This is a genomic window from Methylosinus sp. Ce-a6 (assembly GCF_009811655.1).
Classification (GTDB): domain Bacteria; phylum Pseudomonadota; class Alphaproteobacteria; order Rhizobiales; family Beijerinckiaceae; genus Methylosinus.
The window spans coordinates 1-49,155 of sequence record NZ_BGJX01000026.1 but is presented as its reverse complement, the minus strand read 5'-3'; the positions used below and the strand labels follow the sequence as shown (position 1 = coordinate 49,155).

43 protein-coding genes are annotated in these 49,155 nt (G+C 67.0%); 25 read left to right on the top strand and 18 right to left on the bottom strand.

Features of this window, described 5'->3' with window-relative positions; translation table 11 throughout:
• Positions 1 to 68: 68 nt before the first annotated feature.
• Both Mspo_RS14955 and Mspo_RS14950 read right to left on the bottom strand, forming a co-directional pair.
• Entirely contained in the window at positions 69 to 407 is a 339-nt protein-coding gene (locus tag Mspo_RS14955) for a hypothetical protein (protein WP_244613468.1), read from the bottom strand.
• 147 nt (positions 408 to 554) lie between these two features.
• A complete protein-coding gene (locus Mspo_RS14950) occupies positions 555 to 815 on the bottom strand; it encodes a type II toxin-antitoxin system prevent-host-death family antitoxin (protein ID WP_159731093.1) in 261 nt (86 codons plus the stop codon).
• A 340-nt stretch (positions 816 to 1,155) separates the two neighbouring features.
• On the opposite strand from Mspo_RS14950, the gene Mspo_RS14945 reads away from it, so the two are divergent.
• Positions 1,156 to 1,503, top strand: a complete 348-nt coding sequence (locus Mspo_RS14945) for a hypothetical protein (RefSeq protein WP_159731092.1) — start codon at positions 1,156 to 1,158, stop codon at positions 1,501 to 1,503.
• A gap of 89 nt (positions 1,504 to 1,592) precedes the next feature.
• Here Mspo_RS14945 and Mspo_RS14940 read toward each other — a convergent pair whose 3' ends face one another.
• Complete coding sequence (locus tag Mspo_RS14940; RefSeq protein WP_159731090.1) at positions 1,593 to 2,117, bottom strand: CreA family protein; 525 nt, start codon at positions 2,115 to 2,117, stop codon at positions 1,593 to 1,595.
• A gap of 194 nt (positions 2,118 to 2,311) precedes the next feature.
• Between Mspo_RS14940 and Mspo_RS14935 the strand changes: the two genes are divergently transcribed.
• Positions 2,312 to 3,388 carry a DUF2865 domain-containing protein gene (locus Mspo_RS14935; protein WP_244613467.1) on the top strand — a complete coding sequence of 359 codons (1,077 nt, stop codon included), beginning with the start codon at positions 2,312 to 2,314 and terminating at the stop codon, positions 3,386 to 3,388.
• Between the two features lie 245 nt (positions 3,389 to 3,633).
• On the opposite strand, the gene Mspo_RS14930 is transcribed toward Mspo_RS14935, so the two are convergent.
• The 4 genes from Mspo_RS14930 to Mspo_RS14915 all read right to left on the bottom strand — a co-directional run bounded on the left by Mspo_RS14930 (position 3,634) and on the right by Mspo_RS14915 (position 9,884).
• The gene (locus tag Mspo_RS14930) at positions 3,634 to 4,623 is read right to left on the bottom strand and encodes an NAD(P)H-dependent glycerol-3-phosphate dehydrogenase (RefSeq protein ID WP_159731086.1); all 990 of its coding nucleotides are present in this window, start codon (positions 4,621 to 4,623) and stop codon (positions 3,634 to 3,636) included.
• Positions 4,620 to 5,168, bottom strand: a complete 549-nt coding sequence (locus tag Mspo_RS14925; RefSeq protein ID WP_159731084.1) for a phospholipase D-like domain-containing protein — start codon at positions 5,166 to 5,168, stop codon at positions 4,620 to 4,622. The genes Mspo_RS14930 and Mspo_RS14925 overlap by 4 nt, the downstream gene beginning before the upstream one ends.
• 28 nt (positions 5,169 to 5,196) lie before the next feature.
• The gene (gene tsaD / locus Mspo_RS14920) at positions 5,197 to 6,258 is read right to left on the bottom strand and encodes a tRNA (adenosine(37)-N6)-threonylcarbamoyltransferase complex transferase subunit TsaD (RefSeq protein WP_159731082.1); all 1,062 of its coding nucleotides are present in this window, start codon (positions 6,256 to 6,258) and stop codon (positions 5,197 to 5,199) included.
• A 116-nt stretch (positions 6,259 to 6,374) separates the two neighbouring features.
• Positions 6,375 to 9,884, bottom strand: coding sequence for an indolepyruvate ferredoxin oxidoreductase family protein (locus Mspo_RS14915; RefSeq protein WP_159731080.1), 3,510 nt, complete (start codon positions 9,882 to 9,884; stop codon positions 6,375 to 6,377).
• Between the two features lie 455 nt (positions 9,885 to 10,339).
• On the opposite strand from Mspo_RS14915, the gene Mspo_RS14910 reads away from it, so the two are divergent.
• The 3 genes from Mspo_RS14910 to Mspo_RS14900 all read left to right on the top strand — a co-directional run bounded on the left by Mspo_RS14910 (position 10,340) and on the right by Mspo_RS14900 (position 13,932).
• Complete coding sequence (locus tag Mspo_RS14910; RefSeq protein ID WP_244613466.1) at positions 10,340 to 10,987, top strand: DUF1007 family protein; 648 nt, start codon at positions 10,340 to 10,342, stop codon at positions 10,985 to 10,987.
• The gene (locus tag Mspo_RS14905) at positions 10,984 to 12,009 is read left to right on the top strand and encodes a nickel/cobalt transporter (RefSeq protein WP_244613465.1); all 1,026 of its coding nucleotides are present in this window, start codon (positions 10,984 to 10,986) and stop codon (positions 12,007 to 12,009) included. Before Mspo_RS14910 ends, Mspo_RS14905 begins: the two co-directional genes overlap by 4 nt.
• A gap of 213 nt (positions 12,010 to 12,222) precedes the next feature.
• Positions 12,223 to 13,932 carry an AMP-binding protein gene (locus Mspo_RS14900; RefSeq protein ID WP_159731078.1) on the top strand — a complete coding sequence of 570 codons (1,710 nt, stop codon included), beginning with the start codon at positions 12,223 to 12,225 and terminating at the stop codon, positions 13,930 to 13,932.
• A 176-nt stretch (positions 13,933 to 14,108) separates the two neighbouring features.
• Here Mspo_RS14900 and Mspo_RS14895 read toward each other — a convergent pair whose 3' ends face one another.
• From Mspo_RS14895 to Mspo_RS14885, 3 genes are all read right to left on the bottom strand, one after another.
• A complete protein-coding gene (locus Mspo_RS14895; protein ID WP_159731076.1) occupies positions 14,109 to 15,368 on the bottom strand; it encodes an adenosylmethionine--8-amino-7-oxononanoate transaminase in 1,260 nt (419 codons plus the stop codon).
• A gap of 103 nt (positions 15,369 to 15,471) precedes the next feature.
• Positions 15,472 to 16,107 carry a dethiobiotin synthase gene (bioD, locus tag Mspo_RS14890; protein WP_159731074.1) on the bottom strand — a complete coding sequence of 212 codons (636 nt, stop codon included), beginning with the start codon at positions 16,105 to 16,107 and terminating at the stop codon, positions 15,472 to 15,474.
• The gene (locus tag Mspo_RS14885) at positions 16,104 to 17,234 is read right to left on the bottom strand and encodes an 8-amino-7-oxononanoate synthase (RefSeq protein WP_159731099.1); all 1,131 of its coding nucleotides are present in this window, start codon (positions 17,232 to 17,234) and stop codon (positions 16,104 to 16,106) included. Before Mspo_RS14885 ends, bioD begins: the two co-directional genes overlap by 4 nt.
• Before the next feature lie 240 nt (positions 17,235 to 17,474).
• On the opposite strand from Mspo_RS14885, the gene Mspo_RS14880 reads away from it, so the two are divergent.
• The 3 genes from Mspo_RS14880 to Mspo_RS14870 are packed head-to-tail and all read left to right on the top strand — an operon-like array spanning position 17,475 to position 21,639.
• Positions 17,475 to 17,960, top strand: coding sequence for an isoprenylcysteine carboxylmethyltransferase family protein (locus tag Mspo_RS14880; protein WP_159731072.1), 486 nt, complete (start codon positions 17,475 to 17,477; stop codon positions 17,958 to 17,960).
• Between the two features lie 27 nt (positions 17,961 to 17,987).
• Positions 17,988 to 20,759, top strand: a complete 2,772-nt coding sequence (locus tag Mspo_RS14875) for a heavy metal translocating P-type ATPase (RefSeq protein WP_159731070.1) — start codon at positions 17,988 to 17,990, stop codon at positions 20,757 to 20,759.
• A 10-nt stretch (positions 20,760 to 20,769) separates the two neighbouring features.
• Entirely contained in the window at positions 20,770 to 21,639 is an 870-nt protein-coding gene (locus Mspo_RS14870; protein WP_159731068.1) for an NAD(P)-dependent oxidoreductase, read from the top strand.
• Between the two features lie 107 nt (positions 21,640 to 21,746).
• Here Mspo_RS14870 and Mspo_RS14865 read toward each other — a convergent pair whose 3' ends face one another.
• Entirely contained in the window at positions 21,747 to 22,610 is an 864-nt protein-coding gene (locus Mspo_RS14865) for a nickel/cobalt efflux transporter (protein ID WP_159731066.1), read from the bottom strand.
• Positions 22,611 to 22,935: 325 nt separating this feature from the next.
• Between Mspo_RS14865 and Mspo_RS14860 the strand changes: the two genes are divergently transcribed.
• The 5 genes from Mspo_RS14860 to Mspo_RS14840 all read left to right on the top strand — a co-directional run bounded on the left by Mspo_RS14860 (position 22,936) and on the right by Mspo_RS14840 (position 28,788).
• A complete protein-coding gene (locus tag Mspo_RS14860) occupies positions 22,936 to 24,420 on the top strand; it encodes a CHAD domain-containing protein (RefSeq protein WP_244613464.1) in 1,485 nt (494 codons plus the stop codon).
• Between the two features lie 66 nt (positions 24,421 to 24,486).
• On the top strand, positions 24,487 to 25,674 hold the full coding sequence (locus Mspo_RS14855; protein WP_159731062.1) for a glycosyltransferase family 4 protein: 1,188 nt from the start codon (positions 24,487 to 24,489) through the stop codon (positions 25,672 to 25,674).
• A complete protein-coding gene (locus Mspo_RS14850) occupies positions 25,628 to 27,931 on the top strand; it encodes an amylo-alpha-1,6-glucosidase (RefSeq protein WP_159731060.1) in 2,304 nt (767 codons plus the stop codon). Before Mspo_RS14855 ends, Mspo_RS14850 begins: the two co-directional genes overlap by 47 nt.
• A gap of 89 nt (positions 27,932 to 28,020) precedes the next feature.
• Positions 28,021 to 28,422, top strand: coding sequence for a PRC-barrel domain-containing protein (locus tag Mspo_RS14845; RefSeq protein WP_201281716.1), 402 nt, complete (start codon positions 28,021 to 28,023; stop codon positions 28,420 to 28,422).
• A gap of 105 nt (positions 28,423 to 28,527) precedes the next feature.
• Positions 28,528 to 28,788, top strand: a complete 261-nt coding sequence (locus Mspo_RS14840) for a hypothetical protein (RefSeq protein ID WP_159731058.1) — start codon at positions 28,528 to 28,530, stop codon at positions 28,786 to 28,788.
• On the opposite strand, the gene Mspo_RS14835 is transcribed toward Mspo_RS14840, so the two are convergent.
• A complete protein-coding gene (locus Mspo_RS14835; protein WP_159731056.1) occupies positions 28,764 to 30,374 on the bottom strand; it encodes an FAD-dependent oxidoreductase in 1,611 nt (536 codons plus the stop codon). The two genes, Mspo_RS14840 and Mspo_RS14835, sit on opposite strands and share 25 nt — an antisense overlap.
• 137 nt (positions 30,375 to 30,511) lie before the next feature.
• On the opposite strand from Mspo_RS14835, the gene Mspo_RS14830 reads away from it, so the two are divergent.
• Positions 30,512 to 32,536, top strand: coding sequence for a thioredoxin domain-containing protein (locus tag Mspo_RS14830; protein WP_244613463.1), 2,025 nt, complete (start codon positions 30,512 to 30,514; stop codon positions 32,534 to 32,536).
• Between the two features lie 100 nt (positions 32,537 to 32,636).
• Here Mspo_RS14830 and Mspo_RS14825 read toward each other — a convergent pair whose 3' ends face one another.
• From Mspo_RS14825 to Mspo_RS14815, 3 genes are read right to left on the bottom strand one after another with little or no spacing between them, the layout of a single operon-like run.
• Positions 32,637 to 33,239: a 4'-phosphopantetheinyl transferase superfamily protein gene (locus Mspo_RS14825; RefSeq protein ID WP_159731052.1), complete on the bottom strand. Its 603-nt coding sequence runs from the start codon at positions 33,237 to 33,239 to the stop codon at positions 32,637 to 32,639.
• Between the two features lie 58 nt (positions 33,240 to 33,297).
• Positions 33,298 to 34,560: a DUF2325 domain-containing protein gene (locus tag Mspo_RS14820; RefSeq protein ID WP_159731050.1), complete on the bottom strand. Its 1,263-nt coding sequence runs from the start codon at positions 34,558 to 34,560 to the stop codon at positions 33,298 to 33,300.
• Positions 34,557 to 34,904, bottom strand: coding sequence for an antibiotic biosynthesis monooxygenase (locus Mspo_RS14815; RefSeq protein ID WP_159731048.1), 348 nt, complete (start codon positions 34,902 to 34,904; stop codon positions 34,557 to 34,559). Before Mspo_RS14815 ends, Mspo_RS14820 begins: the two co-directional genes overlap by 4 nt.
• A gap of 211 nt (positions 34,905 to 35,115) precedes the next feature.
• Between Mspo_RS14815 and Mspo_RS14810 the strand changes: the two genes are divergently transcribed.
• Complete coding sequence (locus Mspo_RS14810; RefSeq protein ID WP_159731046.1) at positions 35,116 to 35,367, top strand: hypothetical protein; 252 nt, start codon at positions 35,116 to 35,118, stop codon at positions 35,365 to 35,367.
• 67 nt (positions 35,368 to 35,434) lie between these two features.
• Here the strand turns inward: Mspo_RS14810 and Mspo_RS14805 are convergent, their stop codons facing one another.
• Complete coding sequence (locus tag Mspo_RS14805; protein ID WP_159731044.1) at positions 35,435 to 36,712, bottom strand: cystathionine gamma-synthase family protein; 1,278 nt, start codon at positions 36,710 to 36,712, stop codon at positions 35,435 to 35,437.
• A gap of 304 nt (positions 36,713 to 37,016) precedes the next feature.
• On the opposite strand from Mspo_RS14805, the gene Mspo_RS14800 reads away from it, so the two are divergent.
• The 3 genes from Mspo_RS14800 (at position 37,017) to Mspo_RS14790 (ending at position 40,160) form a co-directional block, all read left to right on the top strand.
• Positions 37,017 to 38,024, top strand: a complete 1,008-nt coding sequence (locus Mspo_RS14800) for an outer membrane protein (protein WP_159731042.1) — start codon at positions 37,017 to 37,019, stop codon at positions 38,022 to 38,024.
• A gap of 491 nt (positions 38,025 to 38,515) precedes the next feature.
• Positions 38,516 to 39,427, top strand: a complete 912-nt coding sequence (locus Mspo_RS14795; RefSeq protein ID WP_159731040.1) for a hypothetical protein — start codon at positions 38,516 to 38,518, stop codon at positions 39,425 to 39,427.
• A gap of 37 nt (positions 39,428 to 39,464) precedes the next feature.
• On the top strand, positions 39,465 to 40,160 hold the full coding sequence (locus Mspo_RS14790; RefSeq protein WP_159731038.1) for an alpha/beta hydrolase: 696 nt from the start codon (positions 39,465 to 39,467) through the stop codon (positions 40,158 to 40,160).
• Between the two features lie 56 nt (positions 40,161 to 40,216).
• Here Mspo_RS14790 and Mspo_RS14785 read toward each other — a convergent pair whose 3' ends face one another.
• Positions 40,217 to 40,975 carry a class I SAM-dependent methyltransferase gene (locus Mspo_RS14785; protein WP_159731036.1) on the bottom strand — a complete coding sequence of 253 codons (759 nt, stop codon included), beginning with the start codon at positions 40,973 to 40,975 and terminating at the stop codon, positions 40,217 to 40,219.
• 120 nt (positions 40,976 to 41,095) lie between these two features.
• Between Mspo_RS14785 and gloB the strand changes: the two genes are divergently transcribed.
• The 3 genes from gloB to Mspo_RS14770 all read left to right on the top strand — a co-directional run bounded on the left by gloB (position 41,096) and on the right by Mspo_RS14770 (position 44,253).
• Complete coding sequence (gene gloB / locus Mspo_RS14780) at positions 41,096 to 41,869, top strand: hydroxyacylglutathione hydrolase (protein WP_159731034.1); 774 nt, start codon at positions 41,096 to 41,098, stop codon at positions 41,867 to 41,869.
• Entirely contained in the window at positions 41,866 to 42,330 is a 465-nt protein-coding gene (locus Mspo_RS14775) for a cupin domain-containing protein (RefSeq protein ID WP_159731032.1), read from the top strand. Before gloB ends, Mspo_RS14775 begins: the two co-directional genes overlap by 4 nt.
• 132 nt (positions 42,331 to 42,462) lie before the next feature.
• Positions 42,463 to 44,253, top strand: coding sequence for a bifunctional diguanylate cyclase/phosphodiesterase (locus tag Mspo_RS14770; RefSeq protein ID WP_159731030.1), 1,791 nt, complete (start codon positions 42,463 to 42,465; stop codon positions 44,251 to 44,253).
• A gap of 113 nt (positions 44,254 to 44,366) precedes the next feature.
• Here the strand turns inward: Mspo_RS14770 and phaR are convergent, their stop codons facing one another.
• The gene (gene phaR / locus Mspo_RS14765; RefSeq protein ID WP_159731095.1) at positions 44,367 to 44,981 is read right to left on the bottom strand and encodes a polyhydroxyalkanoate synthesis repressor PhaR; all 615 of its coding nucleotides are present in this window, start codon (positions 44,979 to 44,981) and stop codon (positions 44,367 to 44,369) included.
• 321 nt (positions 44,982 to 45,302) lie between these two features.
• On the opposite strand from phaR, the gene Mspo_RS14760 reads away from it, so the two are divergent.
• From Mspo_RS14760 to Mspo_RS14745, 4 genes are all read left to right on the top strand, one after another.
• The gene (locus tag Mspo_RS14760; protein WP_159731028.1) at positions 45,303 to 45,605 is read left to right on the top strand and encodes a hypothetical protein; all 303 of its coding nucleotides are present in this window, start codon (positions 45,303 to 45,305) and stop codon (positions 45,603 to 45,605) included.
• Positions 45,606 to 45,866: 261 nt separating this feature from the next.
• Positions 45,867 to 46,901 (top strand): hypothetical protein, encoded by a 1,035-nt coding sequence (locus Mspo_RS14755; RefSeq protein ID WP_159731026.1) that lies wholly within the window; start codon positions 45,867 to 45,869, stop codon positions 46,899 to 46,901.
• 76 nt (positions 46,902 to 46,977) lie between these two features.
• Positions 46,978 to 48,276, top strand: coding sequence for a capsule biosynthesis protein (locus Mspo_RS14750; protein ID WP_159731024.1), 1,299 nt, complete (start codon positions 46,978 to 46,980; stop codon positions 48,274 to 48,276).
• 95 nt (positions 48,277 to 48,371) lie between these two features.
• Complete coding sequence (locus Mspo_RS14745; protein ID WP_159731022.1) at positions 48,372 to 48,944, top strand: gamma-glutamylcyclotransferase; 573 nt, start codon at positions 48,372 to 48,374, stop codon at positions 48,942 to 48,944.
• Positions 48,945 to 49,155: the final 211 nt, after the last annotated feature.

Here is a 49,155-nt window from a genome sequence, read left to right as displayed (position 1 = left end):
CGAATCATTCTCCGATGCTTCGGAACCCCAGAATCACGCAACTGCGGCGCGAACAAGAAACTTTTGGGTCAGGTTCTTAGAACGCAGCCTGGATTTTTACGCTTTGTTTGGCTACAGATAAAGCGCCTTGCGCCGGAAGCCGTCAATCGTAGCGCCTGACGCCTCGAATGCTCTCGCGTCGCGCGATGAATTTCTTCAATAGGGGGTAGGAAGAAGGCGCGGCTGAATCGGCCTAGCGATGGCTCTGGCTCCAGGTAGAAGGAGCGGCCGATCGCGTCCTCGTTGAACTCGTCGAGGATGATCCACAAGGGTAAGTCGGCGTCGAGGCCAGCGCGGCGCTTTTCGATCTCCGGCACTTGCACTGCGAAGCGTCCGGCCGTTGGCTGCTTGCTGGTGATCGGGAACAAGAGCAACACCTCGCCGCTCGCGCGCGGGACGCGGAATCCGACGGCGACGGGTCGCGGCTTGCGGCCCTCGGTCGAGGCGGCCTCGGCTTCATGTGACCACAAGAACGGATAGCGGATGACGGCGCCAGTCGTGAAGTCGCTAAAAGCTCACGGCTCGTCGGACTCGGCCTCATAGGCCGCGAGCGCCGCCTCGGCGTCGTCGAAAAGATCGTCGGGCATGGTCTCGATCCGATGAGCCTTTCGGCTGTCGGCGCCCGATCTGAGCCGCTGATAGTCCTCATAGCTCAAGAGGACGAGGCGCGGCTTGTTGCGTTGCGTTTTGGTGACGGGGCGACGCAACGCCTCGGCTATTATGTCGCCGGATTTGCGCGAAAGGTCGCTGGTCGAGAAAGTGCCTGGCTCGGACATTTCAGCCTCCAACAATGCTGTAACATACAGCAAATACAACATTGCTGTAAGTCCGCGCCACAAGGACAATGACCATCGCCCTCGTGCTGAGGAGGCGGCGTAGCCGCCGTCTCGAAGCACGAGGGCGAGTTCCAGATGGCAGTGCATGAAGGCTTCCTCGTCCTTCGAGACGCCCGCTGCGCGGGCTCCTCAGGATGAGGAAACCTTCGCCCGATCGCCCTGGCTCTGGCCGGACGTCGCCCGCGACCGGCGCGACCTTAACCGCGCCTTAACCGCGATCGCATATAGGGAAAATCAGCGCGGCGAGGCGAATGAGCGTCCCTGCGCGAGGCGTGCCCCCATGTTCTCCAGCGAGTTCTCCACCGATTTTCAGCGTCTCGTTCTGCCGCGTCTCGCTATTCCGCTGCTCGGCGGATTGCTGCTCGCGGCCGCCCAGGGCGGCGCCCGCGCCGTCGAGGCCCCGAGAAACGTCTATCTGATTTCCGGCCACGAAGGCTATGGCGTCGTCGAATGCATCACGCAGAAGAAGGGTTGCGGGAAGATCGTCGCCGACTCCTGGTGCGAGTCGCATGGTCACGGCCCGGCGGTGGCCTATGGCCGCGCCGACGACGTGACCTCGGCGATCGGCCCGGCCTCGGCGCGCAGGCCCGCGACGGCGGAGGCCGCCGTCGTCTCCTGCAACGACTGAGCACAGGGGGCGGGCCCAGAGTCGTTCCGCGTTTCCAACGCCGAACCGGCGTCCACTTCGGCTGGAAACGCTCTGGGCCCGCCCCTTGGTCATTTCTTCAGGAACTCGCCGCATTGCGCGGCGTCGCCCGCGCCCCAGGGCTGGATCGGCACGCTGGAGGTGGAGTTCTCCGGCGAGCCCTCGATCAGCCGGTCGGAATAGGCCATATAGACCAGCGCGTTGCGCTTGGCGTCGCAGCCGCGCACAATATGCAGGCGCTTCCACAGCGCCGAGCGGCGCTCGCTGAACACCTCGTCGCCCTGTCCGAATTTGTCCTTGAATTTCACCGGCCCATATTGGCGGCAGGCGAGCGAGACGTCGGAGGTCTGCTCCGCCACGCCGAACATTCCCGCGACGCCGCCCTTCTCATGCACGGTGTAATAGCAGGCGACGCCGTCGACTTCCGGGTCGTCGAGCACATAGGTCGCCAATTTATCGTTCGGAGTCAGCAGCTTGAAGTCGGTCGACTTGCGAAAGATCAGATCCGGCCCATCGGCCCATGCGGGAGCGGAGCCTGCTGCGGCGAAAAGTCCCGCGACGGCGAGAGCGGACAGGACCAATTTGGACGGCTTCATAAGTGCGTTCCTCCAGAGCGCCGGGAAATTCCCTCGGCAAATGTCGTGATGCGCCTTGTTCGCGACAAGAAGCTCACGAATATCACGAGCCGATTGATCGGACGGACGATATGCCCGAAATGGTCCCGCGCTCGCCGGTTTCGGATTCGCCTGCTTCCGGCGCCACGCCTTTCGAATCGCGCAATATAGGACCGATGTCGGCCAAACATATCATTCGGCGCGAGCTTTCGCGGAAGAGCGCGCTCGCGCGGGCTTTCGGCGCGCTCGCCCTTTGCGCCGCCGCGCTGCTCGCCTCGCCGGCGATGTCGCAATCGGCCTATTGCGACAATCTGCGCGCGCAGATCGCCGCCGCCGGCAATAATGCGGGCGCCGCGCGTTATCGCGCCGCCGCGGCGACCCAGCAGAGAGAGATCGACCGCACCGTCGCCTATGGCCGTTCGATCGGCTGCGACCGCCAGCAATTCCTGTTCTTCGGCAGCGCGCCGCCGCCGCAATGCGGCGCGATCAACGGCCGCATCGCGCAGATGCGCGCCAATCTCGCCTCGCTCCAGAACAGTTCCGGCGACGGCCAGCGGCAGGCGCTGCAGGCGCGCTTCGATCAGCAATGCCGGCAGATGCGCGTCGTCCCCCGCCAGCGCAACATCTTCGAGGAGCTGTTCGGCGCGCCGGAGGAGGAGCCGCAGCCCGCCCGTGAGTTCCCCGCCCAGGACAGCGACGACAATGGCGGCGAGACGGTGGCGCGCGGCGGATCGATGGCGGTCTGCGTGCGCGCCTGCGACGGCGGCTTCTTCCCGGTCAGCTATTCGGCGCGGCGCGCCAATCTCGCCGATCTCCAAGAACTCTGCCGGGCGCAATGCCCGAATATCGAAGTGACGCTCTACACGCGCTCGCCTTCTCGCGACATAGAGAGCGCCGTATCGATCGACGGCGAGCCCTATTCCGACCACCCGAACGCGCTCAAATTCGCCAAGAGCTACGATCCGGCCTGCTCCTGCCGCCCGGCCGGCCGCAGCTGGGCGGAGGCGCTGGCCGAGGCCGAGCGGCTGCTCGCCGAGCGAAACAAGGGCGATCTCGTCGTCTCGGAGGAAAAGGCGGAGGAGCTGTCGCGGCCGATGGCCGCGCGCGGCGCAGTGTCTCCGAGCCTCCCCTCCCCCGGCCCGGAGGCTGCTCGGCCGGAGAAAAGACCTGCCGAGGTCCGTGAGACGACGCGCGAGATCGTCGGCGCCGACGGCGTGAAGAAGCGCGTGCGCGTCATCGCCCCGACCTTGTGACCTCTCCTCCTCGCGCGCATAGAGCGTTTGCAGCCGAAGCGGACGCCGGTTCGACGTCCGGAAACGCGTCAAAACAAAAGTCTAGGGTCTTTCCGTGTTTTCAATGAAACACGGTAAGACCCTAGAGCGTCCAGGCGAAACCCGAGAGGCCCGGCGGCGTCGCGATAGCGGCAGAAAGAGCCAGGCGGAATTGGCGTCGCCCTGTTTCTGCGAAACATTGTCTCACAGGAAACGTCGACAAAAGCTCACGCCTCCGCCTTCAGCGGCCGCATCAGCAGCGTCTCGATCGCCTGATCGACGCCGATCGCGCCCGACAAAATCGCGTCCACCTGCTCGGCGATGGGCATTTCGACGCCATGCTCCTTCGCCATCGCCACCAGCGCCGCGGCGGTGAAGGCGCCCTCGGCGAGCTTGCCATGGGCGGCGTCGAGCGGCGCCTCGCCTCTCCCCAGGGCCGCGCCCAGCGCGAAATTGCGCGATTGCGCCGAGCCGCAGGTGAGCACGAGATCGCCGAGGCCGGAAAGGCCCATCAGCGTCTCCTGATTGACGCCATAGGCGCGACCGAGGCGCCGCAATTCGGCGAAGCCGCGGGCGATCAGCGCGGCCTGGGCGCTCGCCCCGAGCCCCCTGCCCGCCGCCATGCCGCTCGCTATGGCGAGCACATTCTTCGCCGCGCCGCCGATCTCGACGCCCAGCGCGTCGGTCGAGCGATAGAGGCGGAAGGCGCGCGTCGACAGCAATTCGCAGAGGCGCTTGGCCAGCGCCTCGTTTCGGGCGGCGAGCGTCACCGCCGTCGGCAGGCCGCGGCAGACGTCGGCGGCGAAGCTCGGGCCGGAGAGGATGGCGATCTCGACCTGCGGCAATTCCTCCGCCGCGACCTCGCTCATGAAGCGGCGCGAGCCGCGCTCTATCCCCTTGGAGCAGACAATAAAGGCCGTTCCCGGCGCCAGAATGGCGCGAAAGCGCTTTGCGACCTCGCGCATCGCCTGGGCGGGAACGACGGCGAGGACGACGCGGGAGCCCGCGACGGCCTCGGGCTCGGCGCGCGGCTCGACGCCCGCGGCGAGCGGCAGGCCGGGCAGATAGGCGCCGTTCTCGCGGTCGCGCGCGAGCGCGGCGACATGGGCCGGATCACGTCCCCAGAGCGTGACGCCGCTCCGCCCGGTCGCGGCCACATTGGCGAGCGCCGTGCCCCAGGCGCCGGCGCCCAGAACGGCGATCTTCTCTTCGCTCATCTCGTTCCGATCTTCTGATTGTCCGAACGCGCCCAAAGCCGCTCGAAAGTGTCCTCGAAACGCTCGACCGCGGCCGGGCTCTCGATCAATATGAGGTCATTGTCCTGGAATTCCTCGCCCGAGACGGAAAAGTTGGCCGAGCCGCTGCGCAGCACGCGCCCGTCCACCTGGTAGGATTTCAGATGCATGAGGTCGCGCGAGCGGCCCTTGCGGCGGATTTCCAGATTGGGCGCGGAGGCGATCGCCTCAAGCGCGCCGCCGGCGCGGCCGCGCTCCCCCTCCCCGTCGAGATAGAGGCGCACGCGCACGCCGCGCATGGCCGCGGAGCCGAGCGCCGCGACCAGCGCGCGGTCGGAGAGGACATAGGCCGCCATGTCGATGGTTTTCTTCGCGCCGCCGATGAGGCGCAGATCGATGTCCGCGAAGCCGGGGCGCGGCCCGTAGAAGACGCGGACGCCCACGGCTAGCGGCTCCTGCGACAGCAGGCCGCCCGGCTGCGGCGAGACGGAGACTGTCGCCGCCGCGGCCAGCAACAGCCGCTTCATCCGCCCGGCCTCGGTCGCATCGTCCGGCTCACGCCTTGCCGTGGTGGAGAGGTCCGGCGTTGGCGTCGAGCGGCCAGCGCGGGCGCGCGGCGAAAGTGAGATCGTCGGTCATGCCGCGGGCGAAGCGCTCGAGGCCGGCCCAGGCGACGACGGCGCCATTGTCCGAGCAGAGCGCGGGCGGCGGCGAGACGAAGCGCAGGCCCGTCTCTGCGCAAAGGCGCGTCAAGGCGCGGCGGATCGCGCCATTGGCGCCGACGCCGCCGCCGATGACGAGGCCATTGGGATGGCCGCCCTGCTCGCCGAAGAGGCGCAGCCCCGAGCGCACGCGGTCGACGATGACATCGACGATCGCCGCCTGGAAGGAGGCGGCGAGATCGGCCACGTCGCGCTCGGTCGGCGCGCCGAGCCGCGCGATCTCCTGGCGCACCGCGGTCTTGAGGCCGGAGAGCGAGAAATCCGCCCCCTCGCGGCCGAACATGGGACGCGGAAAATCGAAGCGGGCGGGATCGCCCTCCTCGGCGACGCGCTCGATCTGCGGGCCGCCGGGATAGGGCAGGCCGAGCATTTTGGCGACCTTGTCGAAGGCCTCGCCGGCGGCGTCGTCCACGGTGGAGCCGAGACGGCGATAATCGCCGACGCCCTGCACGGCGACGAGCTGCGTGTGGCCGCCGGAGACGAGCAGCGCGAGATAGGGGAAATCCAGCCGCTCGGTGAGGCGGCCGGTGAGCGCATGGGCCTCGAGGTGATTGACGGCGATGAAGGGCTTGTCGGCGGCGAGCGCCAGCGCCTTGCCCGCGGTGAGCCCGACGAGAATGCCGCCGATGAGCCCCGGCCCGGCCGAGGCCGCGATAGCGTCGACGCCGGCGACATCGGTCCCGGCGACGTCGAGCGCGCGGGCGATGAGGCGGTCGAGCACGTCTATATGGGCGCGCGCGGCGATCTCCGGCACAACGCCGCCATAGGCCGCATGCTGGGCGATCTGGCTCATCACCTCATTGGAGAGAATCTCGCCGCCGTCGCCGCCGATGCGCGAGGCCACGACGGCGACCGCCGTCTCGTCGCAGGTGGTTTCAATGCCGAGAACGCGCATGAACGGGTCCTTGATCGCGGGCGCAGCCGAATCGGCGCGCCCACAAAAGCGAAGAGGGGCTCCAACCTATAGGCGCAGGAGTGGACAAGGCAAATCAGCGGGCGGATGCGCTGCGCTCACTCGGCCGCCAGTTTCACATCCGGCCGAATGGCGTGATACTCGCCGTAGAGCCGCGCGATCTCGGCGCGCGCCTCCAGCACGCCGCGCGCGCGTATGTGGCCGAAGCCGCGGACTTTCTCCGGTATGCGCGCGAGCGCCACCGCCGTCGCGTGATTGGCGGGCGACAGACGCGGTAGAATATCGTCGAGCAGCGTCTCATAATCGGCGAGCATCTTGCGCTCGGCGACGCGATCGCTGTCTGGACGGAAGGGGTCGAAGATGGTGCCGCGCAGGCCTCTCGCGCGCGCGAGCCATTTCAGCACATGGAACATCCATGGGCCGAAAGTGATCTTGCGCGAGCCGCCTATGTCGTTCTTGCGCTGGAAGGCGACGAGATTGGGCGCGAGATGCAGCTCCATGCGCAGATCGCCCTCGAAGATTTCGGCGATCTGGCGCTGGAACGAGCCGTCCGTGTAGAGCCGCGCCACCTCGAACTCGTCCTTGGCCGACATCAGCTTGAACAGGCCGCGCGCCACCGCCTCGGTGAGCTCCTTCGTTCCGGGAACGCGCTCCTTCTCGAGCCGCGCCACGGCGTCGACGCGGGCGCGATAGCGCGCGGCGTAAGCGGCGTTCTGATAATCGGTGAGGAAAGCGACGCGGCGCTCGATCGCTTCTTCCAAAGTGCGCGAGACGTCGCGCGTGGGATTGCGCTCGCGCAATGAGGAGACGACGGAGGTCACGCTCGAAAGATCATGCGCGGCGCGGCGGCCCCAGGCGAAGGCGGAATGATTCATCGCCACCGCCTCGCCGTTCAGCTCTATGGCGCGCAGCAGCGCGGCCTCGGAGAGCGGCAGCAGGCCCTTCTGCCAGGCGTAGCCGAGCATGAACATATTGGCGGCGATGGAGTCGCCGAGGAGCGCCAGCGCCAGCTCCGTCACATCGAGGAAATCGACGCGCTCGCCGGCGGCCTCGCGGATCGCCCGCTCTATGCGCCGGGCCGGCAGCACGAAATCCGGATCGCGCTCGATATCGCCCGGAAAGACTTCCGCGCTGTTGACGACGACATGGCTGCGGGCAGGATCGATCGCCGAGAGAATCTGCTTGCCGCCGGCGACGACGAGATCGCAGCCGAGCACGAGATCGGCCTCGCCCGCCGCTATGCGGATCGCATGGACGTCGCCGCGCGCGCGGCCGATCTTCACATGGCAATAGACCGCCCCGCCCTTTTGCGCGAGGCCGGCCATGTCGATGACGCCGACGCCCTTGCCCTCGAGATGCGCCGCCATGCCGAGAATGGCGCTGACCGTCACGACGCCGGTTCCGCCGATGCCGGCGACGAGCACGCCGTAAGGCGCCACGCCGATCTGCGGCACGGCGGGCTCGGGCGGCGGCGGACATTGCGTCTCGCTCGGCAGCGCGGCTTTCTTCATGCGCGCGCCATGCACGGTGACGAAGCTCGGGCAGAAGCCCTCGAGGCAGGAGAGGTCCTTGTTGCAGCTCGACTGATCGATGCGGCGCTTGCGGCCGAATTCCGTCTCCAGCGGCTGCACCGACACGCAATTGGAGGCGCGGCCGCAATCGCCGCAGCCCTCGCAGACGAGCTCGTTGATGACGACGCGCACGTCGGGGTCTGGATATTCGCCGCGCTTGCGGCCGCGGCGCTTCTCCGTCGCGCAGGTCTGATCGTAGATCAGCACCGTGACGCCCTCGGTCGCGGCGAGCTCGCTCTGCACGCTGTTGATGACGTTGCGGTGATGGATGGCGAGGCCCGGCGGCCAGCGTATGTCGGAGGAATATTTATGCGGCTCGTCCGAGACGAGCGCGATTTTCGCGACGCCTTCCGCCGCCACCTGATGGGCGATGGCCTCGACGGTGAGCTCGCCCTCATGCGCCTGACCGCCGGTCATGGCGACGACGCCGTTGAAGAGAATCTTGAAGGTGATGTTGGTCTTGGTCGCGACCGCGAAGCGGATGGCGAGCGAGCCGGAATGATTGTAGGTGCCGTCGCCGAGATTCTGGAACACATGCTTGCGCGTCGAGAAAGGCGCCTCGCCGATCCAATTCGCCCCTTCGCCGCCCATATGGGTGTAGCCCTCGGTGGAGCGGTCCATCCATTGCGCCATGTAATGGCAGCCGATGCCCGTATAGGCGCGCATCCCCTCGGGCACATGGGTGGATGTCGAGTGCGGGCAGCCGGAGCAAAAATGCGGCACGCGCACGCCGGCGTCGGTCAAGGCCCTGCGCCGCTCCTGCATCTCTTCGAGCCGGCGCACGCGCGCCTCGAGATCGTCGGAGCGAACGTAGTTCAGCAGGCGCCGGCCGATGGCGATGGCGACGTCATTGGCGTCGAGCGAGCCTTTGACGGGGAAGAGCCATTCGCCGACCTCGTCCTTCTTGCCGATGCAGACCGGCTGATGCGACGACCCATAGAGCTCCTCGCGCAGCTGCACCTCGATGAGCGAGCGCTTCTCCTCGACGACGATGACGAGATCGAGCCCGCGCACGAATTCGCGCAAGCCTTGCGGCTCCAGCGGCCAGGGACAGGCGATCTTGTAGAGGCGCAGGCCGTAGTCGTTGGCTTTGACCTCGTCGATGCCGAGATCGTCCATCGCCTGGCGCACGTCGAGATAGGATTTGCCGACGGTGATGACGCCGATTTTCGCGTTCGGCCCGCCGGAGGTGACGATGCGATTGAGGCGATTGGCTCTTATCCAGGCGAGCATGGCGTCGCGCTTGCTCTCCTGCATGCGCTCTTCCTGCGCCAGCACTGGATCGCGCGGACGTATGTTGAGGCCGCCCGGCGGCATCAGAAAATCGAGCGGCGCGACGGGACGCACGCGATCGAGCGAGCCGTCGACGGAGGCGGTCGATTCGACCGTGTCCTTGATGAGCTTCAACCCGACCCAGACGCCGGCGTAGCGCGAGAGCGCAAAGCCCATGAGGCCGTAGTCGACGATCTCCTGCACGCCGGCCGGCGAGAGGATCGGCATCATCACATCGACGAAATGATATTCGGATTGATGCGCCGTGGTGGAGGACTCGGCCGTATGGTCGTCGCCCATCAGCGCCAGCACGCCGCCGCTGCGGGAGGAGCCGGCGAGATTGACATGACGCAGCGCGTCGCCGGAGCGGTCGACGCCCGGTCCCTTGCCGTACCAGACGGAGAAGACGCCGTCATATTTGCCTTCGCCGCGCATCTCGGCCTGCTGCGCGCCCCATATGGCGGTGGCGGCGAGGTCCTCGTTGAGGCCCGGCATGAACAATATGTCGTTCTTGTCGAAGAGCGGCTTGGCGCGATGCAGCTGCGCGTCTATGCCGCCGAGCGGCGAGCCGCGATAGCCGGAGACGAAACCCGCGGTGCGCAAGCCGGCGCGGCGGTCCATCTCCTTCTGCATGAGCAGAAGCCGCACGATCGCCTGCGTGCCGTTGATGAGCACGTGAGTCTTCGAGAGATCGAAACGGTCGGCGAGGGAGACGTCGCCGATGGCGGGGCCGGTTTTGGTGGCGCCGGCGACTACATCCGCCATTCGTATTTTCTCCTCGCTCGGCGCGAAGCCCTCGCGGGGCAAGAGCCCCGCTCGCGCAGGGCCGCGCGACGCCATCGTCTCGGAGAGGGGCGCGGGCCGGCTCTCCACATGAAGCGTTCCCGCTCGAAAGCTCTCGCGCGGATCGCTTCCGAAGGTCATATTGCGGATTTGCGCGTCGGCGAAAAGACTCCCGTCCTCCGCATCCGTGGAAATCCGTATTCCGTCCGCCTCGGCGCGGCCGCTTCCGCCCCGCCTTGTCTTTGCGGCGTCGGGCGTGACATTATACGTCACGACGCGCGACGCCAGCAAGCGAGCCGTCGACGCGATCGAAAACCCTGCGAAACGGGCCGCCCGGCCCTGTTTCCGCCGCCTTCGGCGCCTATGGACGGCGCGCGGAACGCAGGCGATTCGCGAGACGGACACGAGCGCCGCGGCCCCAAAGGCGAGAGCCCCCTATGCCGATGAGATCTGGAATCGCTTCGCTGACGATCGCCGCCGCGCTCGCCGCCGCTGCGCCCGCCGCCGCGCACCCCCATGTCTGGGTCGCCGTGCGCAGCGAGGTGCTGTTCACGCCGGACGGCAAGATCAAGGGCGTGCGCCATTCCTGGACCTTCGACGAAATGTATTCCGCCTTCGCGCTGCAGGGGCTCGGCAAGGACGGCAAGCCGCCGAGCCGCGAGGAGCTCGCGCCGCTCGCCAAAACCAACGCCGAATCTCTCGCCGAATTCGACTATTTCACCTTCGCCAAATATCAGAATGCGAAAGCCGCCTTCGGCCCGCCCGAGGAGGTGTGGCTCGAGGCCGACGACAAACGCATCGTCACCATGCATTTCGTCCTGCCGCTGCAACAGCCCCTGTCGGCGCAAAAGCCCTTCTCCTTCCAGATCTATGACCCGACCTATTTCGTCGCCTTCGATCTCGAGAAGCAAAATCCCGTCGCGCTCGCCGCGGCGCCGGCGGGCTGCTCGACGAGCGTCGTGGAGCCGAAGCCGCTGCTCGCGATCGACACGCAGAAGCTGAACGAAGCTTTCTTCGCCAAAATGTCGCCCGGCGCCGATTTCGGCATGAAGCTCGCGGCGCGCGTCGTCGTGGCCTGTCCGTGAGGGTCTTGTCGCGGGATTGCGCGCTGCTCCTCGCGGCCTTCGCCGCGCTGCTTCTGCTGCAAGATGCGGCGTTGGCGCAGGCCGCGCGCCATCCTTTCGCCGTCGGCCCCTCGGAAGGCCCCATCGGCGCGACAAGCGGCGTCACCGGCCTGCTGCTCGCCTGGCAGAGCAAATTCCACATGGAGCTGCAGAGCGCGGCGAAGGCGCTGAAGACCGATCCGTTCGCCTTCGCGAGCCTGGCGGCGGCGAGTTTCGCCTATGGCGTGTTCCACGCCGCCGGGCCGGGTCATGGCAAGGCGGTGCTCGCCTCCTATATGATCGCCAATGAGACGGCGCTGCGGCGCGGGCTGCTGCTCGCCGGTTTCGCGGCGCTGCTGCAGGGCGCCGTCGCCATCACGCTCGTCGGCGTGGCCGCCGTTCTCTTCGGCGCCACGGCGCAGCGGATGACCGACGCCGCGACTTGGATCGAGACGGCGAGCTACGCCGCCATCGCCGCGCTCGGGGCCCGCCTCGCCTATGTGAAAGGGCGCGCGCTGCTCGCCGCGGCGCGGGAGCCGGCCCTCACGCCGGCCATCGCCGTGGCGCGGGGCGGCGCCTTCGCCTGCGAGGCGGTCGACGATACGAGCCATATCCATGGCCCCGACTGCGGCCATGTTCACGCGATCGACGCCGCGCGCCTCGGCGCCGGCTTTCGCTGGCGGGACGCGCTCGCCGCCGTCGTCGCGGCGGGGCTCCGCCCCTGCTCCGGCGCCATTCTCGTGCTCGTCTTCACTTTGTCGCAGGGCGCGTTCATGGCCGGCGCCGGCGCGACGCTGCTGATGTCGGCCGGCACGGCGGTCACCACCGGCGCCTTGGCGGCGACGGCCGTCTTCGCCAAGGATTTCGCTTCGCGCCTCACGAGGCGCAAGTCGCGACGCGCCGAGCTTCTGCTGCGCTGCGCCGAGCTTCTCGCCTCTCTCCTCGTGCTCGCTTTCGGCGCCGCGCTGCTTCTCGGCGCGCGCATGGGCCCTTCCATGAGCTAGAACGTTCCCAGCCGAAGGGGACGCCGCTTCGGCGCCGGAAACGCGCCCAAAGCCGAGAGTGGTAGCGCGATTGCTGCGCCGCGGCGACGATCTCCCCGCGCGCGGGGCTGCGCTCGCGCCCGCGGCGCGCTATGTTTTCATCAGCGAATTGTCCCTATTCCTGGAGCCGACAGCGGGGCCGCCGTCAGTCGCGCCCACGCCCGGAGTCTCTGAATGACTACCGCCACGCTCACCTCCGATCCCTACGCCGCTCGGCCCTGGGTCGCATCCTATCCGTCCTTCGTCCCCGCCGAGGTCGACCCGAAGAGCTATTCGACGCTCGTCGACATGTTCCGCCAGAGCGTCGTCGAATTTTCCGGCCGCACGGCCCTGGAGAGCTTCGGGGCCGAGCTCACCTACGCCGAATTCGGCCGCGCCTCGCGCGCCATCGCGGCATGGTTGCAATCGCAGGGCATAGCCAAGGGCGACCGCGTCGCCATAATGGCGCCCAATGTGATGGCCTATCCGCCCGCGATCTTCGGGGTGCTGCTCGCCGGCGCGATCGTCGTCAACGTCAATCCGCTCTACACGCCGAAGGAGCTCGCCCATCAGATCGAGGACTCCGGCGCGCGCATGATCTTCGTGCTGGAGAATTTCGCGCATACGGTCGAGGCCGCCTGGCCGTCGATGCGGCTCGAGAAGGCCGTCGTCATCGCCCCCGGCGATCTTCTCGGCCTGCGCGGCCATCTCGTGAATTTCGTCTCGCGCTATGTGAAACGCGCCGTGCGCCGCTTTTCCCTGCCGCAGAGCGTGCGCTTCTCGCGCGTTCTGCGCCTGGGCGCCGAGGCGCCGCTGCGCGACGCCGAGGTCGGCCCCGACGATATCGCCTTTCTGCAATATACGGGCGGGACGACCGGCGTCGCCAAGGGCGCGATGCTGCGGCATCGCAATATCGCGGCCAATGTGGCGCAGTCGGCGGCCTGGCTCGCCCCCTATCTGCCGGAGCCGCGCGATCAGGTGATGGTGACGGCGCTGCCGCTCTACCACATCTTCGGCCTCACCGCCTGCTGCCTGCTGCTCGTGAAGATCGGCGGCTCCTGCCTGCTCATCGCCAATCCGCGCGACATAGCGGGTTTCGTGAAGACGCTGCGCAAATCGCGCTTCACCATGATTTCCGGCGTCAACACGCTCTATGCGGCGCTCGCCAATCATCCGAAATTCTCGCTCGTCGACTTCTCTGATCTCGTCTTCTGCATTTCCGGCGGAATGGCGACGCAGGACGTCGTCGCGCGCAAATGGAAAGAGATCACCGGCCGTCCGATCATAGAGGGCTACGGCCTCTCGGAGACCTCGCCGGTCGTCGCCTGCAACCGGCCCGATCTCGTGGAGTTTTCCGGCTCGATCGGCTATCCCTATCCCTCGACGCAAGTGTCGATCCGCCTGCCGACGGGCGAGCCCGCGCCTTTCGGCGAGCGCGGCGAGCTCTGCGTCAAGGGCCCGCAGGTGATGGCCGGCTACTGGAACAGACCGGAGGAGACCGCCGCGGCGACGACGGAAGACGGCTTCTTCCGCACCGGCGACGTCGCCGTGATGCTGCCCGACGGACAATTGAAGCTCGTCGACCGCCTCAAGGAGGTGATCCTCGTCTCCGGCTTCAACGTCTATCCCAATGAAGTCGAGAATGTGCTGACGCGCCATCCCAAGGTGAAGGAGGCCGCGGTGATCGGTATTCCCGATCCGCATTCGGGCGAGGCGCCGCTCGCCTTCATCGTGCCGCGCGACGCGAATGTCACCGGCGAGGAGCTGCACGACTTCTGCCGCGAGACGCTCACTCACTACAAGGCGCCGCGCCATTTCGAATTTCGCGACAGCCTGCCCAAGACCAATGTCGGCAAGGTTCTGCGCCGCATTCTGAAGGAGGAGTATCTCGCGCGCGGCAAGTAGAGCCGCCTCGCGTTTCCCCTTCTCCCGCCTGCGGGAGAAGGTGTCGCGCGAATGCGCGACGGATGAGGGCGCGTGAACCCTGAGATTCATATTGCGCGCACAGGGCCCTCATCCGACCCGGCTGCGCCGGGCCACCTTCTCCCACGAGTGGGAGAAGGGGCGCGAACCTTCAATGATCAGCGAAAACGATCCGCCGCCTCGTCGATCGCCGAATAGAGAGAATCGAGCTCGCTCGGCTCTATGCAATAGGGCGGCAGAATATAGATCGTATTGCCGAGCGGCCGCAGCAGCAGGCCCCGCGAGACGAAGAATTCATAGAGCGTCGGGCCTATCGTCGCGAGATAGCCCGAGTCCGCGACGCGCAGATCCAGCGCCGCGATCGTGCCGATGCGCCGCGCATCCGAAAAGCGCGCGTCATTCGCGAAGCGGCGCAGCCGCTCCTCCTGCATCGCCGCGAGACGCGCGATGCGGCCGCGCACGTCCTCGCTCTCCCATATGTCGAGATTGGCGAGCGCCGCCGCGCAGGCGATGGGATTGGCGGTGAAGGAGCTCGAGTGAAAGAATGTGCGCGAGCGGTCGGTCGAATAATGCGCCTGAAAAATCTCCGCCGAGCACATTGTGACGGCGAGCGGGACCGATCCTCCCGTGAGCCCTTTCGCATAGCAGGCGATGTCGGGAACGATTCCGGCCTGCTCGCAGGCGAAGAGCGTTCCGGCGCGGCCGAAGCCGGTCATCACCTCATCGGCGACGAAGAGCACGCCATGCGCCGCGCAAATGCGCCGCATCTCGCGCAGCGTATCGGCGCCATAGACGAGCATTCCGCCCGCGCCGAGCACGAGCGGCTCGACGACGAAGGCCGCCGCATCCGCGCCGCGGCAAGCGGCTTCCAGAGCGTCGAGCGTCTGCCGCTCGCGTCCGGCGTAGGGAAAAGGAATGCGCGTCACATCGAACAACAGCGGCTCATAGGCGGCGTTGAAGACGGAGCGCGCGCCGGTCGACATGGCGCCGATCGTGTCGCCGTGATAGCCGTGCTCGAGCGCGATCACGCGGGCGCGCGCGGCGTCGCGATTGCGGAAGAAGCCGAGCGCCATTTTGATCGCGACCTCCACGGAGGTGGAGCCGCTGTCGGAATAGAACACATGATCGAGCCCCGGCGCGGTCAGCGCGACGAGGCGGCGCGCGAGCGCCTCGGCGGGCTCATGCGTGAAGCCCGCGAAGATCACCTGATCGAGCCGATCCGCTTGCGTCTTGATCGCCTGCACGATCTTCGGGTGACGATGGCCGTGGGTGATGACCCACCATGAGGAGATCGCGTCGAGAATGCGGCGGCCATCCGCGCATTCGAGCCAGGCGCCCTCGCCGCGCGTGACGAGAATCGCCTCCCTCTGCAGCGCGTGCTGGGTGAAAGGCCGCCAGACGGGCGAGGTCATTGCCATCTCCTTTAACCGTCGTCATTGCGAGGAGCGAAGCGACGAAGCAATCCAGGAGCCGCCCCGCGACTCTGGATTGCTTCGCTTCGCTCGCAATGACGGAGCGGCGTCATTGCGAATTCGTCCCGGCGAAATCGGAGCGGTGAAAATGCGCGGCGAAAGTCGCGCGCAAATTCTCGGCGTCGAGCGGCGCGACGAAGGGCAGACGGCCGAGCGCGCGCGCGCCGGAGAATTTCGCGATTACTCGCTGCGTCTCCTCATTCTCCTCGCCGATGAAGGCGACGCCGAGGATCGGAATGTCGCGCCGACGCAGGGCCTCGAGCGACAGCAGGCTGTGATTGATCGTTCCGAGCGTGGTGCGCGCGCAGAGAACGACCGGAAGCCGCCAGCGCGCGAGCAGCTCGATCGTCGAGAACGCGTCGGTCAGCGGCGTCATCACTCCGCCGGCCGTCTCGATGACGAGCGGCGCGCGAGGCGGCGGAGAGAGGCGGCCGGGATCGATCTCCACGCCGTCGAGGCGCGCGGAAAGATGCGGCGAGGCCGGAGTTCGGAGGCGATAGGCCTCGGGCAGAAGCCGGTCGGCGGAAAGCCGAGAGAGTCGCGCGACCGCCATCGTGTCCGTCTCGCCCTCGAGGCCGGACTGCACGGGCTTCCAATAAAAGGCGCCGAGCGCGCCGGCGAGGGCGGCGGAGAACACCGTCTTGCCGACATTGGTGTCGGTTCCGGCGACGACGAGGCGCGTCACGGCGGCAGCCTCGCGAGCTCATGCGCGAGATCCTCGACCATGGCGGAAATCTGCGCCTCGCTCACATGCAGAGTGAGGGAGAGGCGCAGCCGCGCCGTTCCTTCCGCCACCGTGGGCGGGCGGATCGCGCGAATGTCATAGCCCTGCGCCTGCATCGCCGCGGCGAGCGCCAGAGCGCGGGCGTTGGAGCCGACGACAATGGGCGCGATTTGCGAAATCGCGGGCGCGAGCCCCGCCGCCTGCAATTCGCGCGCGGCCACGGCGACGCGCGAGCGCAGCGCGGCGCGGCGGCCTTCCGCCTGCTCGACGATCGGCAGAGCGGCGCGAACGCAGGCGGCGACGAGCGGCGACGGCGCGGTGGCGAAGATGAATTGCCGGCAGCGGTTGATCAGAAAATCGCGCAAGATCGAGGGCAGCAGCACGAGGCCGCCGAAGACGCCGAGCGCCTTGCCGCAAGTGTGCAGCGTGACGACAGTCTCGCGCCCCTCGAGCGCGGCGGCGAGGCCGCGTCCGCCGGGGCCGTAGACGCCCGTCGCATGGGCCTCGTCGATGAGGAGGAAGGCGTCGTGACGCGCGGCGATCTCGGCGAGCGAATCGAGCGGCGCGAAATCGCCGTCCATGCTGTAGAGGCTCTCGACGACGATCCAGGGCCGGCCCGTTCCGCCGCCGCGGCGCCATGCGGCGATCTCGTCCGCGAAAGCGTCGGCGTCATTGTGCAGAGCGGCGACCGTCTCCGCGCGCGAGAGGCGCATGCCCTCATGCGCGCTGGCGTGGACGAGCGCGTCATGGACGATGAGATCGCCGCGCTGCGGCAGAGTGGAGAGCAGCGCCTCATTGGCCGAGAAGCCGGCGCCGAAATAGAGCGCGCTTTCGGCGCGGAAGAAGGCCGCCGCCTCGCGCTCCAGCGCCTCATGCTCCTCGTGATTGCCGCGCAGGAGCCGCGAGCCGCCGGCGCCGATGGGAACGCCGCGCGCGAGCGCCGCGGCCGCGGCCTCGCGATAATCCTCCGACGCGGCGAGGGCGAGAAAATCATTGGAGGTGAAATCGAGCCCGCGGCGCGGCGCGAGCGCGCGCAGCCGGTCCTGCGCGGCGAAACTCGCGAGATCCGCGGCGTAGACGTCGAGCATCCCGCCCTCGCGCTGATCTGTCGTCACGAAATCCTTCCCGAGCGGCCCGGCCGACGCGCCGAGCTCGCGATTTCTTCCTTCACGGCCGCGGCTTTCGTCGCGCCGGAGCGGCGGTTACATAGCCGGCCGGCGGCAGGACGGCAAGGAAGCCCGACAGCAGGCCCGACGCCTCGCTTCTCCGCCGCCTCTCGGCTTGAAATTTGTTCGCGCCAACGCGATCTGAGCAGAAAGAGGATCCCCATGCCCAAGACCGACAGCCGAGCCGAGGCCGAGCCGCCGTCGCCGATCGCATGGCCGCCGCTGCTGCTCCTCGCGGCGATCGCGGGAGGGGCGGCGCTCGACGCGCTGCTGCCGCTCGCCGAAGGCGCCTGGCCGCCGGCCGCGCGCATCGCCGGGGGCCTCATTGTCGCGCTGGCGCTCGCCAACGACCTATGGTGCGCGGCGCTGATGCGCCGGCAGGGCACGACGATAAGGCCCGACCGCGCGGTCTCGAGCCTCGTCACCACGGGCCCATACCGCTGGTCGCGCAATCCGATCTATGTGTCGCATGTGGCGCTGGTCGCAGGGCTAGGCCTCGCGCTCGGATCGGCTTGGATGCTCCTGCTCACGCCCGCGCTGGCGTTCTCGCTCCAGCGACTGGCCATAGAGCGCGAAGAACGCCATTTGTCGCAGCGATTCGGCGCGGAATTCGACGCCTATGTCGCGAGAACCCGCCGTTGGCTGTAGGCTGACGCGCGAGAGGAGCGAATCCGCATGAACGACGTCTCGACTCGCGCCCGCCCGCCCGCCGTGGAGGCCACGCATCTTTCCTTCGGCGTGCGCGGCATGACCTGCGCCTCCTGCGTGTCGCATGTCGAAAAGGCGCTGCGCGGCGCGCCCGGCGTGCTCTCGGCCTCGGTCAATCTGGCGACCGAGCGCGCCGATGTCGCGCTCGCGCCCGGCGCCGATCTCGCGCGCATCGCCCGAGCCGTCGAGGAGGCCGGCTATGAGGCGGGCGTCGAGACGATCGAATTCGGCGTCGGCGGCATGACTTGCGCGTCATGTGTCGCCCATGTCGAAAAGGCGCTGCGCGCCGTGCCGGGCGTGATCGCCGCCGAGGTCAATCTCGCGACCGAGCGGGCGCGCGTGCGGGCGCTCGGCGGCGGCGAGACGGCCGAGGCGCTGCGCCGCGCCGTCGCCGAGGCCGGCTATGAGCCGCGCGAGCTGGAGACGGGAGCCAGAGCCGCCGATCACGAGAGGGAGGCGCGCGAGCGGGAGGCGGCGTCGCTGCGACGGCGCCTCTTCGTCGCGGCGGCGCTGAGCGCGCCGGTCGTCATCCTCGAGATGGGCGCGCATACGATCCCGGGGCTCGGCGATTGGATCATGGCCAATATGGGCCACGAGACGACGCTCTATATCTCCTTCGCGCTGGCGACGCTGGTTCTCGCGGGGCCGGGCCGCGCCTTCTACGAGAAGGGCTTTCCCTCGCTCTGGCGCGGCCATCCTGATATGAATTCGCTCGTCGCCATCGGCACGATGAGCGCCTATCTCTATTCGGTCGCCGCCACTTTCGCGCCAGGCACGCTGCCGCAGGGGGCCGCGGACGCCTATTACGAATCCGCCGTCGTCATCGTGACGCTGATCCTGTTCGGCCGCGCGCTGGAGGCGCGCGCCAAGGGCAGAACCTCGGAAGCGATCCGCGCGCTCGCCGCGCTGCAGCCCAAGACCGCGCGCCTGCTGCGCGGCGGGGAGCGGATCGAGCTGCCGATCGGGGATGTCGTCATCGGCGACCTCGTCGAGGTGCGGCCAGGCGAGCGCATCGCGACGGATGGAGTGGTCGTCGACGGCGCCTCTCATGTCGACGAATCCATGATCACCGGCGAGCCCGCCCCCGTGGGCAAGCGCAAGGGCTCGGAAGTCACCGGCGCCACGGTGAACACGACCGGCGCCTTCACCTTTCGCGCGACGCGCGTCGGCGCCGACACTGTGCTCGCCGGCGTCATTCGCATGGTGGAGCAGGCGCAGGGCGCGAAGCTGCCGATCCAGGCGCTGGTCGACCGCGTGACCGGCGTCTTCGTGCCCGCTGTCCTGGCCATCGCCTTCGCGACTTTCGTCGCCTGGCTCGCCCTCGGCCCGCAGCGCGACGCGTCTTACGCGCTGGTGACGGCGGTGGCGGTGCTCATCATCGCCTGCCCCTGCGCCATGGGGCTCGCGACTCCCGCCGCCATCATGACCGGCACGGGCCGCGCGGCGGAGCTCGGCATTTTGTTTCGCAAGGGCGAGGCGTTGCAGAGCCTGCGCGACGTCACGCTGATCGCCTTCGACAAGACCGGCACGCTCACCCGCGGCAAGCCGGAGCTCACCGATCTCGAAGCCGCGCCCGGTTTCGAAGCCGGTGAGGCGCTGCGGCTCGCCGCGAGCGTCGAAGCGCGCTCGGAGCATCCGATCGCCATCGCGCTGGTCGCCGCCGCGAAGGCGCGCGGCCTCGTCCTCGTCGAGGCGCGGGACTTCGCGGCGACGCCCGGAATGGGTGTCCGGGCGAGCGCCGAGGGGCGAAAGATCGCCGTCGGCGCCGCCCGTTTCATGCGCGCGCGCGGCCTCGACACGGGGGCTTTCGAGACGGTGGCGGCGCGGCTCGCGGCGGAAGGCAAGACGCCGCTCTATGTCGCGATCGACGGAACGCTCGCCGCCATACTCTGCGTCGCCGACGCGCTCGAGGAGACGAGCGTCGCGGCGGTCGCGGCGCTGCACGCCCAAGGCGTCGCGACGGCGATGATCACCGGCGACGACGAGCGCGCCGCGCGCGCCATAGCGGCGAAGCTCGGCATAGACGAGGTCGTCGCCGGCGTGCTGCCGGAAGGCAAGGTCGCCGCGCTCGAGCGCCTGCGCAACGGCCGCATGGTCGCCTTTGTCGGGGACGGGGTGAATGACGCGCCGGCGCTCGCCGCCGCCGATGTCGGCATTGCGATCGGCACGGGAACCGACATAGCGATCGAGGCCGCCGATGTCGTGCTGATGTCCGGCCATGTCTCCAAAGTGCCGGCCGCGCTCGCCCTCTCGCGCGCGACGATGCGCAATATCGCGCAGAATCTCTTCTGGGCCTTCGCCTATAATGTGGTTCTGATTCCCGTGGCGGCGGGCGCGCTCTATCCTGTCAATGGAATGTTGCTCTCGCCCATGCTGGCCGCCGGCGCCATGGCCTTTTCCAGCGTTTTCGTGCTGACGAACGCGCTGAGGCTGAGACGCTTTCGCCCGCCGGGGGAGTCGAGCGCAACGGCAAAGGCGCAGGAGAGCGCGCCCGTAGGCTCGCCTTCGAGCATCGAAGAAGAGGAAAGACCGATGACGACGACTTTCGACGTTCAGGAAATGTCCTGCGGCAAATGCGTGAAGCATGTGACCGAGGCGGTGCAGAAGGCGGAGCCGCAAGCGCAGGTGAAGATCGATCTCGCCACGGGCAAGGTGGAGGTCTCGCCTTCGCCAGAGGATCCGGAAGCCCTCGCCAGGATCATCACCGAGGCCGGCTATCCGGCCCGCGTCGCGGCCTGAGCGCGCCACCATGGCGGGATCGCTCGCAGGCAAGACGCTGTTCATCACCGGCGCGAGCCGCGGCATCGGCCTCGCCATAGCGGAGCGCGCCGCGCGCGACGGCGCCAATGTGGCGATCGTCGCCAAGAGCGTCATCGAACATCCGAAGCTGCCGGGGACCGTCTACACGGCCGCCGCGGCGATAGAGAAAGCCGGCGGGCGGGCGCTCGCCCTGCCCTGCGACATTCGCTTCGACGCGCAAGTGCAGGAGGCTTTCGACAAGGCTGCGGCGATCTTCGGCGGCGTCGATATTCTCGTCAATAATGCGAGCGCGATCGATCTGCGCAGCGTCGAAGCCATAGAGATGAAGCGATTCGATCTGATGCATCAGATCAATGCGCGCGGAACATTCCTCTGCGCCAAGCTCGCCCTGCCCTATCTGAAAAAATCCGACAATCCCCATATTCTCACTCTGTCGCCGCCGCTCGACATGAACCCGCGCTGGTTCGCTCCCAATCTCGCCTATACGATGGCGAAATACGGCATGAGCCTCGTCACGCTCGGCCTCGCGCGCGAGCTCGCTGGGAAAGTCGCGGTGAACTCGCTCTGGCCGGAGACGGCCATCGCCACCGCCGCGATCGGCAATCTTCTGGGCGGCGAGGCCGCGCTGCGGCGCGCGCGCAAGCCTCAGATCGTCGCCGACGCCGCCCATGCGATATTGACGCGCGACGCGCGCGCCTGCACCGGCAATTTCTTCATCGACGTGAATGTGCTGGCGCAAGAAGGCGTGACCGATTTCACGCGCTACGCGGTCGACCCGAGCGCGCCGGCGATATTGGATTTCTTCCTCGACGCGCCGATCACCGCCGGCGTTCAGAAAATCCCCTTCGGCGGCGCCTAGAGTCTTTCCATGTTTCATTGAAACATGGAAAGACTCTAGGCTTTTGACGGGTCTCCGACGCCGAACCGGCATCCACTTCGGCTGGAAGCGCTTTAAAGCGCGACCGTTCAGGCGAGGGAGGAAAAACCCGAATAGAGCGTGTAGAGGCCGACGACAAAGATCAGCGCGCTCGAGAAATAGGGCGCCTTGGCGGCGATCTCCTCGAAGCCGGACCAGCGATTCGACGCATGGCGCACGGCATGGCGCACGCCGAGCGCGGCGGCGACGCCGACGGCGACCATGGTCAGAGCAAGGCCGATGCTGAAGCACAGAACCAGCGCGGCGCCGAGCGTCAATTCGCCGAGCTGCAGGCAGAGCAGGAGCACGGTGATCGAGGCCGGGCAAGGGATCAGCCCGCCGGTGAGGCCGAACAGAATAATCTGCCCTGTCGTCACATGCCGATTGGCGAAGCGCCGCCGAATATCTTCCGCATGGGCGCGCTCATGCGCGTCCATCGTCTCTTCGTCGAGCGCGAGCAGGGAATTCTCAGATTCGGTATGGTCATGCGCTTGATGGCGATGCGCGTGATCATGGTCATGCGCATGAGAGTGATCGTGCGCATGATCGTGACCATGCTCGCGCGGCCGGCGGTCCCGCCGGACGCGCCATGTCATCCAGGCGGCGACGCAGAGGATCAGCGCGCCCGAGGCGATCTGCAGATAGGGCTCGTTGGCCTCCGCATTCCAATGGGAGCCGAAATAGAGCCCGGCGAGCGCCACGATCCAGACGATCGCCGTATGGGAAATCGTCGCCGAGACGCCGAGCAGAGCCGCCTGACCGACCGTGCCGCGCACGGCGACGATGAAGGCCGCCATCATTGTCTTGGAATGGCCGGGCTCGAGCCCGTGCAGTGCGCCGAGCGCCACCGCCGTCGGCGCGAACAGCCAAGCGTTGGCCGCGCCGTCCCGAAACAGATCCGCGATGTTCGCCATGCGACCTCAATTCCCCGCCCCCGGGCGCATATACTTATTTTTGGCCCGGCGGTTAAGGGCCTGCCCCGCGGCTGCGACGCTTTTGCCGCGGTAAGGATGAATAGAAAATTGTCCATATTCGCCATATCTGATATCGGAGCCCCCCCCTTGACCGGCTCGCCCGGAGAGCCGAAACTTGCCCCACCGAACCCGAAAGCCTCAGGGTTTCATCGTCATGGATCGCCTTCTCGCATCGAGCGCAGCCGCCCAGGAGGCGGTGCGACGGGCTTTGCGGAGACGAGGCGGCGAAGGGCCTCGCATCCGTTTTGGAACCGATCGCGCCGGCATGAGCGCCGCCCAGCGCAGCGAGAGCCTTTCCGTCGGCGCCGTCTCGCGGCCGACGCGGCGCATCCGCTCGATCACCTTCGACACCGCCGTCCACGACCTCGGCAAGCAGCATATTCTGCTGCGCGGCTATGAGATGCACGGCGCCGCTTTTGTGGAACTCAGCTGGGCCCGGCCGATGACGCCAGACGGCGCTCGCGGCTCGATCGAATTGCGCGTGCCGACGCTCGAGGTCGGCAAAATGCTGGGGCTTTCCGAACCTCTGCGTCGATCCATCGCGGACCGCCCGCTGGAGGCGCGCAGCGTCGCCGAGACCGAGCGGCGGGAGCGCGTGCTCGAGCGCGCCGACACGCGCATCGCCGTCGGTTTCGACGACGGCTTCGTCGAATGCGGCGGGCGACGCTCGAATTTTCACGAGATCGAGCTGCAGCTCCTCGAGGGCGCGGAAGACGAGCTGTGGCGGGTCGCCGCCGAATTCGCGCGACAGGCGGAGGCGCGCTTTCTGCCGGCGAGCGAGGCGGAGCTCGCGCTCGCCCGCGCGAGCGAAACGGGGATAGCCCCGGTGAAGGGCCGCCGCCCCGCGCTCGCCCGCGACGCGTCGCTCGACGAGGCGATCGTCGTGACGATGTCCGCCTGTCTCGATCAATTCGTGGCCAATTGGCCGGCGCTGCAGTTTCACGCGCCCGAGGAGGCGATTCATCAGATGCGCGTCGCCTTGCGGCGATTGCGCGCGGGCGCCGGAATGCTGCTCGAAGGCGTCGCCAGCCGAGCGTTGGAGACCGCTTGCGCGCGTGCGAAAGAAATCGCGGCGACGCTCGGCGCCGCCCGCAATCTGGACGTGCTCGCCGACATGCTAATCGCCGGCCCGCTCGCTGAGGCCGATGGCGAGCCGCGCTTCTATGCGCTGCTCGACGCGGCCGAACGCCGGCGCATCGAGACTCACGCCGAGGTCGCCGCGCTGATCGCGGCGCCGCAGACGACGCAATTCGTCGTCGATCTTCGCGCCGCTCTGGCGGCGAAGGATTGGGCTCCGCTCCCCGCAAACGGAACGACGACGGCCGCCCTCGATCCGAGCGCGCCCGGCTCGGCGCGGGAATTCGCCATTCGGTCGCTCGATCGCCTGCATCGGCGCGCGATGAAGAAGAGCCGCGACCTCGCTTCGCTCTCGCCGGAGCAGCGCCACAAGGCGCGCATCGCCTTCAAGAAGGCGCGATACGCGGCGGAATTCTTCGAATCCCTCTTCGACGCGCATGACGAGGCGCGCCGCTATCTGCGGCGGACGGCCGCGCTGCAGGACAAGCTCGGCGTCTCCAACGATCTGGCCGTCGCGGCCGAGCTTTTACGCGAGCTCGGCGAAGCAGATCCGGCTCTCGCGCCGGCGAGCGCTTTCGCCGTGGGTCGGTGCGCCCATGCGCGCGACCGCGGCGCCGTCGATTGGAAGAAGATCGAGAAGTCCGCGAGGAAGCTCGAGACCTTCTGGCGCTGACACGCGCGAGGAACCATGAGGCGCGCCGAACGTTGATCATTACGGGGAGCGGGCCGGTTTCTCGAAATGAACAACATGTCGCCGCAATGGCGCGACCCGATCGAATGGACGCGTCCGCAGCCTCTCAAGATCGCGCAGATCGCGCCGCTGATCGAAAGCGTTCCGCCTCGCCTCTATGGCGGCACGGAGCGCATCGTCTCCTATCTCACGGAAGAGCTCGTCGCGCAGGGCCATGAGGTCACTCTGTTCGCGAGCGGCGGCTCGGCGACCTCCGCGCGCCTCGTCTGCTGCAGCGATCTGCCGCTGCGCCAAAAGGGCGGCGTGGATCCGACGCCCTCCTATCTGCTGATGGTCGATCGCGCGCGGCGCATGGCGTCGCAATTCGACATTCTGCATTTTCATGTCGACCATCTTCATTTCCCGCTGTTTCGCGACATCGCCGCCCATACGCTGACGACGCTGCACGGGCGCCAGGATCTGCCGGATTTCGAACGCCTCTACGCCGGTTTTCCGGAAATGCCGCTCGTCTCCATCTCGAACGCGCAGCGCGAGCCCATTCCCCACGCCAATTTCGTCGGAACCGTCTCGAACGGCCTGCCGCTCGATCTGCTCGCGCCGACGCTTCGTCCAAAAGGCGATTATCTCGCCTTTCTCGGCCGCGTCTCGCCGGAGAAGGGGCTCGCCAATGCGATCGCCATCGCCAAGGCCGTCGGCCTGCCGCTCGAGATCGCAGCCAAGGTCGACGTTCCGGACAGGGCCTATTTTCACGACGTGATCGAGCCGCTGCTGTCTCCTCCCGACGTCACATTCGTCGGCGAGATCGACGACCGCCGCAAATGCCGCTTTCTCGGCGACGCGCGCGCGCTGCTGTTTCCGATCGAATGGCCGGAGCCCTTCGGCCTGGTGATGATCGAGGCGATGGCCTGCGGCACGCCCGTGCTGGCCTTTCGACGCGGCTCGGCGCCGGAGATCGTCGAGGAAGGCGTCACCGGCTGCCTCGTCGACAGCGTCGAGGAGGCGATTCAACGCTTCGACCGCCTGCTCTCGCTCGATCGCGGCCGCGTCCGGCGGAGCTTCGAGGCGCGCTTTTCCGCCGCGCGCATGGCGAAAGAATATGTCGCGATCTATCGCCGGCTGTTGCGTGATCCTGCGCCCGCAGAGCTGCGCGCTCGTCCCATTGTCGTTCCGCCGACCTATTTCAACGAACATGTCGAGGACACAATCGAACCGGACCACCCCTATCCCACGCCCTAGCTCGAACGGCGAAGACGTCGCGGCTCCGGCCGCCGGAGCGCCGCCCGAGGCGGGCGGCGACACGCCACAGGCGCATGAGCTGCAATTCTATATACCGGCGACCGGCCCGCCATCGCGGCCGCGCCGGACGCTGAAGCACGACGACACATTCGCCGTCTTCGACAGCCATGGCGACATAGGCGCGACCGCAGGCGGGCCGGATGGGCTCTTCGATCACGATACCCGCTATCTCTCGCATCTCGAGCTGCTGATCGAAGGGGCGCAGCCGCTGCTGCTCGACTCGGCGCTGCGCGACGACAATCTGAGCTTCTACGTCGATCTCACCAATCCGGATATTTTTCGCGACGACAAGATCGCTCTGCTCAAGGATTCCGTCTATGTCTCGCGCACGCTCTATCTGAAGGACGGCTCGCTGCGCGAGCGGCTCGAAATCTCCAATCAGAGCGCCGAGGAGGTTCGACTCAATCTGTCGATCGGCTTCGCCAATGATTTCGCCGACATATTCGAGGTGCGCGGCGTGCGGCGGGCGCGGCGCGGACGCGCATGGACGCAGCTTCTCGCGGCCAGCGCCGTCGCGCTCTATTATCGCGGCCTCGACGGCGCGCTGCGCGAGACGGCGCTCTCCTTCGAGCCCGATCCGTCGCTGCTCATCGACAGCCTCGCCACCTATTCGCTACGGCTCGCGCCGCGTCAGGCGCAGACGATCTTTCTCACCGCGGCGAGCCGCGGACGCTTGCCGAAATCGACGCAATCCTTCTTCAACGGCCTCACCGGCCTGCATCGCGAATTGAAGGCGACCACCATCCAGAGCGCGCATGTCGAGACCGCTGATCCGACGCTCAACCAGATTCTCTGGCGCTCGACCGCGGATGTGCGAATGCTGCTCACCAAGACGCCGGAAGGTCGCTATCCTTATGCAGGCATTCCCTGGTATTCGACGACGTTCGGACGCGACGGAATCATCACCGCCCTGCAGATGCTGTGGTTCGATCCTTCGATCGCGGTCGGCGTGCTGAAGCGCCTCGCCGCCCATCAGGCCGATGATGTCGACGCGCGCGCCGATAGCGAGCCGGGCAAGATTTTGCACGAGATGCGCGACGGCGAAATGGCCGCGCTCGGCGAAGTGCCTTTCGGCCTCTATTACGGATCGGTGGACTCGACGCCTCTGTTCGTCGTGCTCGCCGGCTATTACGCCCGGCGCACGGGCGATTATGCGCTCGTCTCCGAGCTCTGGCCGGCGATCGAGCGCGCGCTCGCCTGGATCGACGGGCCCGGCGATCCGGACGGCGACGGGTTCGTCGAATATGCGCGCCATACGGACCAGGGCCTGCGCAATCAGGGCTGGAAGGATTCGCACGATTCCGTGTTCCACGCCGACGGGCGTCTCGCCGAAGGGCCGATCGCGCTCGTCGAGGCGCAGGCCTATGTCTATGCCGCGCGGCGTCTCGCCGCCCATTGCGCGCGCGAGCTCGGCCTCGACGATCGCGCGAAGGAGCTGACGCGCGCCGCCGAGACCCTGCGCGCGCGCTTCGAGGACGCGTTCTGGTGCGAGGAGATCGGAACCTATGCGCTGGCGCTCGACGGCGAGAAGAAGCAATGCAAGGTGCGCACGAGCAATGCGGGACATGCGCTCTATGCGGGGATAGCGCAGCCGGATCGCGCGCAGAGAGTCGCCGAAGGCCTGCTCGACTCCGCATTTTTTTCCGGCTGGGGCTTGCGCACCGTGGCGCGCGGCGAGAGCCGCTACAATCCCATGTCCTATCACAACGGCTCCATCTGGCCGCATGACAATGCGCTCATCGCGCATGGCTTCGGCCGCTACGGCTTCAAGGACGAGGTCGCCGCGGTTTTCGATTCGCTGACGCGCGCGGCGAGCTATATGGAGGCGCGCCGCATTCCAGAGCTCTATTGCGGCTTTCGGCGCCGGCGCGGGCGCGGTCCGACGCTCTATCCCGCCGCCTGCTCGCCGCAGGCCTGGGCGGCGAGCGCGCCCTTCCTCTTCATCCAGACGATGCTCGGTCTCGAATTCGATCACAAGGCGCGACAGATCCGCCTCGTCAATCCGGCCGTGCCTCCCTCGGCGGGCGAGATCGTCATACGCGATCTCTCGCTCGGGGAGGCGCGCGTCGATCTGGCGCTGCGGCAAGACGTGCGCTCGGCCATCTCGCTGCATGTGCTGCGCACGATCGGCGACGTCCAAGTGTCGCTCGTCTTCGATCCGGACGTGCGGGAGCATCCGCTCACGGTGAAAGGCTGAAACGCGGCGCCGCGTTCACAGCGTGACGGAACCTTTCGCGCGGCTCCGCGTTGCTTCGGGACGATCGAGCCCCCACAAAGGAGCTGACAATGGCGAGCGCCAATCCGGACTTCAATCTGGTCTCGAGCGAGGACGTCGCGGGCGCCACGGTTTTCGATCGCCTCGGCAATGAGCTCGGCGAGATCGACCATCTGATGATCGACAAGGTCTCGGGCCGCGTGCGCTACGCCGTGATGAGCTTCGGCGGCTTCCTCGGCCTCGGCCACAGCCATTATCCGCTGCCGTGGAACTCTCTCTCCTATGACAGCGAGCGCGAAGGCTATGTCGCCGACATTGTCGAGCAGCAGCTGCAAGACGCGCCGGAGTTCAGCGACGACAGTTGGAGCGATCGCGACTGGGAAAAGCGGGTCCACGAGCATTATCATGCGCGTCCCTATTGGGACGAGCAGCAGACGCAAGCAAGCGAACAGCAGCCGCGCCCGCGCGGTTGAATCTCGTGGATCGACAGACTTCGCCGCGATGCGTTAAAAATCTCGACCGGTCGATTCGCGCTTCGGCTTTTTCCAGACTTCTCGTATTTCGAATGGAGATTGCAGGTGACAATTCAACGCTTCGCGGCGGTCGGACTCGCGGCCGCGCTTTCGTCGGCGCCGTCGGTCCCCGCCTATGCGCAGGCCGACGGCTTCTTCGTTCCCGATCGGGTCGGGCTCCTCGCCGCCGCCCCCTACTCCTATCTCTACCGATATCCGGCGCCCTATCCTTACGTCTACGCCCGCAACGGCTGTCTCGTGAACGCGGCGGTCTTCGATGGCTGGGGCGCGTTTGTCGGCTATCAGAGACTGCGCGTCGCCTGCTGATCGGCGACCTTCTTGTCGAGCAGTATCTGATTGGCGTCGAGCGAGAACTCCTTCCACGCCGCCGCTATGTCGAGCAGCGTGACATTGAGATAATCCTTCGACGGCTTGTGCTCCTCGGGGAAATTGGAGAGCGCGCAGGACGTGCGGTTGTAATCGATGACGCCGTCGAGCAGCTCCTGGATGAAGCCGTCGAAGGACTTTTGCACGAGCGGCGTCAGATCGGACCGCCCCTTGTCCACCGCGACGACCGAATGGTCGAAGGGAAGGCTCTCGAGCACGGCGAGCGCCTCCTTCAGCGCCGCCTCCATCGCGCCGAGCATGGCGCGCTGGGTGATCTGCTCGCGCTGGCCGTTGGAAAGGCCGAAATTGAGCCGCTGCCGATAGCTGGCGAAAGTCGGCGCGCGCTTGGCGTTCACCCATTCGCGGAAGCGCGCCAGGCTGGCTTCGTTCAGCGCCTCGCCCGAGGCGCCTTCGCTGGAAATTATCATCGACGTCTCCTTCTGGTCGAGAAGGCGCCGCCGGATGCGCTCCGCCGCGACCAGCGCGCCCTCGAGATAGCCGCCGCCCTCGCGCGCGGTCTCCGTGCCGCCGAGATAGAGCTTGCCCTCCCAGAACGCTTGCCGCAGCAGCGGATCGCCATAATCGGGATGCTCCGAGGGCGGCGTCAGATCGATCGTCGCGCAGGTGAAGGGCTCGCGCGCCCAATCCTGTATATGCTGCTCGCCGCCGGCCTCGAGCGACTTGCCGAACAATTGGACGAATTGGCTGTCGATGAGCATGGGCATGCCGCCGCCGAAGGCTTCGCGCAGCTCCGCCGAGAGCGCGAAGAAGCCGCCGACCGCCGCGCGCTCGCCCGTCGCGTCGCAGGCGTCGAAGATTTCGCCCAGCACCGCCTGCTCATGGGTGGCGAAAGCATTGCCGGAATGGCCTTCCGCGCGCCAAGCGGGAGGGCCGGAAAAGCCGACGACGGCCTTGGCTTGCGCCGCCATCCAGGTCGGCGCGCTGCGCATCGCGTTGCGGCTCAGAGCGTCGAGCTCCGGCGCGAAGGCGAGATGCTCCGCGAGCAGACGCGGCGGAACGGCGAGCACCGCCCGCTTCGCCGTCACCGTCTCGGTTCCGCCTTCCGTCTCGAAGGAAAGCTCGACATGATCGCCGCGATCGGAGATGGCGCGCAGAGCCGAGGAGAGATGGATCGCCTCCGGCGGAATCGCCGCCGCCAGGGCCTCGATCAGCGAGGCCATGCCGCCATCGAGGCGGCGCGCGCCGGAATGGAGATCGGGCGTCATGCGCGTCTCGGGCTTCTTGTCGCCGAAAGCGAGCAGCAGCGCCGTGCCCGGATCATATTGCGGAAAATCCGTGAGCCCGAGCTCCTTCACCAGGGCGGCGATGGTCGGCTGCGTGGCCGGCCAGAACCAGGTCGGCCCGAGATCCACGCGCAGTCCCGAGGCTTTGTCCTCGACCGACAAAACGCGGCCGCCGAGTCGCGGACGCGCCTCATAGAGCGCGAAATTCACCCCCGCCACGGCGAGGCCGCGCGCCAGCGCCAAGCCGCAGGCTCCGCCTCCGACAATCACAACGTCCAGCATCGTTCAGCTCCCGAGCCATCAGGCCTTTTGCGGCACAGCGACGCAAAGCGCGTGCCGGGGATTTTGTCGCTTTTGCGCCCTTGCCGCTGGCGCCCGACATGCAACGCGCGACGCGCCCTCCGACGAGAGAGACGACAGTGACTGAGGACCGCAACCGCCTCGGCGAGGAGACGAGCCCCTATCTCCTCCAGCACAAGGACAATCCCGTCCATTGGCGGGCCTGGTCGGCGGAGACGCTGGCGCTCGCCAAGGAGCGCGGCAAGCCGATCCTGCTCTCCAGCGGCTACGCCGCCTGCCACTGGTGCCATGTGATGGCGGCCGAGAGCTTCGCGAACGAGGCGATCGCCGCGCTGATGAACCAGAATTTCGTCAATGTGAAAGTCGATCGCGAGGAGCGGCCGGACATAGACCATCTCTATCAGCAGGCGTTGCAGCTCACTGGCCGGCGCGGCGGCTGGCCGCTCACCATGTTTCTCACTCCGGAGGGCGAGCCCTTCTGGGGCGGAACCTATTTCCCGCCCGAGCCGCGCTACGGAATGCCCGGCTTCGCCGATATTCTGAAGGCCGTCGCCGAGCTCTGGCGCGAGAAGCCCGAGGTCGTCACGCGCAATGTGACGGCGATCGGCGACGGGCTGAACCGTCTCGCCGAGACCGCCCCGGCGGAGCCCATCTCGCCCGAGCTCGTCGAGACGATCGGGGAAAAGCTCGACGGCTATATCGACCGCGTGCATGGCGGCGTCGGCGGCGCGCCGAAATTTCCGCAGGCGGCGAGCCTCGAATTCCTCTGGCGCGCGTGGAAGCGCACGGGCCGCGCCTCCTATCGCGAGGCGGCGCTGACGACGCTCGACCATATCTGTCAGGGCGGAATCTACGACCATCTCGGCGGCGGCTTCGCGCGCTACTCCACCGACGAGCGCTGGCTCGTCCCGCATTTCGAGAAGATGCTCTATGACAACGCCCAGCTCGTCGATCTGCTGACGCTCGTCTGGCAGGAGGAGAAAAAGCCGCTCTACGCCGCGCGCATAGAGGAGACGATCCAATGGGCGCTGCGCGAGATGCGCCTTTCCGAGGGCGTCTTCGCGAGCAGCCTCGACGCCGACAGCGAGCATGAGGAAGGCAAATTCTATGTCTGGACAGCGGCGGAGATCGACGCCGTCCTAGGCGACCGCGCGGCGGCCTTCCGCGCCGTCTACGACATCGAGGACGGCGGCAATTGGGAAGGCAAATCCATTCCCAATCGCCTGCGCGGCATGGATCTCCTTGCGGCGGAAGAAGAGACGGCGCTGGCGGCGGATCGCTCGAGACTGATGACGGCCCGCGCGGCGCGCGTGCGGCCCGGCCGCGACGACAAGGCGCTCGCCGATTGGAACGGGCTGATGATCGCGGCGATAGCGACCGCGGCGCAAGTCTTCGAGCGGCGCGACTGGCTCGCCGCGGCGACGGCGGCGTTCGATTTCATCGCCGCGCAGATGACGACCGCCGATGGCCGCTTGCTGCACTCCTATGGCGCCGGGCGCGCGAAACATATGGCGGTGCTCGACGATTACGCCGATCTCGCCCGCGCCGCGCTGGCCCTCCACGAGGCGACGGGCGAGACGCGCTTTCTCGAGCGCTGCCGCGACTGGGTGGAGATCGTCGAGACGCATTATCGCGATATGAGAACCGGCGGCTATTTCTTCACCGCGGACGACGCCGAGGCGCTGATCCGCCGCGCCAAGATCGCCGAGGATGCGCCGCTGCCCTCCGGCAATGGCGCAATGACGCAGGTCCTTGCGCAGCTCTATCATCTGACCGGCGAAGAGCGCTACCGCGCGCGCGCCGAGTCGGTTCTCGCCGCTTTCGCCGGCGTCGCGCGGCGCGGCCTGCTCGGCTATTCGACTCTGCTGAACGGCGCCGAGACTCTGCGCGACGGATTGCAGATCGTCATCATCGGCGAGCGCGACGCGCCGGATACGGAGGCGTTGCTGCATGTCGTGCATCACGCGAGCCTGCCCGGCCGCACGCTCGCCGTCGTCGCGCCGGGCGCGGGCCTGCCCTCCGCGCATCTCGCCGCGGGCAAGACGCAGATCGACGGAAAGGCCGCGGCCTATGTCTGCCGCGGCGCGACCTGCTCGCTGCCGATCGTCGAAGCGGAAATGCTCGCGCGCGAATTGCGCGCGTGAGCTAGAATCTCTCCGTGCTTCATTGAAACACGGAGAGATTCTAGATCTTTGTTTCAACGCGTTTCCGACGCCGAAGCGGCGTCCACTTCGGCTGGAAACGCTAGGGCGCCCTCCAGGCGAGCGCCGCCGCATAGCCCGGCGGCGCCTCGAGGCGCGCGGCGCGAAGATCGCCCCACTCCGTCTCCGCATGGCGCAATTCAAAGAGATCGCCCTGCCCCGGCCAGACCGAGAAAGCCTGCAATTTCTCGCCTATGCCGAGCCCCAGCGCCTTCAACGCGGCCTCCTTGGCGACCCAGCGCTCGAAAAAGCCGGCGACGTCGATCGCGTCGCGCTCCTGCGGCGTCAATGCGATCGATGCGAGGCCAGCGACATCCGCCGTCTCGTCCATGCGCTCGATGTCGACGCCGACGGGCAGATGCTCAGCGATCGCGATGAGCGCATGAGCGCCCGAATGCGAGACATTGAACTCCAATCCGCCTTCCGCGAGGCGCGGCTTGCCGTGAAGCCCGGCCTCGAAGCGCAAATCCGCCGGCGCGACGCCGATCCTCTCGCCGAGCAGGCGACGCAATGCGGCGCGCGTCGCGATCATGCGCAGCCGATCCTCATGTCGCAGAAAACGCAGCGCGCGCTCCCGCTCCTCCGCGGTAAGCACGCCCCAATCGGCGTCGTCCCAAGGCGCGGCAAGGTCGAGATCGAGCCGCATGACCTCGATCCGACCTTCGCCGACTATGGGAAACCTTCGTCTCGTCACCCGCCCTCCTCTAACCCTGCTCCGCGCGCGCCTCTTGCGCCTCTACGACCGGCGCGCCGAACGTCTCGATCGCCTTCTCGAAAGCCGAGGCGCTCGCGCTGCGCAAGGGACAATAGGGAATGCCATGGCTCTCGCACAGGCTCTTCACCGCGCCGACCGCGCGATGGCTGACGCAATCGACGGGAAAGAACACCGCATCCGCGCGTCGCACCAGCTCGCTCAACATGGCGCGATTGTCCTCCATGCCGCCGTCGTGATGAATCAGCGAGCCGTTGCGGCGCGCGACGAGTCGCTGCAGCCGGCAGACCGTGCGCGGCCGCCCGCCGACATAGAGCAGGCAACGCCCGCAAAGATCGCTCTCGCGCGATTCTGCGGCAATTGCGATCTCGGATGTCACGGCCGGCGGCGCGATTCGCCGCGCCGACTCGACCTCGACGACACGCGCCTCTTTCGCTTTCAACCTCTCCAGGCGCCGTTCGAGACGCGCATGATCCTCGCGCAGATCGGCATGAGCGCAGCGCAGCGCCGCGAGCTCGCGCAATGTCTCGTCGCCCCTCTCTTCAGCGCGCAGCGCGTCGATCTCCCGGCGCAGGCTCACGCATTCCGCCGAAAGCGCGCGCGCTTGGCGAAGCTCTTCGCCGAGCCGGCCGATCTCGCCGCGCAGCCGCGCGAGCTCGTCATTGCGCTCGGCGATGACATTGGCGAGACGCCGCGCGATCTCGGACTTCGCGCGTCGCGCCTCGGCGACCTCGCGCGCCTCGCCGCGATGCGCCGCGCCGCTCAGATGCGACATCATGTGAATGTCGCCAAAGATGCGCGTCTCGACGCCCGCAGGCAGGCGCGGATGCCCGATCAGAGCCCAATAGGCGCCCGGAACGAAACCATTGTCGACGGCGCTCTCCCAATAGTCGAGGAATTCCTCCTCGCCGTCGAGCGCCTTGGCCTTGCGGACCGCGCCTTCATATTTGGCGTCGAGATGCTTCTGCACCGCGCGGGAGACGACATTCTCCTCATGCATTTTCTCGACGAAGAGGCCATGGATCTGATAGTCGCCATAGCGCGCCTCATTGCCGAGAAAGCCGGTGCGCCTCGCGATCTTGCGCAATTCCGCGACCGTGAGGCAGGTGCCGACGATCGAGCAATGCGACGCGCCGATGATCTCCCATATGCGCCGGCGCGCGTCCCGACGAACGAGCGGCGCGAGCTCGAAGCTCTCGACCGCCAGGGTCGATTTCAGCGCGCTCAGCGAAACCAGCGGACGCCGCTCGCTCATATCGCCGTCTCCGCGACCGCGTCGCCGCGCGGATTTGTCTGCTCGAGAACGGCGTCGAAGCCTTCGAACTCCGGATGCCCCACATAGAGCGGCTTGTTCTTGCCGGCGTCCTTGTGCGAATCGCGAAACTGCTGCGAGGTCGTCCAGGCGAGGAAGGCCGCCTTCGTCTCCCACATCGTATGCGAGGCGTAGAGCGTGTGATCCTCCCGCTCCGGCCCCCTCAGGAGATGAAAGGAGACGAAACCCTCCATTTCCTCGAGGCGCGTGCGGCGCGACGCCCAAATCTGCTCGAACGCCTTTTCTTCGCCTTTGACGACCTTGAAGCGGTTCATCGCGATGAACATGTCGAACTCCATTTTTCCGGCCGCGCCCGGCGGCTCGCCTTTCGACCATCGTCGCTCGGCGCCGCGTCGCGATCAAGTCCCGGCGGCGGAAAGGAAGCTGCAAGATTTCCAAAAATCTTCTCTGCAAGCTTTCCAACCCTCTCTCCACGATGTCGCCCGAAACGCCGCGATCATCGGCGGCGATGGAACCGACGCGAAGGAGAAGGCAAAAATGTGCGACATCGAAGGAGAAAGACGCAAGATCGACGCTCTGCTCGAGCAGGCGGCGCGCGCGGCGCCTGCTGGCGTGCGCACGGACGAGAGCGCGCTCGCGGAATTCTGCCTCGTCGCCGCGAGCGAATATTACTCGACCGAGTGCCCGGACGAATGCCTGCGTCGGCGCTGCGTCGATTTCGCGGCGCGGGTGATGCGGCGCTGCGCCTCTCGAGCGCATTCGGACAAATCATGTCCGAATGCGCTCTAAGTTTATTTGGATTCGCATGTTCTTTTCTGAAAACCGCTTCGCACTTTTCGGGAACATGCTCTAATGCTCAGGAAAAGGCCTGAGCGATATCGGCGACGAGATCGTCGGGATGCTCTATGCCGATCGACATGCGCACGAGCGCCGGCGTTATGCCGATCTCGCGCCGCGCCTCTTCCGTGAGCCCCGAATGCACAGTCGTCGCGGGATGGCACACGAGCGATTCGGTGCCGCCGAGGCTCACCGCGAGCTTGAATATCTGTAGCCGATTCAAAAAGGCGAAGGCGTCCTCCTCGCCGCCTTCGACCTCGAAGGAAAAGGTGGAGCCCGCAGAGCTCGACTGGCGCAGCATGAGCGCGCGCGCCGGATGATCCTCCGGCAGCAGCGGCGGATAATGCACGCGCGCGACCCTTGGATGGGCGGCGAGAAAATCGGCGACGACCGCAGCATTGCTCGCGGCGCGGCGCATGCGCAGCGACAATGTCTCGAGCGAACGCGCCAGCATCCAGCAGGAATGCGGATCGAGCTGCGTGCCGATGGCGTTGCGCATCGCGCGGATCGGCGCGAGCGCGGCGCGCGCGCCGATGACGGCGCCGCCGATGAGATCGCTGTGGCCGCCGACATATTTGGTGAGCGAATAGAGCGACAGATCGGCGCCATGCTCGAGCGGCGATTGGAACACCGGGCCGAGCAGAGTGTTGTCGCAGCACAGGATCGGACGGCGTCCCTGACGCGCGCCGATCTCCTGCGCTATGGCCGCCACCAGGGCGATGTCGACGAGACTGTTCATCGGATTGGACGGCGTCTCGACGAAGATCATCGCGACGCTCCCCGCGGCCATGGCGCGCTCCGCCGCGCCGCGCACCGCGCTTTCATCCAGCCCGTCCGTGAAGCCGACGCTTCTCACGTCGAAGGGCGCGAGCGTGCGGCCGATCAGCACTTCCGTGCCGCCATAGAGTGGGCGGCTGTGCAAGATGACGTCGCCGGGCTTCGCATAAGCGAGGATCGTCGTGACGATGGCCGACATGCCGGAGGAGAACACGAGGCCCGTCTCCGCGTTCTCATGCGCGGCGAGACGATCCTCGAGGATCTCGAGATTGGGATGATTGAAGCGCGAATAGACGAGCCCCGGCTGCTCGCCGCGCTCGGGCGCGCTGCGGCCGGCGAGATAATCGAAATAATCGCGCCCCTCTTCGGCCGTGCGGAAGGCGAATGTCGAAGTGAGAAACACCGGAGGCTTGACCGAGCCTTCGGAGAGAGCCGGATCGTAGCCATAGCCGAGCATCAACGTCTCCGGGTGGAGACGATGCTGGCCGATGCGGATCTTGTGATAGCGCTCGCTGCTCATGACGGCTCTCCTCTCGTCGACGCGTTCGATGAATGTGTTGCGATTCACAATCGTCTTTCACGCCATCGCCTTCGTCTCGCGCACATGTCCACACAAATGAGTACCTAGTTTTTTCCGCTAAGGTCGCATGCGCGTCACACTCGCCGGAAATCGACGACAGATCACGCGATTGCGGCTCGCCGTCGTTGACCGAATCTCGGAGCGGGACTTAGCATTTCAATAGCCACATGATCGTCGGCGAGCGGACAGCGACAGCGCGCGGCCTCATGTGGCGCCGAACTTTGTTGAAAAAGGATTCTCCTCGATGAAGAAATTATTCTCGGCCACCGCGATAGCCCTGGCTCTATCCGCTGGAGCGGCGCTCGCCGCGGATCTCCCCGCCATCAAGGCGCCGCCGCCGCCTCCGCTTCCGCCGCCGCCTCTGTGGACCGGATTCTACGCCGGTTTGAACGCCGGCTATTCATGGGGCGCGACGAACACCATCGACGTCGCGACGGTCAATGTCTTCGACTCGTTCGGCCCCGCCGGCTTCCTCGCTCCGATCGTCATCGATCCCCGCGCCGGCTCTGCGGCGCTGGCGGCGAGCGGCACCGCCAACGCCCAGCGCAACGGCTTCATCGGCGGCGGCCAGGTCGGCTACAATTATCAATTCGGAAACAGCTTCCTGGTCGGCCTCGAAGTCGATTTGCAAGGAGCCGGAATCCGCAGCGAAAATAGCTTCATCGGCGCTTCCTCGTGGAACGCCTTCGACATCGGTCCCGGCCTTATCAGATTCGATCGCGCCGCCGCGTCCGCGACGACAGTGACGTCGCGCACCGACTGGCTCGGCACGGTGCGCGGCCGTTTGGGCTACATCTGGGGACAGTCGTTCCTGCTCTATGCCACCGGCGGTCTCGCCTATGGCGGCACTCAGGCGACGACTCAACAGTCGCTGTTCTTGAACAACACGCTGTCCATTCTCCCTCCGCTCTTGTCGATCAGCGTCCCCTTCGGCTCGATCGGCGGCTTCGCGCGCTACAACGAGTCGCGCATCGGCTGGACGGTCGGCGGCGGCCTCGAATGGCTGTTCGCGCCGAACCTGAGCCTCAAGGCCGAATATCTCTACTATGATCTCGGCACGGCTCGCTATCTGAACGGCCCGCTGGCCGCGGTCGGCCCGCAGATCTCGGTGCTCGGCTTCACCACGCCGCTCCTCACCTCGGTCAACCAGGGCGTCACGCGCGTGAAATTCGACGGCCATGTCGCGCGCATCGGCATCAACTATCACTTCTTCACGGCGCCGCCGCCGGCCCCGGTCGTCGCGAGATACTGATCCGATCTCTTTTGGCTCCCAGATCGCGAGAGCCCGGCCTCACGGCCGGGCTTTTCGTTTTCGTCGCAGCGAAATCGGCGTGGATATTTCGTAGCGGATCGCGCGAGGGTCTTTCCGTGCTTCATTGAAGCACGGAAAGACCCTCGGCATTTGTATTCACGCGTTTCCGACGCCGAACCGGCGTCCACTTCGGCTGGAAACGCGCTAGTGGCTTGCGTCGATGAAAGTGAAGACGCTCGGCCCCCTCCCCAGCCCTCCCCCGCTGCGCGGGAGAGGGAGCAGATTCGGCGCTTCATCGAGAATATGCGAAACGTCGACGCCCCTTCTCCCGCAAAGCGGGGGAGGGTGAGGGAGGGGGCCTTCGGGTCTTCAGTTCGAATGACGCAGGCCACGAGAGCCATTCGAGCTCGCATGTTCTTCTCGGAAAACCGCTTCGCACTTCTCGGGAACATGCGCTAGAAGCGCGCGACGCAACGAAAGCTCTGCTGTTTATGACCTCCGCTCCCGCCTGGGCCTGGGCCGTCTTCACGCTGACCGCCGCCGGGGGTCAGACAATGCGCAACGCTCTGCAACGCGACCTCACCGATTCTCTCGGCGCGGCCTGCGCGACATTCGTGCGCTTTCTCTTCGGCTGTCCCTTTTCCTTGCTCTTTCTGGCCGCCGCCTGCGCGATCGTCGGCGCGCCGCCGCCGACGCCGGATGCGCGCGCGCTGCTTCTCATCGCCACGGCGGCCGCGCTGCAGATCGCGGCGACGGCGCTGATGCTCGTCTCCATGCGCGAGCGCTCCTTCCTCATCGTCACGGCGCTGCTCAAGACGGAGGCGGCCCAGATCGTCGTCTTCGGACTCGTGTTCATGGGCGAGCCGGCGACGCCGCCGCTCGCGCTCGGCGTTCTCTCGGCGACATTCGGCGTGCTCGCGCTTTCGCTGCCGGACCCGGCCGCCGCGCTGCGCGGCGGCGCGCCATGGCGGCCGATTTTCTACGGCCTCGCCTCGGCCGCGCTGTTCGGGGTCTCCACCGTCTGCTACCGCGAGGGCGTGCTGGCGCTCGGCGGCGGCTCCTTTGTCGTCGCGGCCGCGACCGAGCTCGTTCTCGGCCTCGTCTTGCAAACGGCGCTGATCTTGCTCTATCTGAGCGTCTTCGACCGCGGCGGTCTCTCCGCCATCCTCGCCCATTGGCGAGAATCTCTTTCGGCGGGGCTGATCGGCGCCTTCGCGACGCTGTTCTGGTTCCTGGCCTTCGCTCTCGAATCCGCGCCGCGCGTTCGCACGCTGGCGCTGATCGAGATCTTGTTCGCGCAAATGGTCACGCGCCGCATGTTCGCGCAGAAGACCGGAGCGCGGGAATGGCTCGGCGTGGCGATGCTCGTCGCCGGCGTCGCGGCCGTGTTGAACGGCGGATGAGGCTTTCGGTCTCTTTCCGCAGAATTGCGAGATCGATATGGCGTCCCAGATCGACGGCCCCCGAATTCAGCCCAATTCCGGCAAGGCCAAGCAGCTCGTCGTCTTCCTCCACGGCTATGGCGCGGACGGCAACGATTTGATCGAGATCGGGCGGCAATGGCGCTCCTTTTTGCCGGACGCCGCTTTCGTCTCGCCTCATGCGCCGGAGCGCTGCGCGCTGTCGCCCGCCGGACGGCAATGGTTTCCGCTGACGATGCGCGACCCGGAGGAGCGCTGGCGCGGCGTGGTGGCGACGCGGCCGCTGCTCGACGCCTTCCTCGCCGAGGAGCTGGCCCGGCACGAGCTCGAGGAGAGCCGTCTGGCGCTCGTCGGCTTCAGCCAGGGGACGATGCTGGCGCTGCATGTGGGCCTGAGGCTTCGCCGGGCGCCCGCCGCGATCCTCGGCTATTCGGGCATATTGGTCGCGGGAAGCGATCCGGCGGACATTCCACCGCAATTCGGGACCAAGCCGCCGTCGGTCCTGCTCGTCCATGGCGAGGAGGATTCGATGATTCCGGCGGAGGCGCTGCTGCTCTCCGCCAATGCGCTCGCCAAGGCCGACGTGCCGACGCAATGGCATCTCTCCGCCGGTCTCGACCATGGCATAGACAACGCCGGCCTGCTGCATGGCGGCCTGTTCTTGGCGAGAAGCTTCGGCCTGCCCGTCGAATTCGGCCGGCGCGGCGGACGCTGAGCCTCGGTCAGAGCATGGTCCCGAAACGCGTGAAGCGGTTTTCGGGACCAATGATTCTAGAGCGCCGGCGCGCCGTCGCGGCCGGCGCCCGCGCCGACCGGGGCGAGCACCTCGTCGAGCGGCGCCAGCGCGCGGCGCACGGCGCGGCGCAGGCCCGCGGGCCTGTAGAGCTGCTTCGTCGCCTCGACGATATGGACGCCGCCGCCGGGCAGCGAGAAGCGGCCGGCGATCCGCTCGAAGGCCGGCGCCGAGCGCAGCAGAAAAGCGCGAGCGAAAGGCGGCACATAGAGCGCCTCGCCCCAGAACACCGGCAATAGCAGCGTCTCCTGCAGAAGACTCTGGAGCTGGCCGCGCGAATAGGGATGGCCGTGGCCGAAAGGCGTCGTGTCGACGCGCGCCCAGAGGCCCGAGCGGCTGGGAACGACGACGATCACCCGTCCGCCCGGCGCGAGGACGCGCCAGATCTCCTCCAGAATATCGCGCGGCGATTCGCCGACCTCGAGCGCATGGACGACAAGAACGCGGTCGACGCTCGCATCCGGCAGCGGCATCATCGTGGTCTCGACGAGCGCCGAGGCCGAGCGGCCGCCATTGGGCCAATGGACGACGCCTTGGGCGGCCGGCATGAAGGCGAGCACGCGCTGCGCCCGCTCCTGGAAATCGACGAGATAGGGCGTGGCGTAGCCTATGCCGAGGACGCGCAGGCCCGCATGGTCCTCCCAACGGCTTCGCACCATGCGCCCGACGAGGCGCCACGCCGCCTGGCCGAGCGGCGATCCGTAAAAACTCCGCAGGTCGACGACGTCGAGAGACATATTTGCTATTTCGCAATATCTTCCGCGCGACGCAAGCGCGAGCGACAGCCGCGGCAGGGGCGCCTGCGTCGCTCGACCTTCCTCGAGGGGAAGTGACAACGCCTCGAAAGGAGCGGCCCGATGGGCGTGGAAGTCGTTCAATTCACTTGCCTCGCCGATAATTTCGGCTTGCTGCTGCGCGACGAGGCCACAGGCGCCGTCGCCTCCATCGACGCGCCCGACGCGCGCGCGATCGCGGCCGAGCTGTCGCGGCGCGGCTGGCGCCTCACCGACATTCTGGTCACGCATCATCACGCCGACCACATCGGGGGCGTGGCGGGGCTGAAGGAACTCTATCCGCAGGCGCGCGTCGTCGGTCCGCGCAAGGATCGGGCCCGCATTCCGGGCCTCGACCTCGAGGTCGGCGAGGGCGACCTTGTAAAGGTCGGCGCCGCCGCGGCGCGGGTCATAGAGGCGCCGGGACATACGATCGGGCACATTCTCTATCACTTCGAGGAAGATGCGATCCTCTTCGTCGGCGATGTGCTGTTCTCCTTGGGCTGCGGCCGCGTCTTCGAGACGCCGATGGACGTCATGTTCGCGACGCTCGAGAAGATCGCAGAGCTGCCGCCGGAAACCCGCGTCTATTGCGGCCACGAATATACGCAAGCCAATGCGCGTTTCGCCCAGACCGTCGATCCGCGCAATCTTCTGCTCGCCGATCGCGCCCGCGAGGTCGACGCGCTGCGCGCGCAGGGCAGAGCCACTCTGCCGACGACGATCGCGCTCGAGCTCGCGACCAATCCCTTCCTGCGCGCGGAGGACCCCGAGCTGCGGCAAGCGCTCGGAATGGAGACCGCCGATCCCGTCCATGTCTTCGCCGAGATGCGCGAGAGAAAGGACGTTTTCCGATGACGACCTCGCCCGACGCCCCGCCCTCGGCGGCGGAAATCGTGCGTCTGCTGGATCTCGCGCCGCATCCGGAAGGCGGCTTCTATCGCGAGACCTTTCGCGATTCCCGCATCGTCGAGGACGGCCGCGCCGCCTCGACGGCGATCTATTATCTGCTCCGCGCCGGCGAGATCTCCGCTTGGCATCGTGTCGACGCCGCCGAGATCTGGCATTTCTACGCCGGCGCGCCGCTCGCTCTCGATCTTTCGGCGACCGGCGACGCCGCCCATCGGCGCATTCTCGGGCCGGACGTCATGCGCGGCGAGCGCCCGCAGATCGTCGTTCCAGCCGGACATTGGCAGAGCGCGCGGAGCCTCGGCGCCTGGACGCTCGTCGGCTGCACCGTCGCGCCGGGCTTCGAATTCTCGCGCTTCGAGCTCGCGCCCGCCGATTTTCCGCCGCCGCGCGCGAACGGCGAAGAATAGGCCCTCAGACCAGTCGAAGCGAATTCGGGTCGCTCGAACGATTCCGTTCGAGCGGAACGCGCTCTAAACGCCGCGTTTACTTTTTGGCCCCAATAGTGGCGCCCTTACGTATTCGATCGATCAGGCCCGCCGATGCAATTGCGCCACCTCGCCGACAAGGCGGTTTCTTCCGGATTGCCGGAGGCCTCCACTCCCTCCGCGGCGGTCGCGGCGACTGCGCCGCCACAACCTACGGGCCACGATCCCCACGCCATCCTGCTTTCGATCGGGATGTTGTCCTATGAATGGGACATCGCCACCGACCGGCTCATATGGGGCGAAAATCTCGCGGAAGTGCTGGCGCCCTTCGCCCAGCTCGATCTCTCGTCGGGCCGCGCCTATGGCGAGCGCCTCGCCGCGCAGAGCGCGACCTCGCGCTTCGACGCCATCGTCATGTCGACGGGCGCCGACGACGGGCGCGGCGTGTTCTTCAACGCGATCTACGCCCTCGCCCCGCCGCGCGAGACCGGCGGCGGCCCGCTCGTCTGGATCGAGGACTACGGCAAATGGTTCGCCGGCCGCGACGGCCGCCCGGCCCGCGCCATCGGCGTCCTCCGCGTCATCACCGAGCGCCACGAGATGGAGCGCCGGCTGTCGAGCAATGCGCAATTCGACGCGCTCACCGGAGCGATGAGCCGCGCGCTGCTCGCCGAACATTCGCTGCGCCTGCTCGGCCAACCGGAAAAATCGCGCAAGCCCTTCGCCATTCTGCTGGTCGCGCTCGAAAATCTCTTCGCCCTCAATCGCACCTACGGCTATGACGCCGGCGACGAGATCATCGTCGGCCTCGCCTCGCGGCTGCGCGCCAATGTCCGCGTCAATGATCTCGTGGCGCGCTACGCCGGCAATAAATTCGCCGTGCTGCTCGAGAATTGCGACATCGAGCAGGCCAAGGCGACGAGCCTGCGGCTCATCGAGGTCATCGCCCATTCGCCTTTCACGACCGACGCCGGCGCGATTTCCGTGACGGCGCGGATCGGCGCCGTCGTCGCGCCCCGCGACGGAAGATCGCCCTCCGTGCTCTTCCAGCACGCCGAGGAGGCGCTCGACGCGGCGCGCCAGCGCAACGCCCAGCGCCTCGTGTGCTACGCCACTTCGCTCGCGCGCGACAATGGGCGGCTGCACGCCCTGCAGATTTCCGACAGCGTCGTCTCCGCGCTCAACGAGCGCCGCGTCGAGCTCGCCTTTCAGCCGATCGTCTGCGCGCAGTCCGGCGCGACGTCCTTCTACGAGGCGCTGCTGCGCGTGCGGCTCTCCGACGGCTCCATCGTCGCGCCCGGCGACATCATGCCGATCGCCGAGAAATCGGGCCTCGTGCGCCTGCTGGACCAGCGCGTGCTGGAGCTCGCGCTCACCCGCCTGCGCGCCGACCCTGCGCTGCATATTTCGGTGAACGCCTCCGTCGCCACTCTGCACGATCCGGAATGGCCGGAATGGCTCGCCAATGTGACGCGCGTCTATCCGGGCGTCGCCGATCGCCTCACCATCGAAATCACCGAGACCACTCTGATCGACGATTTCGACAAGACGCGGCAGCTCATCGGCGAGTGCAAGCGCTTCGGCATCAAATTCGCCATGGATGATTTCGGCGCCGGACACACGTCGTTCCGCAATCTGCGCTTGCTCGACTTCGACTTCGTCAAGATCGACGGAGTCTTTATCCAGAACATCGTCAAATCCGAGGACGACCGCTTCTTCGTCCGCACGCTCACCGATCTCGCCAAGCATCTCGGTCTGAAGATCGTCGCGGAATGGGTGGAGGACGAAGTGACAGCGGGACTGCTGCGCGGCTGGGGCGTCGACTACTTCCAAGGCTCGCTGTTCGGCTCGGCGGTCGTCGCCGCCTCGCCGTCCGAGGCTCACGACATCTCCCGCCGCGCCTGACGCGATACGAGCGTTTCCAGCCGAGGCGGACGCCGGTTCGGCGTTGGAAACGCAGTCGAGCGGCTCGGCTCGCGCCAACGACGGCGCGGGAGCGGAATGCCGCTCGCCGGCGCTCAGCCGCTCTTGCCGGACAATTGGTCGATGCGCTTGTTCAGCTCGTCGAGCTGACGTTTCATCTCGTCGAGATCGGAGCGGGGCGGCGTTTCGGAGGCCGCGGCGGGCTCGGCGGAGGCGGCGGGCGGCTCGGCCGGCAGGCCGAAGGGGTTGAACATGGTCAGCGCATGGCGGAACACCGCCATATTCTTGCGCGCCTGCTCCTCGAGCGACTGAAAGGCTTGACGGGTCGGCTCGCCGAAAGGCGCGCCCTCGAGCGCCTGGGACACCTGATCGCGGAACTTCTGCTGATCGCGCGTCAGCCGATCGATGCTGAACTCGAGATAGCTCGGCACCAGCATCTGCATCGAATCGCCGTAGAAGCGGATGAGCTGGCGCAAAAATGCGATTGGCAAAAGGCTCTGCCCGTCCTTGCTCTCCTGCTCGAAGATGATCTGCGTCAGCACGGGACGGGTGATGTCCTCGCCGGTCTTGGCGTCGCAGACGACGAAATCCTCGCCGCGCTTGACCATGGCGGCGAGGTCCTCGAGCGTGACATAGGTGCTCGTGCCCGTGTCGTAGAGACGCCGATTTGCGTATTTCTTGATCGTCGTCGGCTTCTTCTCGGTCGCCATTTTTCGCCCGCCGCCTCCGTCATCCTGGCGCGCCGCCACGATCTTTTCGGCTCCGGCGGGCTGAGCGCCGGTCCCCTTCTCATATTTCGGCGTGCGTAGCAAAATACCCTCGTTCCTGGTACGGCGATCGGAATTGCGACCGCAACTCTTCCCCGAACGATAGCCGCAACCGGACGCATCCCGCAATAAATTCGTCGAGAAATGGTTTCGCGGGGGCCGCCGCGAGCGCGCGCCCCTCGATCCTGGCCGCGGCCTCGGCTATACTGCCGATAAATCATTCGCGCTCCCGCCGGGAGCCCGCGACGCGGATCGGAGGACGACATGCAGATCGCCAAGCTGCCGATCGCCAAGCTGCCGGTCGTCAAGCTGCCGGTCGTCAAGCTGCTCGTGGCGGCGGCCGCGGCGCTCCTCGTCGGCGCCTGCAACACCACGAGCCTGGCCGAGCAGCGCGCCGCCGACGAGGCGCGTTGCCGCTCTTACGGCTTTCGAACCGGGACCGAAGCTTTCGCGAAATGCCTTCTGCAGGTGGACCTCGACCGCGCCGCCGAGCGGCGCGCCGTCCGCTACGACTATGCCTATGGCTTCGGTCCACGGGGCTCGCACTGGGGCCGAGGCTGGTGGTGACAACCGCCGGCGGGCTCCGATCCCGGCGAAAATCTGGTCGGAAATCGGCGATTTCACGATTTTTCGCCACATCGCAGCAAGGCTTTTCCTGCAAAGCGGCAATGCGCTAAGAGAGGCGTGGCCGGCCGAGAGCCGCGCGCTTGAGACAGGCCTGCCTATGTGCGAAACACGCGCAGCGGTCGATTCGCCTCAAATCGGCCTCCCGAGAAAGCCGCGAGGACGCCGGCGAGGGCGAGACGGGCCGGAAACGGAATTGGGCTCATGTTGTTCAACATCGAAGCCGACCGTGGCGACCAGATCGTCGGCTATGTCGTTCCGGACGACTATTCCGCCTCGCCGACCCTGCGCATCACCGAGAGCGGCATTCAGATCGCGGAGCTCCCCTGCCGCGAGGCGCGCCCCTCGCTCGTCGCCGCCGGCCGTCACGCGACGGGGCTCTGCGGCTTCACCGTCGACGATTCGATCGTTCCGGGCCTCGCCCTGAACCGCAGCCTCGAGATCAGCGAGGCCGAATCCGGCATTCTGATCTATCGTCGGCGCAATGGCTCGGAGGTCACGCATCAGCGCGTCTTTCGCCTGGAGACGCATCTCTTCCCGCTCTGGCGACTGGACGAGAAGGTCGAGCACAAGTTCCAGTTCTTCCACAAGGGCGTGGAGCGGCACGGACGCGAGACCGCGCTTCAAGTCTTCATGCTGGACAATGTGTCTTCGCTCTATGTGAGCGGCCGTCTCACATTCAACACCTATTCGAACTACATACACGACAAGTTCAAGACCATTATTCTGATGCACGATCCTTATCTCGAGCTCGCCGAGCGGCTGCTGACCTTGAAGCATGTCTCGCGCTTCGGCGACGAGCTGCTCGGGGCGAGAGACATGCTCTCCTATCAGCGGGCGATCGAATTCGCCCAGCAGATCGAGCCGGACGGCGCCGGGCTGCGGCGCGCCTTCGACGCCATGCCGCGGGACGTCATCGGCGTGCTGGCCAATCCGCTGACACGGCAGCTCTCCGCCGATTCGCTCGACGAGCCGCCGCCCAAGAACGGCATAGCCAAGGCGCTCGCGGCGCTCGCCAGCTTCTCCGTGGTCGGGCTGCGGGAGACCCAGGACCGTTTTCTCGAGGAGGTCGAAGCCCTGCTGGACATAGAGGCCGCGACGCTTCCGCCTCTCCCCTATTTCGCGGCCGTCGGAGAGCTGGCGCGCGAGCTGCGCCGGCTGCCGGAGGTCGAGCTGCTGATCGAGCAGGATCTCGAAATCTACCACACCGCCAAAGCTGCGATCGAGGAGGCCTATTGACGACGACGCATGACGCCGCGACGGCGCTGGACGCCTCGCGCTCGCCGCATTCGGCGCAAATTGTCGGCCGGCTCCGATGATCGAGATCAGGCCGCCGAAGGAGAGGCAGGACGAGGGCCTGCGCCTGCGCCCGGACGCTCCGCGGCCGTCGCGCTCGCTCGTCCCGATCGGATGGCTGCGGCCGCTCTCCCATGCGCCGGAGGCCGCGCGTCAGATCGTCGTCCAGGTCGAGCGCATCGCGACGGAAGCCAATCGCGCGCTCGAGAGCCGGACCAGGATCCCGCCGATCTGGCTGAGCTTCATCGCCTTCGTGCTGGTTCCGTCCTTTGCGGCGACCTTCTACTTCGCGTTTCTCGCTGCCGATCAATTCGCCGTCGAGACGCGGTTCGCCGTGCGCGCGATCGAATTGGAGGCGGTCGCGACGCCCAAGGGAGAGTCGGCCAGCTTCACCTTCACGCCGTCGGGCCAGAACGCCTATATCGTGACGAGCTATATCCGCAGCCGCGCGATCGTCGCCGACGTGATAGGCAAGCTCGACCTGCGCGCGATCTTCCGCAGGCCGGAAGCGGATTTCCTGACACGCCTGCGCCGCAACGCGACGATGGACGAGCTGACCGAATATTGGCGATCCATGGTCGAGACCACCGTCGACGCCCAGTCGAGCCTCGTCACCGTATATGTCCGCGCCTTCCGCAAGGAGGACGCCTTCGCGCTCGCCTCGGCCGTCGTCGCGGCGAGCGAGGCGCTGGTCAACCGCATCTCCGAGCGCGCGCGGCGCGACGCCACCGCAATGGCGGAAAAAGACGTGCGCCGCTCCTTCGAGGCCGTGCAGGCGACGCTCGCCGATCTCCACAAGTTCCGCGACGAATTCGGCGTGATCGATCCGACCCTGACCGGAGCCGAGATCGGCCGTCTGCTGGCGCCGCTCGTCGCGCAGAAGATCAAGCTCGAGAGCGAGCTGTTCGTCGCCGGCCACGAGCTCGCCCCGGACGCGCCGACGGTGCGCGTGATGCGCGAGCAGCTCGATTCGACCGAAAGGCAGATCAAGGAGCTCAAGGGCAAGCTCACCTCGAGCCAAGGCGCGAATTCGCCCGGCTCCACCGTGGCCGCAAATCTGGCGAAATTCGAGGAGCTCGAGGTTCGCAAGGCGATGGCCGAACGTTTCTACGCGCTCTCCAAAGCCGATCTCGATCGCGCCACGCTGCGCGCCAATCGGCAGAGCATCTATCTCACCGTCTTCGTTCCCCCGGCCGCCCCCGAAATGTCGCGCTATCCGCATCGGGTGAGCTATTCCCTGCTGGTTTTCCTCGGCTTAGCCATCGTCTGGGGCATCGCCGCCCTGCTCCTCGCCACGATCGACGATCACAGGCTCTGAGCGGGATTTTGCAAAAGCGGTCCGGCGCGACAAAAGGCTTTACCCGAGAGGGGAATCGAACGAATCTGGAGCGCGAAAGGAGAGGTCGACGATCGATGGCGACAAGGGACGGCGATTTCTGGGACGGCGATTTCTGGGTGTTCGGCTATGGTTCGTTGATGTGGCGGCCCGGCTTCGAATTTCGCGAGAGCGCCCTCGCCTGGGTGCATGGCTACCACCGATCGCTCTGCGTCTTCTCCCATGTCCACCGCGGAACGCGGGAGCGCCCCGGCCTCGTGCTCGGCCTCGACTATGGCGGCTCCTGTCTCGGCGTGGCCTTTCGGGTCGCCGGCGCGGCGCGCGAGGAGACGATCGACTATCTTCGCGCCCGCGAATTGGTGACCTCCGTCTATCTCGAGCGCACCGTGGGGCTTCGCTTCGCCGAGGGCGGCGCGGCCCGCGCGCTGACTTTCATCGTCGACCGCGCCCATGAGCAATATGCCGGGCGTCTGTCGATCGAGGAGATGACGCGCCTCGTCGCGGGGGGCGTCGGCGCCTCGGGCGACAATCCTTCCTATGTGCGCAACACGCATGATCATCTGCGGCGGCTCGACATTCGCGATCCCGCCCTCGCCGAGATCGTGCGCCGCCTCGCGGCGCAGGCGGCGCCCCTCGCCGAGAGCGCTTGAAAAGCGCCTCGCCTTCTCCCCGCGAGCGTGGAGAAGGTCGGCGAAGCGATCGACGCCCCATCCCAAACCCTCCCCCGCTACGCGCACGGCTGTCCGGGGAAAATCAGGCATAGTGGAGTTCCAGCTGGTCTGGGGATTTCCATCGGCTCGGGACGAGGTATTTGGGCGGCGGCTCGTCGAGGAGCGCGATGGGTCGGCGGGCGAAGAGGAA

What these genes read in the sequence shown, in the direction of transcription:
- Mspo_RS14950 (WP_159731093.1), bottom strand. Translation starts at nt 815, where the DNA reads ATGTCCGAGCCAGGCACTTTCTCGACCAGCGACCTTTCGCGCAAATCC.
- Mspo_RS14945 (WP_159731092.1), top strand. Translation starts at nt 1,156, where the DNA reads ATGTTCTCCAGCGAGTTCTCCACCGATTTTCAGCGTCTCGTTCTGCCG.
- Mspo_RS14940 (WP_159731090.1), bottom strand. Translation starts at nt 2,117, where the DNA reads ATGAAGCCGTCCAAATTGGTCCTGTCCGCTCTCGCCGTCGCGGGACTT.
- Mspo_RS14935 (WP_244613467.1), top strand. Translation starts at nt 2,312, where the DNA reads ATGTCGGCCAAACATATCATTCGGCGCGAGCTTTCGCGGAAGAGCGCG.
- Mspo_RS14930 (WP_159731086.1), bottom strand. Translation starts at nt 4,623, where the DNA reads ATGAGCGAAGAGAAGATCGCCGTTCTGGGCGCCGGCGCCTGGGGCACG.
- Mspo_RS14925 (WP_159731084.1), bottom strand. Translation starts at nt 5,168, where the DNA reads ATGAAGCGGCTGTTGCTGGCCGCGGCGGCGACAGTCTCCGTCTCGCCG.
- tsaD (WP_159731082.1), bottom strand. Translation starts at nt 6,258, where the DNA reads ATGCGCGTTCTCGGCATTGAAACCACCTGCGACGAGACGGCGGTCGCC.
- Mspo_RS14915 (WP_159731080.1), bottom strand. Translation starts at nt 9,884, where the DNA reads ATGGCGGATGTAGTCGCCGGCGCCACCAAAACCGGCCCCGCCATCGGC.
- Mspo_RS14910 (WP_244613466.1), top strand. Translation starts at nt 10,340, where the DNA reads ATGCCGATGAGATCTGGAATCGCTTCGCTGACGATCGCCGCCGCGCTC.
- Mspo_RS14900 (WP_159731078.1), top strand. Translation starts at nt 12,223, where the DNA reads ATGACTACCGCCACGCTCACCTCCGATCCCTACGCCGCTCGGCCCTGG.
- Mspo_RS14895 (WP_159731076.1), bottom strand. Translation starts at nt 15,368, where the DNA reads ATGGCAATGACCTCGCCCGTCTGGCGGCCTTTCACCCAGCACGCGCTG.
- Mspo_RS14885 (WP_159731099.1), bottom strand. Translation starts at nt 17,234, where the DNA reads ATGCTCGACGTCTACGCCGCGGATCTCGCGAGTTTCGCCGCGCAGGAC.
- Mspo_RS14880 (WP_159731072.1), top strand. Translation starts at nt 17,475, where the DNA reads ATGCCCAAGACCGACAGCCGAGCCGAGGCCGAGCCGCCGTCGCCGATC.
- Mspo_RS14875 (WP_159731070.1), top strand. Translation starts at nt 17,988, where the DNA reads ATGAACGACGTCTCGACTCGCGCCCGCCCGCCCGCCGTGGAGGCCACG.
- Mspo_RS14870 (WP_159731068.1), top strand. Translation starts at nt 20,770, where the DNA reads ATGGCGGGATCGCTCGCAGGCAAGACGCTGTTCATCACCGGCGCGAGC.
- Mspo_RS14865 (WP_159731066.1), bottom strand. Translation starts at nt 22,610, where the DNA reads ATGGCGAACATCGCGGATCTGTTTCGGGACGGCGCGGCCAACGCTTGG.
- Mspo_RS14860 (WP_244613464.1), top strand. Translation starts at nt 22,936, where the DNA reads ATGAGCGCCGCCCAGCGCAGCGAGAGCCTTTCCGTCGGCGCCGTCTCG.
- Mspo_RS14855 (WP_159731062.1), top strand. Translation starts at nt 24,487, where the DNA reads ATGAACAACATGTCGCCGCAATGGCGCGACCCGATCGAATGGACGCGT.
- Mspo_RS14850 (WP_159731060.1), top strand. Translation starts at nt 25,628, where the DNA reads ATGTCGAGGACACAATCGAACCGGACCACCCCTATCCCACGCCCTAGC.
- Mspo_RS14845 (WP_201281716.1), top strand. Translation starts at nt 28,021, where the DNA reads ATGGCGAGCGCCAATCCGGACTTCAATCTGGTCTCGAGCGAGGACGTC.
- Mspo_RS14835 (WP_159731056.1), bottom strand. Translation starts at nt 30,374, where the DNA reads ATGCTGGACGTTGTGATTGTCGGAGGCGGAGCCTGCGGCTTGGCGCTG.
- Mspo_RS14825 (WP_159731052.1), bottom strand. Translation starts at nt 33,239, where the DNA reads ATGCGGCTCGATCTCGACCTTGCCGCGCCTTGGGACGACGCCGATTGG.
- Mspo_RS14820 (WP_159731050.1), bottom strand. Translation starts at nt 34,560, where the DNA reads ATGAGCGAGCGGCGTCCGCTGGTTTCGCTGAGCGCGCTGAAATCGACC.
- Mspo_RS14815 (WP_159731048.1), bottom strand. Translation starts at nt 34,904, where the DNA reads ATGTTCATCGCGATGAACCGCTTCAAGGTCGTCAAAGGCGAAGAAAAG.
- Mspo_RS14810 (WP_159731046.1), top strand. Translation starts at nt 35,116, where the DNA reads ATGTGCGACATCGAAGGAGAAAGACGCAAGATCGACGCTCTGCTCGAG.
- Mspo_RS14805 (WP_159731044.1), bottom strand. Translation starts at nt 36,712, where the DNA reads ATGAGCAGCGAGCGCTATCACAAGATCCGCATCGGCCAGCATCGTCTC.
- Mspo_RS14800 (WP_159731042.1), top strand. Translation starts at nt 37,017, where the DNA reads ATGAAGAAATTATTCTCGGCCACCGCGATAGCCCTGGCTCTATCCGCT.
- Mspo_RS14795 (WP_159731040.1), top strand. Translation starts at nt 38,516, where the DNA reads ATGACCTCCGCTCCCGCCTGGGCCTGGGCCGTCTTCACGCTGACCGCC.
- Mspo_RS14790 (WP_159731038.1), top strand. Translation starts at nt 39,465, where the DNA reads ATGGCGTCCCAGATCGACGGCCCCCGAATTCAGCCCAATTCCGGCAAG.
- Mspo_RS14785 (WP_159731036.1), bottom strand. Translation starts at nt 40,975, where the DNA reads ATGTCTCTCGACGTCGTCGACCTGCGGAGTTTTTACGGATCGCCGCTC.
- gloB (WP_159731034.1), top strand. Translation starts at nt 41,096, where the DNA reads ATGGGCGTGGAAGTCGTTCAATTCACTTGCCTCGCCGATAATTTCGGC.
- Mspo_RS14775 (WP_159731032.1), top strand. Translation starts at nt 41,866, where the DNA reads ATGACGACCTCGCCCGACGCCCCGCCCTCGGCGGCGGAAATCGTGCGT.
- Mspo_RS14770 (WP_159731030.1), top strand. Translation starts at nt 42,463, where the DNA reads ATGCAATTGCGCCACCTCGCCGACAAGGCGGTTTCTTCCGGATTGCCG.
- phaR (WP_159731095.1), bottom strand. Translation starts at nt 44,981, where the DNA reads ATGGCGACCGAGAAGAAGCCGACGACGATCAAGAAATACGCAAATCGG.
- Mspo_RS14760 (WP_159731028.1), top strand. Translation starts at nt 45,303, where the DNA reads ATGCAGATCGCCAAGCTGCCGATCGCCAAGCTGCCGGTCGTCAAGCTG.
- Mspo_RS14755 (WP_159731026.1), top strand. Translation starts at nt 45,867, where the DNA reads ATGTTGTTCAACATCGAAGCCGACCGTGGCGACCAGATCGTCGGCTAT.
- Mspo_RS14750 (WP_159731024.1), top strand. Translation starts at nt 46,978, where the DNA reads ATGATCGAGATCAGGCCGCCGAAGGAGAGGCAGGACGAGGGCCTGCGC.
- Mspo_RS14745 (WP_159731022.1), top strand. Translation starts at nt 48,372, where the DNA reads ATGGCGACAAGGGACGGCGATTTCTGGGACGGCGATTTCTGGGTGTTC.